The 56,734-nt window shown below is 58.9% G+C and carries 55 protein-coding genes (1 of these 55 cut by a window edge); 37 read left to right on the forward strand and 18 right to left on the reverse strand.

Going from position 1 to position 56,734, the window contains the following annotated elements; translation table 11 throughout:
* Positions 1 to 331: 331 nt before the first annotated feature.
* The 15 genes from flhA (at position 332) to AACY11_RS13025 (ending at position 16,592) form a co-directional block, all read left to right on the forward strand.
* Positions 332 to 2,461: a flagellar biosynthesis protein FlhA gene (gene flhA, locus AACY11_RS12955; RefSeq protein WP_339433589.1), complete on the forward strand. Its 2,130-nt coding sequence runs from the start codon at positions 332 to 334 to the stop codon at positions 2,459 to 2,461.
* A gap of 11 nt (positions 2,462 to 2,472) precedes the next feature.
* Positions 2,473 to 3,795 (forward strand): flagellar biosynthesis protein FlhF, encoded by a 1,323-nt coding sequence (gene flhF, locus AACY11_RS12960; protein WP_339494932.1) that lies wholly within the window; start codon positions 2,473 to 2,475, stop codon positions 3,793 to 3,795.
* A gap of 116 nt (positions 3,796 to 3,911) precedes the next feature.
* Entirely contained in the window at positions 3,912 to 4,742 is an 831-nt protein-coding gene (fleN, locus tag AACY11_RS12965; protein WP_003222917.1) for a flagellar synthesis regulator FleN, read from the forward strand.
* A complete protein-coding gene (gene fliA / locus AACY11_RS12970) occupies positions 4,739 to 5,479 on the forward strand; it encodes an RNA polymerase sigma factor FliA (protein WP_003222919.1) in 741 nt (246 codons plus the stop codon). The genes fleN and fliA overlap by 4 nt, the downstream gene beginning before the upstream one ends.
* A 167-nt stretch (positions 5,480 to 5,646) precedes the next feature.
* Positions 5,647 to 6,018, forward strand: coding sequence for a chemotaxis response regulator CheY (locus tag AACY11_RS12975; RefSeq protein WP_221731959.1), 372 nt, complete (start codon positions 5,647 to 5,649; stop codon positions 6,016 to 6,018).
* Positions 6,019 to 6,036: 18 nt separating this feature from the next.
* Complete coding sequence (locus AACY11_RS12980; RefSeq protein ID WP_221731958.1) at positions 6,037 to 6,825, forward strand: protein phosphatase CheZ; 789 nt, start codon at positions 6,037 to 6,039, stop codon at positions 6,823 to 6,825.
* Between the two features lie 54 nt (positions 6,826 to 6,879).
* A complete protein-coding gene (locus AACY11_RS12985) occupies positions 6,880 to 9,150 on the forward strand; it encodes a chemotaxis protein CheA (protein WP_339494933.1) in 2,271 nt (756 codons plus the stop codon).
* 49 nt (positions 9,151 to 9,199) lie between these two features.
* A complete protein-coding gene (locus AACY11_RS12990) occupies positions 9,200 to 10,333 on the forward strand; it encodes a protein-glutamate methylesterase/protein-glutamine glutaminase (protein WP_339433592.1) in 1,134 nt (377 codons plus the stop codon).
* Positions 10,333 to 11,073, forward strand: coding sequence for a flagellar motor protein (locus AACY11_RS12995; protein WP_339433593.1), 741 nt, complete (start codon positions 10,333 to 10,335; stop codon positions 11,071 to 11,073). Before AACY11_RS12990 ends, AACY11_RS12995 begins: the two co-directional genes overlap by 1 nt.
* A 12-nt stretch (positions 11,074 to 11,085) precedes the next feature.
* A complete protein-coding gene (gene motD, locus AACY11_RS13000) occupies positions 11,086 to 11,976 on the forward strand; it encodes a flagellar motor protein MotD (protein WP_339433594.1) in 891 nt (296 codons plus the stop codon).
* A gap of 43 nt (positions 11,977 to 12,019) precedes the next feature.
* Positions 12,020 to 12,808 (forward strand): ParA family protein, encoded by a 789-nt coding sequence (locus AACY11_RS13005; protein WP_339433595.1) that lies wholly within the window; start codon positions 12,020 to 12,022, stop codon positions 12,806 to 12,808.
* Positions 12,809 to 12,810: 2 nt separating this feature from the next.
* Entirely contained in the window at positions 12,811 to 13,755 is a 945-nt protein-coding gene (locus tag AACY11_RS13010) for a CheW domain-containing protein (protein WP_339433596.1), read from the forward strand.
* 90 nt (positions 13,756 to 13,845) lie between these two features.
* Entirely contained in the window at positions 13,846 to 14,331 is a 486-nt protein-coding gene (locus AACY11_RS13015; RefSeq protein WP_095050193.1) for a chemotaxis protein CheW, read from the forward strand.
* Complete coding sequence (locus AACY11_RS13020; protein WP_339433597.1) at positions 14,332 to 14,727, forward strand: DUF2802 domain-containing protein; 396 nt, start codon at positions 14,332 to 14,334, stop codon at positions 14,725 to 14,727. It abuts the gene before it with no gap.
* A gap of 218 nt (positions 14,728 to 14,945) precedes the next feature.
* Positions 14,946 to 16,592: a hypothetical protein gene (locus AACY11_RS13025; RefSeq protein ID WP_339494934.1), complete on the forward strand. Its 1,647-nt coding sequence runs from the start codon at positions 14,946 to 14,948 to the stop codon at positions 16,590 to 16,592.
* Positions 16,593 to 16,669: 77 nt separating this feature from the next.
* On the opposite strand, the gene AACY11_RS13030 is transcribed toward AACY11_RS13025, so the two are convergent.
* The 4 genes from AACY11_RS13030 to fliK form a co-directional block, all read right to left on the reverse strand.
* Positions 16,670 to 17,317 carry a hypothetical protein gene (locus AACY11_RS13030; RefSeq protein WP_095126512.1) on the reverse strand — a complete coding sequence of 216 codons (648 nt, stop codon included), beginning with the start codon at positions 17,315 to 17,317 and terminating at the stop codon, positions 16,670 to 16,672.
* Between the two features lie 126 nt (positions 17,318 to 17,443).
* Entirely contained in the window at positions 17,444 to 19,093 is a 1,650-nt protein-coding gene (locus AACY11_RS13035) for a hypothetical protein (RefSeq protein WP_339494936.1), read from the reverse strand.
* A gap of 155 nt (positions 19,094 to 19,248) precedes the next feature.
* Positions 19,249 to 19,578, reverse strand: a complete 330-nt coding sequence (locus AACY11_RS13040; protein ID WP_339494937.1) for an EscU/YscU/HrcU family type III secretion system export apparatus switch protein — start codon at positions 19,576 to 19,578, stop codon at positions 19,249 to 19,251.
* Positions 19,575 to 21,149, reverse strand: a complete 1,575-nt coding sequence (gene fliK / locus AACY11_RS13045; RefSeq protein ID WP_339465213.1) for a flagellar hook-length control protein FliK — start codon at positions 21,147 to 21,149, stop codon at positions 19,575 to 19,577. The genes AACY11_RS13040 and fliK overlap by 4 nt, the downstream gene beginning before the upstream one ends.
* Before the next feature lie 197 nt (positions 21,150 to 21,346).
* On the opposite strand from fliK, the gene ccmA reads away from it, so the two are divergent.
* From ccmA to AACY11_RS13105, 12 genes are all read left to right on the forward strand, one after another.
* Positions 21,347 to 21,982, forward strand: a complete 636-nt coding sequence (gene ccmA, locus AACY11_RS13050) for a cytochrome c biogenesis heme-transporting ATPase CcmA (RefSeq protein ID WP_339494939.1) — start codon at positions 21,347 to 21,349, stop codon at positions 21,980 to 21,982.
* The gene (gene ccmB, locus AACY11_RS13055) at positions 21,979 to 22,647 is read left to right on the forward strand and encodes a heme exporter protein CcmB (RefSeq protein ID WP_007919970.1); all 669 of its coding nucleotides are present in this window, start codon (positions 21,979 to 21,981) and stop codon (positions 22,645 to 22,647) included. Before ccmA ends, ccmB begins: the two co-directional genes overlap by 4 nt.
* Positions 22,648 to 22,744: 97 nt before the next feature.
* A complete protein-coding gene (locus tag AACY11_RS13060; RefSeq protein ID WP_221731949.1) occupies positions 22,745 to 23,500 on the forward strand; it encodes a heme ABC transporter permease in 756 nt (251 codons plus the stop codon).
* Positions 23,497 to 23,673, forward strand: coding sequence for a heme exporter protein CcmD (gene ccmD, locus AACY11_RS13065; RefSeq protein WP_339465215.1), 177 nt, complete (start codon positions 23,497 to 23,499; stop codon positions 23,671 to 23,673). Before AACY11_RS13060 ends, ccmD begins: the two co-directional genes overlap by 4 nt.
* Positions 23,670 to 24,125: a cytochrome c maturation protein CcmE gene (gene ccmE / locus AACY11_RS13070; protein WP_339433612.1), complete on the forward strand. Its 456-nt coding sequence runs from the start codon at positions 23,670 to 23,672 to the stop codon at positions 24,123 to 24,125. The genes ccmD and ccmE overlap by 4 nt, the downstream gene beginning before the upstream one ends.
* 3 nt (positions 24,126 to 24,128) lie before the next feature.
* On the forward strand, positions 24,129 to 26,117 hold the full coding sequence (locus AACY11_RS13075; protein WP_339433613.1) for a heme lyase CcmF/NrfE family subunit: 1,989 nt from the start codon (positions 24,129 to 24,131) through the stop codon (positions 26,115 to 26,117).
* Positions 26,114 to 26,650, forward strand: a complete 537-nt coding sequence (locus AACY11_RS13080) for a DsbE family thiol:disulfide interchange protein (protein ID WP_339494940.1) — start codon at positions 26,114 to 26,116, stop codon at positions 26,648 to 26,650. Before AACY11_RS13075 ends, AACY11_RS13080 begins: the two co-directional genes overlap by 4 nt.
* Positions 26,647 to 27,117 (forward strand): cytochrome c-type biogenesis protein, encoded by a 471-nt coding sequence (locus AACY11_RS13085; RefSeq protein WP_221731945.1) that lies wholly within the window; start codon positions 26,647 to 26,649, stop codon positions 27,115 to 27,117. The genes AACY11_RS13080 and AACY11_RS13085 overlap by 4 nt, the downstream gene beginning before the upstream one ends.
* A complete protein-coding gene (gene ccmI, locus AACY11_RS13090; RefSeq protein WP_339433615.1) occupies positions 27,114 to 28,316 on the forward strand; it encodes a c-type cytochrome biogenesis protein CcmI in 1,203 nt (400 codons plus the stop codon). Before AACY11_RS13085 ends, ccmI begins: the two co-directional genes overlap by 4 nt.
* A gap of 25 nt (positions 28,317 to 28,341) precedes the next feature.
* Positions 28,342 to 28,746, forward strand: coding sequence for a hypothetical protein (locus tag AACY11_RS13095; protein WP_339494941.1), 405 nt, complete (start codon positions 28,342 to 28,344; stop codon positions 28,744 to 28,746).
* Between the two features lie 154 nt (positions 28,747 to 28,900).
* On the forward strand, positions 28,901 to 29,113 hold the full coding sequence (locus AACY11_RS13100) for a type II toxin-antitoxin system HicA family toxin (RefSeq protein ID WP_221731942.1): 213 nt from the start codon (positions 28,901 to 28,903) through the stop codon (positions 29,111 to 29,113).
* Positions 29,113 to 29,517 (forward strand): type II toxin-antitoxin system HicB family antitoxin, encoded by a 405-nt coding sequence (locus tag AACY11_RS13105; protein WP_221731941.1) that lies wholly within the window; start codon positions 29,113 to 29,115, stop codon positions 29,515 to 29,517. Before AACY11_RS13100 ends, AACY11_RS13105 begins: the two co-directional genes overlap by 1 nt.
* A 41-nt stretch (positions 29,518 to 29,558) precedes the next feature.
* On the opposite strand, the gene AACY11_RS13110 is transcribed toward AACY11_RS13105, so the two are convergent.
* The 9 genes from AACY11_RS13110 to gcl form a co-directional block, all read right to left on the reverse strand.
* Complete coding sequence (locus AACY11_RS13110) at positions 29,559 to 30,746, reverse strand: MFS transporter (protein WP_339433617.1); 1,188 nt, start codon at positions 30,744 to 30,746, stop codon at positions 29,559 to 29,561.
* Between the two features lie 310 nt (positions 30,747 to 31,056).
* Complete coding sequence (locus AACY11_RS13115; protein WP_339433618.1) at positions 31,057 to 32,052, reverse strand: sulfate ABC transporter substrate-binding protein; 996 nt, start codon at positions 32,050 to 32,052, stop codon at positions 31,057 to 31,059.
* A 104-nt stretch (positions 32,053 to 32,156) separates the two neighbouring features.
* Positions 32,157 to 32,981 (reverse strand): ion transporter, encoded by an 825-nt coding sequence (locus AACY11_RS13120; RefSeq protein ID WP_339433619.1) that lies wholly within the window; start codon positions 32,979 to 32,981, stop codon positions 32,157 to 32,159.
* A gap of 21 nt (positions 32,982 to 33,002) precedes the next feature.
* Complete coding sequence (locus AACY11_RS13125; protein WP_339433620.1) at positions 33,003 to 33,917, reverse strand: urea transporter; 915 nt, start codon at positions 33,915 to 33,917, stop codon at positions 33,003 to 33,005.
* 62 nt (positions 33,918 to 33,979) lie between these two features.
* Positions 33,980 to 35,395, reverse strand: coding sequence for a pyruvate kinase (gene pyk / locus AACY11_RS13130; protein WP_339494943.1), 1,416 nt, complete (start codon positions 35,393 to 35,395; stop codon positions 33,980 to 33,982).
* Positions 35,392 to 36,666, reverse strand: coding sequence for a glycerate kinase type-2 family protein (locus AACY11_RS13135; RefSeq protein WP_339494945.1), 1,275 nt, complete (start codon positions 36,664 to 36,666; stop codon positions 35,392 to 35,394). The genes pyk and AACY11_RS13135 overlap by 4 nt, the downstream gene beginning before the upstream one ends.
* A gap of 157 nt (positions 36,667 to 36,823) precedes the next feature.
* Positions 36,824 to 37,717 (reverse strand): 2-hydroxy-3-oxopropionate reductase, encoded by an 894-nt coding sequence (locus AACY11_RS13140; protein WP_339433623.1) that lies wholly within the window; start codon positions 37,715 to 37,717, stop codon positions 36,824 to 36,826.
* Between the two features lie 96 nt (positions 37,718 to 37,813).
* A complete protein-coding gene (gene hyi / locus AACY11_RS13145) occupies positions 37,814 to 38,596 on the reverse strand; it encodes a hydroxypyruvate isomerase (RefSeq protein ID WP_339433624.1) in 783 nt (260 codons plus the stop codon).
* Positions 38,597 to 38,736: 140 nt separating this feature from the next.
* Positions 38,737 to 40,512 carry a glyoxylate carboligase gene (gcl, locus tag AACY11_RS13150; RefSeq protein WP_250603832.1) on the reverse strand — a complete coding sequence of 592 codons (1,776 nt, stop codon included), beginning with the start codon at positions 40,510 to 40,512 and terminating at the stop codon, positions 38,737 to 38,739.
* A 268-nt stretch (positions 40,513 to 40,780) separates the two neighbouring features.
* Between gcl and AACY11_RS13155 the strand changes: the two genes are divergently transcribed.
* On the forward strand, positions 40,781 to 41,221 hold the full coding sequence (locus tag AACY11_RS13155; protein WP_339433626.1) for a GlcG/HbpS family heme-binding protein: 441 nt from the start codon (positions 40,781 to 40,783) through the stop codon (positions 41,219 to 41,221).
* Between the two features lie 131 nt (positions 41,222 to 41,352).
* On the opposite strand, the gene AACY11_RS13160 is transcribed toward AACY11_RS13155, so the two are convergent.
* The 3 genes from AACY11_RS13160 to AACY11_RS13170 form a co-directional block, all read right to left on the reverse strand.
* The gene (locus AACY11_RS13160) at positions 41,353 to 41,958 is read right to left on the reverse strand and encodes a TetR/AcrR family transcriptional regulator (protein ID WP_221731929.1); all 606 of its coding nucleotides are present in this window, start codon (positions 41,956 to 41,958) and stop codon (positions 41,353 to 41,355) included.
* Between the two features lie 323 nt (positions 41,959 to 42,281).
* Positions 42,282 to 43,025 carry an MlaA family lipoprotein gene (locus tag AACY11_RS13165; protein WP_401162512.1) on the reverse strand — a complete coding sequence of 248 codons (744 nt, stop codon included), beginning with the start codon at positions 43,023 to 43,025 and terminating at the stop codon, positions 42,282 to 42,284.
* 37 nt (positions 43,026 to 43,062) lie between these two features.
* Positions 43,063 to 44,361 (reverse strand): serine/threonine protein kinase, encoded by a 1,299-nt coding sequence (locus tag AACY11_RS13170; protein WP_339433628.1) that lies wholly within the window; start codon positions 44,359 to 44,361, stop codon positions 43,063 to 43,065.
* 224 nt (positions 44,362 to 44,585) lie between these two features.
* Between AACY11_RS13170 and AACY11_RS13175 the strand changes: the two genes are divergently transcribed.
* Entirely contained in the window at positions 44,586 to 44,954 is a 369-nt protein-coding gene (locus tag AACY11_RS13175; protein WP_339433629.1) for a hypothetical protein, read from the forward strand.
* 106 nt (positions 44,955 to 45,060) lie between these two features.
* Here the strand turns inward: AACY11_RS13175 and AACY11_RS13180 are convergent, their stop codons facing one another.
* Positions 45,061 to 46,656 (reverse strand): glycoside hydrolase family 17 protein, encoded by a 1,596-nt coding sequence (locus tag AACY11_RS13180; RefSeq protein WP_339494947.1) that lies wholly within the window; start codon positions 46,654 to 46,656, stop codon positions 45,061 to 45,063.
* A 288-nt stretch (positions 46,657 to 46,944) separates the two neighbouring features.
* Here AACY11_RS13180 and AACY11_RS13185 point away from each other — a divergent pair, with 288 nt between their 5' ends.
* The 3 genes from AACY11_RS13185 to AACY11_RS13195 all read left to right on the forward strand — a co-directional run bounded on the left by AACY11_RS13185 (position 46,945) and on the right by AACY11_RS13195 (position 50,004).
* Positions 46,945 to 47,796, forward strand: a complete 852-nt coding sequence (locus AACY11_RS13185) for a glycine betaine ABC transporter substrate-binding protein (RefSeq protein WP_339465221.1) — start codon at positions 46,945 to 46,947, stop codon at positions 47,794 to 47,796.
* Between the two features lie 241 nt (positions 47,797 to 48,037).
* A complete protein-coding gene (locus AACY11_RS13190; RefSeq protein ID WP_339494948.1) occupies positions 48,038 to 48,349 on the forward strand; it encodes a DUF485 domain-containing protein in 312 nt (103 codons plus the stop codon).
* On the forward strand, positions 48,346 to 50,004 hold the full coding sequence (locus AACY11_RS13195; protein ID WP_339433633.1) for a cation acetate symporter: 1,659 nt from the start codon (positions 48,346 to 48,348) through the stop codon (positions 50,002 to 50,004). The genes AACY11_RS13190 and AACY11_RS13195 overlap by 4 nt, the downstream gene beginning before the upstream one ends.
* A gap of 300 nt (positions 50,005 to 50,304) precedes the next feature.
* Here the strand turns inward: AACY11_RS13195 and gltA are convergent, their stop codons facing one another.
* Positions 50,305 to 51,594 (reverse strand): citrate synthase, encoded by a 1,290-nt coding sequence (gene gltA / locus AACY11_RS13200; RefSeq protein ID WP_221732168.1) that lies wholly within the window; start codon positions 51,592 to 51,594, stop codon positions 50,305 to 50,307.
* A gap of 362 nt (positions 51,595 to 51,956) precedes the next feature.
* Between gltA and sdhC the strand changes: the two genes are divergently transcribed.
* The 5 genes from sdhC to AACY11_RS13225 all read left to right on the forward strand — a co-directional run.
* Entirely contained in the window at positions 51,957 to 52,331 is a 375-nt protein-coding gene (gene sdhC / locus AACY11_RS13205; RefSeq protein ID WP_015096190.1) for a succinate dehydrogenase, cytochrome b556 subunit, read from the forward strand.
* On the forward strand, positions 52,325 to 52,693 hold the full coding sequence (sdhD, locus tag AACY11_RS13210; protein ID WP_221732169.1) for a succinate dehydrogenase, hydrophobic membrane anchor protein: 369 nt from the start codon (positions 52,325 to 52,327) through the stop codon (positions 52,691 to 52,693). The genes sdhC and sdhD overlap by 7 nt, the downstream gene beginning before the upstream one ends.
* Before the next feature lie 3 nt (positions 52,694 to 52,696).
* The gene (gene sdhA, locus AACY11_RS13215) at positions 52,697 to 54,469 is read left to right on the forward strand and encodes a succinate dehydrogenase flavoprotein subunit (protein WP_339433634.1); all 1,773 of its coding nucleotides are present in this window, start codon (positions 52,697 to 52,699) and stop codon (positions 54,467 to 54,469) included.
* 11 nt (positions 54,470 to 54,480) lie between these two features.
* Positions 54,481 to 55,185, forward strand: coding sequence for a succinate dehydrogenase iron-sulfur subunit (locus AACY11_RS13220; RefSeq protein ID WP_003223007.1), 705 nt, complete (start codon positions 54,481 to 54,483; stop codon positions 55,183 to 55,185).
* Positions 55,186 to 55,436: 251 nt separating this feature from the next.
* Positions 55,437 to 56,734 carry the beginning of a 2-oxoglutarate dehydrogenase E1 component gene (locus tag AACY11_RS13225; RefSeq protein WP_339433635.1) on the forward strand. The gene runs 1,534 nt beyond the window's last position, so the window shows 1,298 of its 2,832 coding nt (coding positions 1–1,298); it begins with the start codon at positions 55,437 to 55,439; its stop codon lies beyond the right edge, outside the window.

Here is a 56,734-nt window from a genome sequence, read left to right on the forward strand (position 1 = left end):
ACTACCCAAGCACTGGTCGCACTAGCCCGCAAGCTTGCCCGGGTGGTATTTGCTCTGTTGAAAAACCAGAGCGAATACTCACCTAAAGCGGTTTAGGGGCTAGGCATGAACCATAGAATCTCCCACAGGTTCAGCGTGTAGACACCGGTTTGTGATCGACACCGATCCCCTGTGGGAGCCTGCTCGCGAAAGGGCCGGTCCAATCAGCGAAAATTCCTTGAACAAACCCCTCTATTTCATTCCCCGGCAAAAGTTGGAAAGCTTCTTGCAGTACCCGCCGTGAGCCCGCTCTGGGCGTCAAAAGTTTGCTTTAAAGGAACGAGGAAAACCGGTGGATCGCTCTCAGTTACTCAACAGTGCTCGCTCGAACGTTGCCGATCTCAGTCGAGGCAATCTGGGCGTGCCGCTGTTGCTGCTGGTCATGCTGGCCATGATGATGTTGCCGGTGCCGCCGTTTTTGCTGGACGTGTTTTTCACCTTCAACATAGCCCTGTCAATCGTCGTCCTGCTGGTTTGCGTTTACGCCCTGCGGCCGCTGGATTTCGCGGTGTTCCCGACGATTCTGCTGGTCGCGACCTTGCTGCGGCTGGCGCTGAACGTGGCGTCGACGCGGGTGGTGATGCTCAACGGTCAGGACGGCCACGCGGCTGCCGGTAAGGTGATCCAGGCCTTCGGTGAGGTGGTGATCGGCGGTAACTACGTGGTGGGTATCGTGGTGTTCGCGATCCTGATGATCATCAACTTCGTCGTGGTGACCAAAGGCGCCGGGCGGATCTCCGAGGTGAGCGCGCGCTTTACTCTCGATGCGATGCCTGGCAAGCAAATGGCGATCGACGCCGACCTCAACGCCGGTCTGATCGATCAGAACCAGGCCAAGGCCCGCCGTTCGGAAGTCGCCCAAGAGGCCGAGTTCTACGGTTCGATGGACGGTGCGAGCAAGTTCGTGCGCGGTGACGCCATCGCCGGTCTGCTGATTCTGTTCATCAACCTCATTGGCGGCGTGGCCGTCGGTATCTTCCAGCACCACATGAGTTTCGCCGAAGCGGGCAAGGTTTACGCCTTGCTGACCATCGGTGACGGTTTGGTGGCGCAATTGCCATCACTGTTGTTATCGACAGCGGCAGCGATCATGGTGACGCGTGCTTCCGGTTCGGAAGACATGGGCAAACAGATCAGCCGTCAGATGTTCGCCTCGCCCAAAGCGCTGGCGGTTGCAGCGGGGCTGATGGCGGTCATGGGCCTGGTGCCGGGCATGCCGCACTTCTCGTTCCTGAGCATGGCCGCGCTGGCCGCCGGTGGCGCCTATCTGTTCTGGAAAAAACAAAGTGTCGCCAAGGTTCAAGCGCTGCAAGAGGTCAAGCGTCAGCAAGAGTTGCTGCCATCGCCGGCCCGCGCCATGGAAACCAAAGAGCTGGGTTGGGACGACGTGACCCCGATCGACATGATCGGCCTGGAAGTGGGCTATCGCCTGATCCCGCTGGTGGATCGCAATCAGGGTGGACAATTGCTGGCGCGAATCAAGGGCGTGCGCAAAAAGCTCTCGCAGGATCTGGGCTTCCTGATGCCGACCGTGCATATCCGCGACAACCTCGATCTGGCGCCGAGCGCCTATCGCCTGACCCTGATGGGTGTGATCCTCGCCGAGGCGGAGATCTACCCGGATCGCGAGTTGGCGATCAATCCGGGGCAGGTCTACGGCGCGCTCAACGGTATCAACGCCAAAGATCCGGCTTTCGGACTGGAAGCGGTGTGGATCGAAATCAGCCAGCGGGCGCAGGCGCAATCGCTGGGTTACACGGTGGTCGATGCGAGCACCGTGGTCGCCACTCACCTGAACCAGATTCTGTACAAGCATTCCAGCGAGTTGATCGGCCACGAAGAAGTGCAGCAACTCATGCAGTTGCTGGCCAAAAGTTCGCCGAAACTGGCTGAAGAGCTGGTGCCGGGTGTGCTTTCGCTGTCGCAACTGCTCAAAGTATTGCAGGCGCTGTTGGCCGAACACGTGCCGGTGCGCGACATCCGCAGCATTGCCGAAGCTATCGCCAACAACGCCGCGAAGAGTCAAGATACCGCCGCGTTGGTGGCTGCTGTGCGGGTCGGCGTATCGCGCGCCATCGTCCAAAGCATTGTAGGCACTGAGTCCGAGCTGCCTGTGATCACCTTGGAACCAAGGTTGGAACAAATATTGCTCAATAGTCTGCAGAAGGCAGGACAAGGCTCGGAAGAGGGCGTTCTGCTGGAACCAAGCATGGCCGAGAAGCTGCAGCGTTCGCTCATCGAAGCGGCGCAGCGTCAGGAAATGCAAGGTCAACCGGTGATTCTGTTGGTAGCAGGTCCGATCCGCGCGATGCTCTCGCGTTTTGGTCGCCTCGCCGTCCCAGGGCTGCATGTGCTGGCCTACCAGGAAATTCCGGACAACAAGCAAGTGACGATCGTTGCGACAGTAGGGCCCAACGGCTGAGGTAGTGGTTTATGCAAGTTAAGCGTTTTTTCGCCGCCGATATGCGTCAGGCCATGAAGCTGGTTCGTGATGAGCTGGGCGCTGATGCCGCCATCATTGGCAACCGCCGCATTGCCGGCGGCGTCGAGCTGACGGCGGCGCTGGATTACAAATTGTCGGCGCTGGCGCCGCGGGTTCCGAACATTGAACTCGAAGATGAGCTGCGCAAGACCCAGTCGCGCATCGTCACCGCTCAGGCCGAGTTGAGCCTGCGTGGCGAAGCCGATGGCAATAGCAATCGCCAGATCTTCGCCGGCCTGCCGTTGACCGCTGCTGAACCGCTGAGCGAGCCGACTTACGCCGCACCAGCGCGTCCGGCCCCGGCGCCTGCGCAGTCTTCCGGTGGTGTTGATCCGCGTGCACTGGATTCGATGCGTTTTGAATTGAACAGCCTGCGCGAACTGATGGAAGTGCAGCTTGGCACGCTGGCCTGGAATCAGTTGCAAGGCAAGCGTCCGGCGCAAGCCAACCTGTATCGTCGTCTGCAACGTATCGGTCTCTCCGGTCCGTTGTCGCGCGATCTGCTGGCGATGATCACCGATATCGAAGAACCTCGTCAGGCCTGGCGCATGCTGCTGGCGCACCTGGCGCGGATGATCGCCGTACCGGAAGTCGAGCCGCTGGAAGAAGGCGGGGTGATCGCCATGGTCGGTCCGGCAGGTATGGGCAAGACCACCACGCTGGCTAAACTCGCTGCCCGTTATGTGCTTAAGTACGGCGCGCAGAACGTTGCGCTGGTGAGCATGGACAGTTTCCGTATCGGCGCTCAGGAACAATTGAAGACCCTGGGTCGTATCCTCAATGTGCCGGTGACGCACGTCGACCCGGGCCAATCGCTGGTGCAGGCGCTGGATCCATTGCTGCGCAAGCGCGTGGTGCTGATCGATACCGCGGGCCTGCAAGCCAGCGATCCGGCACTGCGCATGCAGCTCGAAAGTCTGGCCGGGCGAGGCATCCGTTCAAAAAATTATCTGGTCTTGGCAACCACCAGCCAGAAACAGGTTCTAACCGCCGCTTATCATAGTTACAAGCGTTGCGGGCTTGCCGGGTGCATCCTGACTAAACTGGATGAAACGGCCAGCCTTGGCGAAGTGTTGAGCCTGGCGATCAGTCATGAATTGCCGGTCGCGTACCTGACCGATGGCCCACGGATTCCGGATGATCTGCATCTGCCGCGCCGTCATCAACTGGTCAGCCGCGCCGTCAGCGTGCAAATGCAGGAAGAACCCAGCGAAGAAGCCATGGCTGACATGTTCGCTGATATCTATCACAGCCCGACCAAGCAGGTAGGCTGAGGTATTCATGAACAGTTTTTGTACCTACATCGATGGTCTGCCATGCATTGTTCAGGTTGTGAACGCGCAGCCAGTAATGTGGCCTCCGTCTATGCAAGACAAGGTAAAGAAATAACATGGGCAGCATGCATCCCGTACAGGTGATCGCGGTGACCGGCGGCAAAGGTGGCGTCGGGAAAACTAACGTGTCAGTGAACTTGTCGCTGGCGCTGGCAGAGCTTGGCCGTCGGGTCATGCTGCTGGACGCCGATCTGGGACTGGCAAACGTCGACGTTCTGCTGGGGCTGACCCCCAAACGCACGCTGGCCGATGTGATCGAAGGCCGCTGCGAACTGCGCGACGTGCTGTTGCAAGGCCCGGGCGGAATTCGCATCGTGCCGGCGGCGTCCGGCACCCAGAGCATGGTTCACCTGAGCCCGGCGCAACATGCCGGCCTGATTCAGGCCTTCAGCGACATCGGCGACAATCTCGACGTGCTGGTGATCGACACCGCTGCGGGCATTGGTGACTCGGTAGTCAGTTTCGTGCGCGCGGCGCAGGAAGTGTTGCTGGTGGTTTGCGACGAGCCGACTTCGATCACCGACGCCTACGCATTGATCAAACTGTTGAACCGTGATTACGGCATGAACCGCTTCCGCGTCCTGGCCAACATGGCCCAGAGCCCGCAGGAGGGCCGTAACCTGTTCGCCAAGTTGACCAAGGTCACGGATCGCTTCCTTGATGTGGCCCTACAATACGTCGGCGCCGTGCCCTACGACGAAAGCGTGCGCAAGGCCGTGCAGAAGCAGCGTGCAGTCTATGAAGCCTTTCCGCGTTCCAAGTGCGCACTGGCGTTCAAGGCCATCGCGCAGAAGGTCGACACCTGGCCACTGCCGGCCAACCCGCGTGGCCACCTTGAGTTTTTCGTCGAGCGCCTCGTGCAGCAAACGGCAGGGCCCGTGCTATGACAGCCAGCGGTATGAATTACTACAAGAAGTCGGCGCGTGACGCGCAGTACGAACTGATCGAGCGTTACGCGCCACTGGTCAAGCGCATTGCCTACCACTTGCTGGCACGCCTGCCGGCCAGCGTGCAGGTCGAGGATCTGATCCAGGCCGGCATGATCGGTCTGCTTGAAGTCTCGACCAAATACGACGCCAGCAAAGGTGCCAGTTTCGAAACGTACGCGGGCATTCGAATCCGCGGCGCGATGCTCGACGAAGTGCGCAAAGGGGACTGGGCGCCACGCTCGGTTCACCGCAACACCCGTATGGTCAGCGACGCAATTCGCGCAATTGAAGCTAAAACCGGCCGTGATGCTAAAGATCACGAGGTTGCGGCCGAACTCCAATTGAGTCTCGACGATTACTACGGGATTTTGAATGACACCCTGGGCAGTCGCTTGTTCAGTTTCGACGACCTGTTGCAGGACGGCGAACACGAAGGGCTGCACGAGGATGGCGCCAGTGCTCATCTTGAGCCGTCACGCGATCTGGAAGATGAACGCTTCCAGGCAGCGCTGGCGGACGCGATTGCCAATTTGCCGGAGCGTGAGCGACTGGTGTTGGCGCTGTACTACGACGAAGAGCTGAACCTCAAGGAGATCGGTGAAGTCCTTGGCGTCAGTGAATCGCGGGTCAGCCAGTTACACAGCCAGTGCGCGGCCCGTTTGCGGGGGCGTTTGGGGGAGTGGCGAGCGCGCTGAAGGCAGTGTGGGGACACTGCGAACGAGGCCGGTGCGGTGATGAGCGGCACCGGTCTTGCTCCGTTGTGTTCCAGACAGTCTTCGAGTGCTACGCCGGAATGATTGAAATGGCGCGTCCAGGTGCTGGGCGCGTTTAAGACTGCTTGGAGGTCGAATTGGACAAAAACATGAAAATCCTCATCGTTGATGACTTCTCAACGATGCGGCGGATCATCAAGAACCTGCTGCGTGATCTGGGGTTCACCAACACCGTCGAGGCCGACGATGGCATTACCGCCATTCCGGTACTCAACAGCGGAAACATCGACTTTCTGGTAACGGACTGGAACATGCCGGGCATGACCGGTATCGACCTGCTGCGCCACGTGCGTGCCGATGAAAAACTCAAGCACCTGCCCGTGCTGATGGTGACCGCTGAAGCCAAGCGCGAACAGATCATCGAAGCGGCCCAGGCCGGTGTTAACGGCTACGTGGTCAAACCTTTCACGGCCCAGGCGTTGAAAGAAAAAATCGAGAAGATTTTCGAACGCATCGGCTGATGAACGCGCGGGGGAGCTATGGAGCATAACGAATCTTCACAGGGCGATTTCGAGTCGACCCTGAAAAAACACGCGGTCGAACTGGTCGAAAGCCTTGAAAAAGGCAGGTTCGGCGACGCTGTGCAACTGATCCATGAGCTCAATCAGACCCGTGACCGCGGCCTGTATCAGGAAGTGGGCAAGCTCACGCGCGAACTGCACAGTGCGATTGTCAACTTTCAGATCGATCCGCACATGCCGCAGGCTGAGGAAGTGTCGCAAATCACCGACGCCACCGAGCGTCTGGGCTATGTGGTCAAGCTGACAGAAGCCGCGGCCAACCGCACCATGGATCTGGTGGAAAGCGCCACGCCGCTGGTCAATGGTCTGGCTGACGAAGCCCAGGCCTTGAGTGCCGATTGGGGGCGCTTCATGCGTCGCGAGGTCGGGGCTGAAGAGTTCCGTGAACTGGCGCGCCGGGTCGACGGTTTTCTGTCGCGCAGCAGCACGGACAACCGTGCGGTGTCGGGCAATCTGAACGACATCCTCCTCGCCCAGGATTACCAGGACCTCACCGGTCAGGTGATCAAGCGTGTGACGCAACTGGTCACCGAAGTCGAAAGCAATTTGCTCAAACTCGTGCTCATGGCCAGTCAGGTGGACCGCTTTGCGGGCATCGAACATGACCGTGAGGCGATGCTTGCAGAAAAAGATCCACAAAAACATCTCTCGCAGGGTGAAGGTCCGCAGATTCATGCCGATAAACGAGAAGACGTTGTGTCCGGTCAGGACGATGTGGACGATTTGTTATCCAGCCTTGGGTTCTAGAGTTTTGGAATTTTAGGTTTTTTGGGTTTTTAGACCTGTAGGAGCACCCCATTAATGAGCTTCGGCGCCGATGAAGAGATCCTTCAGGATTTCCTGGTTGAGGCCGGCGAGATTCTTGAGCAACTGTCCGAACAACTGGTCGAGCTGGAAAGCCGTCCGGATGATGCAGATCTGCTCAATGCAATTTTTCGCGGTTTCCACACTGTAAAAGGGGGCGCCGGCTTCCTTCAGCTCAACGAGCTGGTGGAGTGCTGTCACATCGCCGAAAACGTGTTCGACATCCTGCGTAAGGGTGAGCGGCGCGTTGATGCAGAACTGATGGACGTTGTCCTCGAAGCACTGGACGCGGTGAACAGCATGTTCAGCGAAGTCCGCGAACGTGCACCGATCACGGCGGCCACCCCGCAGCTGCTGGCCGCCCTGGCGCGTCTGGCCGAGCCGCAAACGGCGGACGAAGCCCCGGCATCTCCCGTGGCCGAGATGATCGAAGACCTGGTCGTCGAAGGCGATTCGGGCGACGTCACCGATAACGAATTTGAACAACTGCTGGACTCGCTGAACGCCGTCAAGGCTGAAGCCCAAGCCCCGGCGGCTGCTGCGCCTGCGCCAGCTGCCGATGCGGCCGCCAGCGATGAAATTACCGATGCCGAGTTCGAGTCATTGCTCGATCAGTTGCACGGTAAAGGCCAGTTCGCGGCTGACGCTGTAGCACCGGCGGCTCCGGCGGCTCCGGCAGCACCGGCGGCGGGCGACAGCTCGGACATCACCGATGACGAATTCGAAGCGTTGCTCGATCAGTTGCACGGCAAAGGCAATTTCGCCGTTGATGCGCTGGAGTCGGCGATTGCCTCGGCACCTGCTGCGCCAGCCGCACCGGCGGCCGCCGCTGCCGGCAGCGATCTGATCAGCGATCACGAGTTCGAATCGCTGCTCGACGAATTGCATGGCAAAGGCAAGTTCTCTGAAGTTGGCACCGCTGCTACGGGTTCCGCTTCGACTGTTGCCACGCCAGCCGCCAAGGCCCCGGCCGCTGCTGCGCCCAAACCTGCGGCCAAGCCTGAACCAAAAGCCGAAACGCCAAAACCGGCTGCCGCTGCCGCACCGGCGCCTGCCCGCGCTCCAGCAGCACCGCCACCGGAAAAACCGGCGAGCGAAGCCGAGACGACTGTGCGGGTCGACACCGCGCGTCTCGACGAAATCATGAACATGGTCGGCGAACTGGTGCTGGTGCGTAACCGTCTGGTGCGCCTGGGTCTGAACAGTGGTGACGAAGCCATGTCCAAAGCCGTGTCGAACCTGGACGTGGTGACGGCTGACTTGCAGACCGCGGTAATGAAAACCCGGATGCAGCCGATCAAGAAGGTCTTCGGGCGCTTCCCACGCCTGGTTCGAGACCTGGCGCGTCAGCTCAAGAAAGAGATCAACCTGGAACTGGTCGGCGAAGAAACCGACCTGGACAAAAACCTTGTCGAGGCTCTGGCCGACCCGCTGGTCCACTTGGTGCGCAACGCGGTCGACCACGGTATCGAATCGCCGGAAGAACGTGAAGATTCAGGCAAGGCGCGGGGCGGCAAAGTCGTTCTGGCGGCCGAGCAGGAAGGCGATCACATTCTTCTGTCGATCTCCGATGACGGCAAAGGCATGGACCCGAACGTTCTGCGTGCCATCGCGGTAAAACGCGGTGTGATGGACAAGGACGCGGCCGATCGCCTGAGCGATAGCGAGTGCTACAACCTGATCTTCGCCCCGGGCTTCTCGACCAAGACCGAGATCTCCGATGTGTCCGGCCGCGGTGTCGGCATGGACGTGGTGAAGACCAAGATTTCCCAGCTCAACGGTTCGATCAACATCTACTCGACCAAGGGCCAGGGCTCGAAGATTGTCATCAAGGTACCGCTGACGCTTGCGATCATGCCGACCCTGATGGTGATGCTCGGCAATCAGGCGTTCGCGTTCCCGTTGGTCAACGTCAACGAAATCTTCCACCTCGACCTGTCGACGACCAACGTCGTGGACGGCCAGGAAGTGGTGATCGTGCGGGACAAGGCGCTGCCATTGTTCTACCTCAAGCGCTGGCTGGTCAGCTCCGCCGCTCACGAAGAGCAGCGCGAAGGCCATGTGGTGATCCTTTCGGTGGGCACTCAGCGGATCGGCTTCGTCGTCGATCAACTGGTCGGCCAGGAAGAAGTGGTCATCAAGCCATTGGGCAAAATGCTGCAGGGCACTCCGGGCATGTCCGGCGCCACCATCACCGGTGACGGCCGCATTGCACTGATTCTCGATGTTCCAAGCATGCTCAAGCGTTACGCCGCACGGCGTATTTGAATCCGGGGCAGCGGGGCGATAACGTCCCGCTGCACCTAATGGAGTGTTTATGGCAGTCAAAGTCCTGGTGGTGGACGATTCGGGTTTTTTCCGCCGCCGCGTCTCGGAAATTCTTTCTGCGGATCCGAGCATCCAGGTTGTCGGCACGGCAACCAACGGTAAAGAGGCGATCGATCAGGCCCTGGCCCTCAAGCCAGACGTGATCACCATGGACTACGAGATGCCGATGATGGATGGCATCACGGCTGTGCGGCATATCATGCAGCGCTGTCCGACCCCGGTCTTGATGTTCTCCTCGCTGACACACGAAGGCGCCCGGGTCACCCTGGATGCGCTGGATGCCGGCGCGGTGGATTTCCTGCCGAAGAATTTCGAAGACATCTCCCGCAATCCGGAGAAGGTCAAGCAACTGCTGTGCGAGAAGGTGCACAGCATCTCGCGCAGTAATCGTCGTTTCAGTGGCTATAGCGCACCGGCTCCGGTGGCTGCGCCTGCGCCGACACCCACGCCAGCGGCGTCGAGCTTCAGCAGCCACAGCAGCGCTGCGGCTCGTCCGGCACCTGCTCCGGCGCCCACCCGCACTTCGGCCGCCAGCGCATCATCGCCCGCGCCGAAACGCAAGGCCTACAAACTGGTTGCCATCGGTACGTCGACTGGCGGCCCGGTTGCCCTGCAACGCGTCTTGACGCAATTGCCGGCCAACTTCCCGGCACCGATCGTCTTGATCCAGCACATGCCGGCGGCGTTCACCAAGGCGTTCGCCGAGCGACTCGACAAGCTTTGCCGCATCAGCGTCAAGGAAGCCGAGGATGGCGACATCCTGCGTCCGGGCCTCGCGTTGCTGGCGCCGGGTGGCAAGCAAATGATGATCGACGGCCGTGGTGCGGTGAAAATCCTCCCGGGCGACGAGCGCCTGAATTACAAGCCGTGTGTGGACATTACTTTCGGTTCTGCCGCGAAATCCTACGGTGACAAAGTTCTGGCGGTGGTACTGACCGGCATGGGCGCCGACGGCCGTGAGGGCGCGCGTCTGCTCAAGCAGGGCGGTAGCTCGGTGTGGGCGCAAGACGAAGCCAGTTGCGTGATCTACGGCATGCCGATGGCCATCGTCAAAGCCGATCTCGCTGACGCGGTGTACGGTCTGGACGATATCGGCAAGCACATCGTCGAGGCGTGTATCTGATGGATGTTCTAAGCCTTATCGGGATCATCATGGCGTTCGTCGCCATCATCGGCGGTAACTACCTTGAAGGTGGTCACCTCGGTGCGCTGGCCAACGGCCCGGCGGCACTGATCGTACTGGGCGGCACCATCGGTGCTGCGCTGCTGCAATCACCGATGAGCGCGTTCAAGCGCGCGATGCAGATCCTCGCCTGGATCTTCTTTCCGCCGCGAGTCGACCTGGCGGGCGGCATTGATCGGGTGGTCAACTGGAGCCTCACTGCGCGCAAGGAAGGTTTGCTGGGGCTGGAAGGCGTGGCTGACGCCGAACCCGACAGCTACTCGCGCAAAGGCCTGCAACTGCTGGTCGACGGTGCCGAGCCGGAAGCGATCCGCAGCATTCTTGAAGTGGATTTCTACACCCAGGAAGCGCGCGACGTCGAAGCGGCCAAAGTCTTTGAAAGCATGGGCGGCTACGCGCCGACCATCGGCATCATCGGTGCGGTAATGGGCCTGATTCATGTCATGGGCAACCTTGCCGATCCGACGCAATTGGGTAGCGGCATCGCCGTGGCTTTTGTCGCCACCATTTATGGTGTGGCCAGCGCCAACCTGATCCTGCTGCCGGTGGCGGCCAAACTGAAGTCAATCGCGTTGCGGCAGTCGCGTTATCGCGAAATGTTGTTGGAAGGGATCCTGTCGATCGCCGAAGGTGAAAACCCTCGCTCCATTGAGTTGAAGCTGCAAGGCTTCATGGATTAAGGGACTGACCTCATGGCTCGTCGTCGCCACCAGGAAGAACACGTCAACCACGAGCGCTGGCTCGTGTCCTACGCGGACTTCATCACCTTGCTGTTCGCGTTCTTCGTGGTGATGTACTCGATCTCGTCGATCAATGAAGGCAAGTACAAGGTCATTTCCGAAGCGCTGATCGGCGTCTTCACCGACTCCGACCGCTCGCTCAAGCCGATTCCGATTGGCGACGAACGACCCAAGACCGTGACCCCGGCCAAGCCGTTGGTCAAGGATGCCGATCAGGTCGACGCCGGTATCGCCGGTGCCAGTGATCCGCTGAAAAGCATCGCCGATGACATCAGCGCCGCGTTCGGCGACTTGATCGCCTCCAACCAGATGACCGTGCGCGGTAACGAGTTGTGGGTCGAGATCGAACTCAATTCCAGCCTGTTGTTCGGCAGCGGTGACGCCATGCCGAGTGACGTCGCCTTCAACATCATCGACAAGGTCGCGGCGATCCTCAAACCGTTCGACAACCCGATCCACGTCGAAGGTTTTACTGACGACCAGCCGATTCGCACTGCGCAGTACCCAACCAACTGGGAGCTGTCTTCGGCGCGCTCGGCGAGCATCGTGCGTATGTTGGCGATGCAGGGCGTGAACCCCGGTCGCCTGGCGTCGGTGGGTTACGGCCAATTCCAGCCGGTAGCCAACAACGCCACGGCCGAAGGCCGAGCGAAAAACCGTCGTGTGGTGCTGGTGGTGTCGCGAAATCTCGATGTGCGTCGCAGCCTTACGGGCACCGGAACGGCCAACGCCAAACCGGATGCCGCACTCAAGCGTGCTGGCACACAAACTGCACCGACCGTGGTCAAGACGCCGGGACGCGAGAGTGCCGTCAATTCTCCGTCGCCCGCATTAACACGCTGAGCTATGTCTCGGTCGAGCATATCGGCCGGGAGGAACGAACCGAATGAGAGTCTGGGCAGTCGCCAATCAAAAGGGTGGTGTTGGTAAAACCACATCTTCCATCGCTTTAGCCGGGTTGCTGGCCGAGGCGGGCAAGCGCGTGGTTGTGGTCGATCTCGACCCGCACGGCTCGATGACCAGCTATTTCGGCTATGACCCCGACAGCCTGGAACACAGCAACTACGATCTTTTTCTGCACAAGGGCAGCGTGCCGCAAGGCCTGCCGGGGCAGTTGCTGCTGTCGACCAGCGACGAACGTATTTCCCTGCTGCCATCGAGCACCGCACTCGCGACCCTTGAGCGTCAGTCGCCGGGGCAGAGTGGTCTGGGGCTGGTGATCGCCAAGAGTCTGGCGCAGTTGTGGCAGGATTTCGATTACGCCGTGATCGACAGCCCACCGTTGCTCGGCGTGCTGATGGTCAACGCCCTCGCGGCGAGCCAGCAACTGGTGATTCCGGTGCAGACCGAGCATCTGGCGGTCAAAGGCCTGGAACGCATGGTCAACACCCTGGCAATGATCAACCGCTCGCGCAAACAGGCGCTGCCGTTCAGCATCGTGCCGACCCTGTTTGACCGCCGCACCCAGGCGTCGCTGGGCACCTTGCGCGTACTGCGCGACAAATTTCCGGACGAGATCTGGCAGGGTTACATCCCGGTCGATACGCGTCTGCGCGATGCCAGCCGTGCCGGTGTCACGCCGTCGCAATTCGACGGCAAGAGCCGTGGCGTGCTGGCCTACCGCGCGTTGCTCAAGCATCTGCTGGCGCAACAACTTGTTCCGCAGGTGGCCTGAGCATGAATCGGCCGCTGAAGTTGACGTCCAAGCCGCAGTTGGCTTTGCAGTCTTATCTGGACAGTTTGTTGGAGGAAATTCCCGACGAATTGCCGGCGCAGGTGGCGGCGCAGCCTGAGGTGATTGAAAGCGCTGAAGCGCTGGATGAATTTCAGGCGGCGGTACTGGAAGAGCAGGCGCGTGATGCACAAAAAGCTGTTGCGCCTGTGGCCGTGCCTGCCGTCGCACCCGTCGCCAAGGCGCCAGTGGCGTTGATCGAAGAAGCCGAACCGGTTCGCGCCTCGGTTTCGACGTTGGCACCGCTGCTGCAAACCCAATTGCTCAAGACCGCGCCAGAACCGGCAGTGATCGAGCCTGCACCGGTCGTCCCTGCACCCGTCGAACAGACGCTGGTCCCGCCACTGGTTGAAGTGCATCTGCCGCCGAGCAACACACCGCCACCGGTGGAAACCGACGGCCGTCCAGCGTGGGCATCGGAAGCTTTCGAATGTTTGCTGTTCGACGTTGCCGGATTGACGCTGGCGGTGCCGCTGGTGTGCCTCGGTTCGATCTATTCGCTGGCCGGTCACGAGCTGACGCCGCTGTTCGGTCAGCCAGAATGGTTTCTCGGGATCCTGCCGAGTCAGGCTGGAAACCTGAAAGTTCTCGATACCGCGCGGTGGGTCATGCCGGATCGCTATCGCGATGATTTCCGTCAGGGCTTGCAGTACGTGATTTCGGTACAAGGTTACGAGTGGGGCCTGGCGGTGCATCAGGTCAGTCGCTCGTTGCGTCTGGACCCGAATGAAATCAAATGGAGAAGTCACCGGGGTCAGCGGCCATGGCTCGCCGGCACGGTGATTGAGCACATGTGTGCATTGCTTGACGTTTCCGCGCTGGCCGAGTTGATCGCCAGCGGCGGGGCAAAGCAATTGGGCGGCAACAAGCCCCTACATAAACCGACATAGCAGCCGACATAACAAGTAGGCGATGGCATTGTTGAATGCCACCACACAGAACACACACCGCCCAGTGCGGTTTTTTCGAGGGGTCAGGGTATGAGTAGTCAGGCGACGAATGCAAAAGGTTCTGAAGATCCGATCCTGCAATGGGTGACCTTCAAACTGGACAACGAAACCTACGGCATCAACGTGATGCGCGTTCAGGAAGTCCTGCGTTACACCGAGATCGCTCCGGTGCCGGGTGCACCCAGCTACGTGCTGGGCATCATCAACCTGCGCGGTAACGTGGTCACCGTGATCGACACCCGCCAGCGCTTCGGCCTGAGCACCGGCGAGATCAGCGACAACACCCGTATCGTCATCATCGAAGCCGACAAGCAAGTGGTTGGCATCATGGTCGACAGCGTGGCCGAAGTGGTTTACCTGCGTCAGTCGGAAATCGAAACCGCACCGAACGTCGGTAACGAAGAATCGGCCAAGTTCATCCAGGGCGTGTGCAACAAGAACAACGAGTTGCTGATCCTGGTCGAGCTGGACAAGATGATGAGCGAAGAAGAATGGTCGGAACTGGAGAGCATCTGATTGATTCTCGAGGTGGCGGTCATTGTCCTGTTCCTTTTCTGGGCAGGCACGCTGGCAATGTTTCTGGCGTACATCAAGGCGCAAAAGGTTATCGCGGCACAACAGGCTCAGGGCGATGCGCTGCGTGATCAGCGCATCAAAGAGCTGGCCAAGCGTGTCGATGATTACCAGAACGGCAACGTGCGCATGGGTGAAGCCCTGCACGAGTTGCGCGCGGTCGTCGGTCCTTTGCCGGACAAGATTGTTCAGTTGGAACAGCGCGACCCTTCCAGCCTATCGTTCGCCCAGGCGGCGAAACTGGTGGGCATGGGCGCGAGCGTCGATGAGCTGACTCAGTCCTGTGGCTTGACCCAGGCTGAGGCGGAGTTGATGCGCAAGTTGCACAAGAGCAGCTAGAAGTTTCGAGTTTCGAGCGGCAAGCAATATCAAAAGATCGCAGCGTTCGGCAGCGCCTACAGGGGAAACGCTAATCCTGATGTAGGAGCGGTCGAAGGCTGCGATCTTTTCATTTATGCATAAAGTACCGCCTGTCGGGACTGTCAGATCTGACAGTAGATAACAATCTTCGATGCTCAACATACTCAAGATGAAATCAACTTCATCAGGGTGTGAATATGAAACTCTTACTGTTCTTGACTTTAGTTTTTTCCGCTGCTGTTAATGCCATGTCTGGTCCGGCGTTAGTGGCAGACTTGAATGCAAAATATCAAAACAATGTTGCGCAGTGTTCAAATGGCACTCCTGCCTATTATTGTTCCGGTGTTCTTTTGCGGGCGGTAGACTACAGCACATTTTTCAAATTCTGGGATTATGGTTCACAGGCGACAAAGCTTGGATCCGTTGCATTCACTTATATCCGCTCGGATGTCGGTAGTACTGCACTTAACGGAAACAGAAAAAGCGGCTTTATCTTGAGGGACCAGACTTCAGCATTGGCGGTGGGTAAGGCCGTGAGTCTGCGTTGTATTTTCCCTTTTCCGACCGAATCACTCAATGAACGGGCAGACCACGGTTGTGGATTTGCACCGAAAGTGGCACAAGCGGATCCTGATCTTGCCAATTGTGCAAAGTTATGGGGCTCTCCCACTACGGCTGCGGCATGGTTGAAAAATTTCAAGGAACATGATTCTTTGCCAAAGAACCAATGTTCGTTAAGTACGGTTGTCGCTGCGCAATTCAAGGCCAGTCTGGAAGCACACAAGCTCATGGATGCAACGTGGACGGCCAAGCCCACTGAGGTCCTGGTTGAAACCTGGGATGAAAGCAAGCCTGAGAAACTTCCAGTCGAGGCCGTGTTTTACGAGGCTTCATCACCGGCTAAATTGGCGGACGCGCAGAAATTTCAACGTGAGTATTATCTTGAGACGTCTTTGTACGTCCCTATTGTGAAAATCAATATGGCCGCAGCCAACAAGCAGATATTCAGTTTTGATGCGAAAGATCAACGATTCGGTCAGTTGGTCGCGGAAAGGCTGAACAGCCGATACAACAGTGTTTCAAATAACTGTAGTGCAAAGCCTGCGTATTATTGCAGTGGTGTGATAGTGCGTACCACTGGGGCCAAGCCGTCTTACCATTCCTGGAATCCAAGCCCTACGGCAATCAACAAGAAAGGGGTTCCTTTTTCTTACCTGCGTAAGGATTTAGGCATCACAAAACTGGTGTGGGGAGATCTTCACGGTTTTATTTTCAAGGATTTCGCGACTGCCGAGCGCTTGGAAACATTCCCGATCAGCCTGCTCTGCTCCTTCCCCACAGACGCCGCAAGCTGGTACCGATCAGGTGATGGCGGTTGTGGTCCGCACAGTAGTTATCCAGCCAATAGTCGTTCCTGTCCGGAAGAGGGCGTAACTACACTTGAGAAGTGGAAGGTTCATTACCGGGCGGTTGCGGGGGGCGGGCAATGGTCCAATAGAAATAAGCACCAATGTGGTTTTACATCCAGTGTCGAGCAATTTGCAATCAGCCTTCAGGCAAGAGGTCAATTTGAACCACCTGCTGGGGAGCGTCCATACCATAATGAAATCATCCTTTCTCTTTGGCCCCAGGATATTCCGAAGCAACTACCGCTTTACGCGTTTTTCTATCTTCAACGCCAAGACGGTGGTTCAGGGGTGACGGGGGCCAAGTACATCCAGCAGGACTATTTCAACATGACCGGTGATGTGTTGCCTGTTATCAGAGTGGATCTTGCACCCGGGGCAGCGGCCGCGTTCAGTTTTCATGAAGCAGATCAGGCCACAGCGGTGAAAGGACGTTAAGCGCGCTCGTCGCGATTGAGGTTGAAAGGCATAAGGTGTGGGTTATCTGCACTTTATGCCTTTTTTTTCGGGGGGATTCAAAGCGTGACGCGCAATACACGAGAAAACATTAGATTATCGTTAGAGCCTGAGCGGTGAACGCTGTAGTTTATCGGCACGACCTTGCCCGCGTTTTCTGTTACCCAGTGTGCCGGAATGTTAAAGGTCATTGACGAACTGTTTTGAATCGGCTGGCTCTCGGTATCCCGGACCACCACGCCATGCCACCTTACTCTTACGGTATAACCGGAAGTCATGTTCAAGAACTTGACGGTTACATTTTTTCTGTCTGCGGAAAGTCGCGGCTGACTGAGATCAAATAGTTGTGGGTCGATACTCAATGAGAGTGATTTGGAAATGAGCAGCGGCGCGCCAGGGGTCGGGCGGACGCTATAGTTGACAGTGACAAGGCTGTCAATGGAATCGATAACTTCCAGGCGAGGAATTCTAAAGTTCAGCTTTCCGGGGATGCCTACGGTCAGTGTCTCGGTGTCATATTTATAACGGCCATTTGTCCAGCGTACCCTCACGGTTTGCCCGCCGAGCATGCCGACGTAGTGTGGCACCTGCACATTGACATGTGTGCTGTTATAAACGTCGTTGAAGTTCAGACGTTTACCGTCAGCACCGTAGGCCTCCAGAACTTTGGGGGCAGTAAGGTCCAATGCATTGAGTTCAGTACTCATCTCTTTAACTCCTTTTGGGGACATCAAGTGCGCGGCGGATTGCCTGCACTGCTTACAGCTCTACTCTCAACACCTGAGAGAACTGGCTTTGCTCATCGATACCGATCTGATTCACGCTGTAGTTGATCAATACGGTTTTCCTTTGTTTTCTGATACCCAGTCCGCGGGGATTGAAAACTCTGCAGTGACCCCTGTTTTCATATCCTGCCATTGCGTCCGGCGGGTGATGATTCCGCCGAAACGGACGCGTGCCTGATATCCGTTGGCCATTGCCGGATATCGCACCGTCACTGTGGTTTGGTCGGGGGTAAGCCTTGGAGGGGGCAGCACGAATTCCTGGGCGTCTACCGCCAGGCTAAGCGGATCGGATCGGTGCAATGGGCCGTTCGGGTAGGTACGTACCGTGAAACTGACGGGAACGGTACTGCCTATGGAATCCACAACTTCCATGCGTGGAACGTTCAGGTTCATTGCGCCAACGGCCGTCACCGGTGTGATTGCACTGTCGTAGACATGCCGCGCGGACGCGTAACGGACACGAATGGTCTGCCCAATCGCCATTCCTACATATTGTTCAATCTGAACTGTTATGTGCCTGGCAGTGTAGATGTCGGACATTTTCAGGCGATCACCTTGCGCGCCATAGGCTTCCAGGACTTTGGCGGGCTTCAAGATGATTGTGGTTTTGACTGTGAAGGATTTAGCCTCGGACTCGGGCGATGCACTTCCACGAGCCACGCGCAAGGTGACATTGACCGCGCTTTGGTCGCTTTCATTGGCCCAGGCGAGGGGGGGCGGAAACACCAGCGTTCCGCTTCCTGAATAGGTTTTGGTTGCCGTTTCGCGCTCCACCCGCCCTTGCCAGTGAACCAGCACATTGTCGCCCTTAGCCAGACCGATACCGGAGGCGACGACCTGGATATCCGTGACGTATGCAGGATCCAGTACGCCACCTTGTTCACCTGTTACGGTCGGTGCCGGAATACGGTTCACATTTACGCTGACCTCAGTGGGAATTGACCAACGCGCATTCACATGCGGACGGTTCCCGCAGCGGTCGATCACCTGATAGGTAATTAAATGCTTGCCGTCACCCGCACGCTTTATCAGTTGCTCATCGAACTTGAGAAGAATCGGATGATTTTGCGGATCGCTGATTTGCTCAGCAGTGACAGGGTAATGGGTTACCTGCTCTTCATTACCCCATCGCGCGACGATGCGGTCGAATACAGTGATGTTTTCATAAGGCTCAATCCGCATGGCAATGCCTTGCTTCGCCATTTCGCTATCGACGCCATCCTTGATATCCGGAATGAAGGTGTAACGTAGCCCGGGATGACCGAGCGGTTCGGGTTTGTCGAGTACGCCTCCCGGTAACGTGGTTTTGACCAGAACCTTGAGTTTGAAAGAGTCGTTTTCGTTCCCGCTGGTACGTATGACTCGATAAAAACACGGAAATACGCTTCCATCCTTGATTTGAGTGGCCGGAATAAAAAATTGCAGGGGGTCAGTGAGTTCTTCGGGTGTATCGATAATCTCCGTGCTAATCGGGGTGATGTCGTCATCCCAGAAGAGCTGGCAGCTTTGGCCATATCCATTATCAAGCCAGGGACCAACGATAATGAGCAGATTGTCCTTCACGAGGTCGGCGCCTATGCCACCGTGATAGCCCTCATCACCAGCCATTGGTGAAATCCATCCGGGAATTGTCGGGGCATAAAGCGACTGCGCGCTGCTGTCCGCAGGGCTGTCATCAGCTTTTAAAATTGAGGTCATCGGGGCTCACCTGTTGAGGATAGCGCCGGGAACCATTCCGCCGGCGCTGTCAGCCCATCTGGCGACAGCGGCGAGTTTCTGCGCAACTGTCAGATCTGACAGTCGCGACGAACGGTGTTTAGCGAAGAGTTGTCTTGATTCAGGCGTAAACGGGCTCAGTAATCGTCGCCACGCGCGGTAACGTCCTTCTCGACCATCGGCGCCTCCGGATCCTGTCCATGCGGAAATTTCCCCTTCAGATTCCATGCGAACGCGATGATCTCGGCGATGGTGCGGTACAGCTCTTCGGGAATACTGTCGCCCAATTCCATCTGTGCCAATAGCCGTACCAGTTCGGCGTTCTCATAGATTGGCACTTCGCAGTCGCGGGCAATGCGCAGGATTTCTTCGGCCAGTTCCTCGTCACCCTTGGCGGTGAGGGTCGGGGCGTGGTTGCCGTCGTATTTGAGGGCGATGGCCTGGCGTGGAGCGGTAGCGTCGTTCATGCAGTTTCATCAACCCAGCGGTGTTCGAGACGGGTTTGGTTGCCTTGCGGCGGGGTGCCGTGGTGGCAGTCGAGATCGCCGACATTCAAGCCGCGATCCAGCAGGCGCTGGCGTAGCGCGGCCAGATTGTTTTCGATCAGGTCAGCGGTGTAAGGACGTTCGGCCCAGAGCTGACTCGACAGGCTGCCACTGATCAACTGCGCCTGAATCTGCATGGGCCCCAGCGGTTCCATGTCGAACGCCAGATCGACGCGCCACAATTGTTGCCTGGGTTCGCGTTCGTCGCGGCGCTCGTTGGATTGAGGCTCTTTTTCCGGCGCCTCTTCGCGCTGGAACTTGACCTGCAGCGGCACGATGTCCTGCAGGTTGCGCATGGGGATTTCCAGTTGCCAGGTGCTGAGCAGGCGCCCGTCATCGGTGACGCCAGTCTGTTCCAGGCTCGACAACTGATGGCTTTGCAGGCGTGAAACCGCAGCGGCCGCCAGGCGCAACAGATGCTCCAGATCGCCTTCGCCTTCCAGGCTTTGCAGCAAGCGGTCGGGCAGCGGAAAGCCGCCGGGCACCGGTTTGGCACTGACCTGGCCGAGGGTGCCGAGGGCGTTGCGCACGAAGCTCGGCAGCGCTTGCGCCAGTGTGTTGGCGGCGAGGATAGCGTTGAAACTGGTGCTGCTCGGCAACCCAGGCGTCAGTTGCGCGATCAGCTTGAGCAGATCGGCTTTCATGTCCGGAGCCAGCGTCGGGGTTTGTCCGGTCAGCAGTTTCGCTTCGAGGAACGCGCCGCTGTTGGCCAGCGCCAAGGCAACGCCTTTGGCCGTGCTCATTTGCTGCACATCCGGCAGGCCGGCGAGCAGTTTGTTGACGGCGGCGCGCACATCCGCCGACGTCTGATCGGTGGCTGGCGGCAGGCTTTGCAGCACCTTCAACAATCCATCCAGCGAACCTTGGCGGCTTTGCTGACCGACCAGTTGCTGGCTCACCGCCAATTGCTCCTGACGACTGCTCAGCGGTACGAATGTAAGGGTTTGGGAATCCTGTACCCGTGCCGAAAGCAAGGTGCCGATGCGCAGCGGCTGTGGGCTGTCGACGGTCAACGTGCTGCCGCTTAGCGCGGTATTGAGCAGGCTGACCATCGAACGAAAAACCGTCGCTTGCCCCGGTGGCTGCGGCAACGCCTGCGAAGTCACCACTTTGCCCTGTAGCAATGTGCCGACCGGCAATTGCGCGGTATCGATGCGGGTGAGGGTGGCGACGCTGCTGGCAATCGCCTGCTGCACGGTAATCGCCAGATTGCCCGCCGACGGCTGAGTGATCGCCAGACTGGTGCCTTGCGCCAACGGCAGGTTGCTGGTCGCTTGCACGGTGGTTTGCCGACCGCTGTCGAGGGTCACCTTGAGCAGCAGTTGAAAGGTCTGATCCGCCTGTTTGAGCGATAACACCTCGGCCTTGGCGCTCTGGCCGGCACCGATCAAGCCTTCGACCGGGGTCAGCAGTTTGAGCAACTCACCCACCTGCGGGCGAGCATTCGCCGGGGTGGTTGGCGGGAGCGGGAGGATGTTCATTTCGCCTGTCATACGCGGACACAACCTGAGGAAATTGCACTCTTGAGAGTAAGGCACGGCATGTATAATGCCGCCCGTCTTGCGCTTCGTTCAAAAAACATAGCAATTGTTTGACGCAGCTCTCTAGATCGAGCCGTCAATGCATCTATGCTGCATCTCTTTAACGGCCGTGCCAGAGCCGACTTGAACCGTATAAGGCCCGTGATCCCTTGACCAGTCCTGTCCTGCAAACTGTTGCCCTCGCGTGTGAACGTGATCTGCGGCTGCTTTTCGAAAATCTCGAATTGAGGCTGGCCAGTGGCGATATGGTGCAGATCAGCGGGCCCAACGGCAGCGGTAAAACCAGTCTTTTGCGGTTGTTGTCCGGTTTGATGCAGCCGACCAGCGGCCAGGTGTTGCTCAACGGTCAGCCCCTGACCGAACAGCCGGCCGAACTGGCGCGCAACCTGTTGTGGATCGGCCACGCCGCCGGAATCAAGGATCTGCTGACCCCGGAAGAAAATCTGTCCTGGCTTTGCGCCCTGCATCAACCCGCCGAACGCGAGTCGATCTGGCAAGCGCTGGCAGCCGTAGGATTGCGCGGATTCGAAGATGTTCCCTGTCACACGCTTTCCGCCGGGCAACAACGCCGCGTGGCGCTGGCGCGGTTGTATCTCGACAGCCCACCACTGTGGATTCTCGACGAACCCTTCACCGCCCTCGACAAGCAGGGCGTGGAGCAACTCGAAGCGCATCTGGCGAGCCACTGCGAACGCGGAGGCCTCGTTGTATTGACCACACACCACACACTGAGCCGGATGCCGGCCGGTTATCGCGACATCGATCTGGGGAACTGGGCTGTATGAGTGTGTTTGGCCTGCTGGTTGCCCGTGAATCCCGACTGCTGTTTCGCCGCCCGGCGGAACTGGCCAATCCGCTGATTTTCTTCGCCATCGTCATCGCGTTGTTCCCGCTGGCCGTCGGCCCGGAAACTCAAGTGTTGCAAAACCTGTCCCCGGGGTTAGTCTGGGTGGCGGCGCTTTTGTCGGTCCTGCTCTCGCTGGACGGGCTGTTTCGCAGTGACTTCGAAGACGGCTCCCTTGAGCAGTGGGTCCTTTCGTCGCACCCGCTACCACTTCTGGTCTTGGCCAAGGTGCTGGCACACTGGCTTTTCTCCGGTCTGGCACTGGTTCTGCTCTCGCCCTTACTGGCGTTGATGCTGGGTTTACCTGCCGCGTGTCTGCCGGTTTTGTTGCTTTCGTTGTTGCTGGGCACACCGGTGCTGAGCTTGCTCGGTGCGGTGGGCGCGGCACTGACGGTCGGTTTGAAGCGTGGCGGCCTGTTGCTGGCGCTGCTGATTCTGCCGTTGTACATCCCGGTATTGATCCTCGGCAGTGGCGCCTTGCAGGCGGCGTTGCAAGGCATGCCGGCGACCGGGTATCTGCTGTGGCTGGGTAGCCTGACCGCCCTGGCGATCACCCTGACACCGTTTGCAATAGCTGCTGGCCTGAAGATCAGCGTCGGCGAATAATAATGAGGTCTGATCATTTTTTGATCGCTTTTTTTAAAGAAAAAGCATGACCCTTTGCCAGCTCGCGACGATGAGCGGCACCCGTGATGGAAACAGTATGAACTGGACCTGGTTTCACAAGCTCGGCTCGCCCAAGTGGTTTTACGGCATCAGCAGCAAGTTGCTGCCGTGGCTGAGCATCGCAGCGTTGCTGCTGATTGGCGTCGGCGTGGTCTGGGGCTTGGCCTTCGCGCCGCCGGACTATCAGCAAGGCAACAGCTTTCGCATCATCTATATCCACGTACCTGCCGCGATGCTCGCTCAGTCGATCTACGTGATGCTGGCGGTGTGCGGTGTGGTCGGGCTGGTGTGGAAGATGAAACTGGCCGACGTCGCCCTGCAATGCGCCGCTCCGATCGGCGCGTGGATGACCGCCGTGGCGCTGGTGACCGGGGCGATCTGGGGTAAACCGACCTGGGGGTCGTGGTGGGTCTGGGATGCGCGGCTGACTTCAATGCTGATTCTGCTGTTCCTGTATTTCGGCGTGATCGCATTGGGCAATGCGATCAGCAACCGCGACAGCGCCGCCAAGGCCTGCGCGGTGCTGGCCATCGTCGGCGTGATCAACATCCCGATCATCAAGTACTCGGTGGAGTGGTGGAACACCCTGCACCAGGGCGCGACCTTCACCCTCACCGAAAAACCGGCGATGCCGGCCGAGATGTGGCTGCCGCTGCTGCTGACGGTGCTGGGTTTCTACTGCTTCTTCGGCGCCGTGCTGTTGCTGCGCATGCGCCTTGAAGTGCTCAAACGTGAAGCCCGCGCCAGTTGGGTTAAAGAAGAAGTGCAGAACAGTCTGGAGGCCTCGCGATGATTTTTGCTTCATTCGGCGATTTCCTCGCCATGGGCCATCATGGCCTGTATGTCTGGTCGGCCTACGGCATCTGTCTGGCGGTGCTGATCTACAACGTGGTGAAGCCCATCGCGGCCCGCAAGCACTATCTGCAACAAGAGGCGCGTCGTCTGCGCCGGGAGAACGGCAAGTGAATCCGCTGCGCAAAAAACGTCTGATCATCATTCTGGCTATTCTGGTCGGGGTCGGCGCTGCCGTCGGCCTGGCCTTGAGCGCCCTGCAGCAGAACATCAATCTGTTTTACACCCCGACCCAGATCGCCAACGGCGAAGCACCGCACGACACGCGCATCCGTGCCGGCGGCATGGTCGAGAAGGGCTCGCTGCAACGTTCGCCGGACTCGCTGGACGTCAAATTCGTCGTCACCGACTTCAACAAAGCCGTGACCATCACCTATCGCGGCATCCTCCCGGATCTGTTCCGCGAAGGGCAGGGCATCGTGGCCCTGGGCAAGATCAACGCCGATGGCGTGGTCGTCGCCGATGAAGTGCTGGCCAAGCACGACGAGAAGTACATGCCGCCGGAAGTAACCAAAGCGTTGAAAGACAGCGGTCAATCCGCGCCGACTCAAGCGAAGGAGGGTTGATCGATGACTTCGGCGATTTTTATTCCTGAGTTGGGTCATCTGGCGATGATTCTGGCGCTGTGTTTTGCGCTGGTGCAGGCCGTGGTGCCGCTGTTCGGTGCCTGGCGCGGCGACCGTTTGTGGATGGGCCTGGCCCAACCGGCGGCGTGGGGGCAGTTCGCGTTTCTGGTGTTTGCCTTCGGCTGCCTGACCTACGCCTTCATGACCGACGACTTCTCCGTGGCCTACGTTGCGATGAACTCCAACAGCGCCTTGCCGTGGTACTACAAATTCAGCGCCGTGTGGGGCGCCCACGAAGGTTCGTTGCTGTTGTGGGCGCTGATCCTAGGCGGCTGGACCTTCGCCGTGTCGGTATTTTCCCGCCAGTTGCCACAAGTCATGCTCGCCCGCGTATTGGCGGTGATGGGCATGATCAGCACCGGTTTCCTGCTGTTTCTGATCCTGACGTCGAACCCGTTCTCGCGCATCCTGCCGCAAATTCCGGCGGACGGTCGCGACCTCAATCCATTGCTGCAAGACATCGGCCTGATCGTCCATCCGCCGATGCTGTACATGGGTTATGTCGGTTTCTCGGTAGCCTTTGCCTTCGCCATCGCCGCACTGCTGGGGGGGCGTCTCGATGCCGCGTGGGCGCGTTGGTCGCGGCCATGGACCATCGTCGCCTGGGCCTTCCTCGGCATCGGCATCACGCTCGGTTCGTGGTGGGCCTACTACGAACTCGGCTGGGGCGGCTGGTGGTTCTGGGATCCGGTGGAAAACGCCTCGTTCATGCCCTGGCTGGTCGGCACCGCGTTGATTCACTCGCTGGCGGTCACGGAAAAACGTGGTGTGTTCAAGAGCTGGACCGTGTTGCTGGCGATTGCTGCGTTCTCGTTGAGCCTGCTCGGTACCTTCCTCGTGCGTTCCGGCGTGCTGACTTCGGTACATGCGTTCGCCTCCGACCCGGAGCGCGGCGTGTTCATCCTGATTTTCCTGCTGTTCGTGGTCGGCGGTTCGCTGACGCTGTTTGCGTTGCGCGCGCCGGTGGTCAAGAGCCAGGTCGGCTTTAACCTGTGGTCGCGGGAAACCCTGCTGCTGGGCAACAATCTGGTATTGGTTGTGGCAGCGTCGATGATTCTGCTCGGCACGTTGTACCCGCTGATTCTTGATGCCATCAGCGGCGCCAAACTGTCGGTCGGCCCGCCGTACTTCAACGCGCTGTTCATTCCATTGATGGCGTTGTTGATGATGGTGATGGCGGTTGGCGTGATCGTCCGTTGGAAAGACACCCCGGTGAAATGGCTGGCAAGCATGCTGACCCCGGTGTTGCTGGGCAGCGTCGCGCTGGCGGTGGTCGCCGGTGTCGCTTACGGCGATTTCAACTGGGCCGTTATCGCAACCTTCCTGCTCGCCGCGTGGGTGTTGCTTGCCGGCGTGCGCGATATTTTCGACAAGACTCGCCACAAAGGTCTGATCAAAGGTCTGCCGACCCTGACCCGCAGTTATTGGGGCATGCAGATCGCCCACCTCGGCATCGCCGTTTGCGCGCTGGGCGTGGTGTTGTCGAGCCAGAACAGTGCCGAACGTGACCTGCGTCTGGCGCCGGGCGAATCGATGGATCTGGCCGGTTATCACTTCGTCTTCGAAGGCGCCAAACACTTCGAAGGGCCGAATTTCACCTCCGACAGAGGCACCATTCGGGTGATCCGCGACGGCAAGGAAGTCAGTGTATTGCACCCGGAAAAACGCCTGTACACCGTACAGAGTTCGATGATGACCGAAGCCGGGATTGACGCCGGTTTCACCCGTGACCTCTACGTCGCCCTCGGTGAGCCGCTGGAAAACGGCGCGTGGGCGGTACGGGTTCACGTCAAACCGTTCGTGCGCTGGATCTGGTTCGGCGGTCTGCTGACCGGTCTGGGCGGATTGCTCGCGGCGCTGGATCGGCGTTATCGGGTCAAGGTGAAATCCAAAGTGCGTGAAGCGCTGGGCATGACGGGAGCGGCTGCATGAGACGTTGGTTGATGCTGGTACCCCTGGCGCTTTTCCTGCTGGTGGCAGTGTTTCTGTATCGCGGTCTGTACCTCGATCCGGCAGAGCTGCCGTCGGCGATGATCAACAAGCCGTTCCCGGAGTTTTCGCTGCCGGCGGTTCAGGGCGACAAGACCCTGACCAAGGCTGACATCCTCGGCAAACCGGCGTTGGTTAACGTCTGGGGCACCTGGTGCATTTCCTGCCGGGTCGAGCATCCGGTGCTGAACAAACTCGCCGAGCGTGGCGTGTTGATCTACGGGATCAACTACAAGGACACCAACGCCGACGCCCTGCAGTGGCTGGCCGAATTCCACAATCCGTATGTGCTCGATATCCGTGATGACGAAGGCTCGCTGGGGCTGAACCTCGGTGTCTACGGCGCGCCGGAAACCTTCTTCATCGACGCCAAGGGCATCATCCGCGACAAGTACGTCGGTGTGATCGACGAACAGGTCTGGCGCGAAAAACTCGCGGCCAAGTATCAGGCGCTGGTCGATGAGGCCAAGCCATGAAGCGTTTTTTAGCGGCTATTGTGTTGGGCTTGAGCCTGGTCGGTGTGGCCCATGCCGCGATCGACACCTACGAGTTCGCCAAGGAAGGTGATCGCGAACGTTTCCGCGAACTGACCAAAGAACTGCGTTGCCCCAAATGCCAGAACCAGGACATCGCCGATTCCAATGCACCGATTGCCGCTGACCTGCGCAAAGAGATTTTCCGCATGCTCGGCGAGGGCAAGGACAACCAGCAGATCATCGATTTCATGGTGGATCGCTACGGCGATTTCGTCCGCTACAAACCCGCACTCAACGCCAAGACCGCGCTGCTGTGGTTCGGCCCGGCCGGCCTGCTGCTCGGTGGTTTCGTGGTGATCGCGGTGATCGTCCGCCGCCGTCGCGCACAACGCGCCGACACCCCGCAATCGCTGTCTACCGAAGAGCGTCAGCGCCTCGACCAACTGTTGGATAAAAACCAAGAATGATTGATTTCTGGCTTGCCGCAGGGCTGTTGCTTCTGGTCGCCCTGAGTTTTCTGCTGATCCCTGTATTGCGTGAACGCCGCGCCCAGCGTGAAGAGGATCGTACTGCCCTCAACGTTGCGTTGTATCAGGAACGTGTCGCCGAGTTGCAATCGCAGCAGGCCGAAGGTGTGCTGGATGCCGCGCAAATGGACAGCGGCCGCGCCGAAGCCGCGCGTGAATTGCTCGCCGACACCGAAGGCGTTACCGCGCCGCGTGTCTCGAAACTGGGTAAACCGCTGCCGCTGCTGGCCGCCGTGTTGGTGCCAGTGTTGGGTTTGGCCCTGTACCTGCACTTCGGCGCCGCCGACAAGGTCGAATTGACCCGCGAATTCGCCCAGGCACCGCAGTCGATGGAAGAAATGACCCTGCGTCTGGAACGTGCCGTTGCGGCACAACCGGATTCTGCTGAAGGTCTGTATTTCCTGGGTCGTACCTACATGGCTCAGGAGCGTCCGGCGGACGCGGCGAAGATGTTTGAACGTGCCGCCAATCTCGCTGGTCGCCAACCGGAACTGCTCGGCCAGTGGGCGCAGGCGCAGTATTTCGCCGATGGCAAAAAATGGTCGAGCAAGATCCAGGCCCTGACCGATGAAGCGCTGAAGGCCGATCCAAAGGAAGTCACCAGCCTTGGTCTGCTCGGCATCGCCGCGTTCGAAGGCGAGCGTTATCAGGAGGCCATCGACTACTGGAACCGTTTGCTGGCGCAATTGCCTGCGAGCGACAAATCCCGCGAAGCGCTGCAAGGCGGGATCGAACGTGCCGCCGAGCGCCTGCAAGCCAGCGGCGGCAAGGTCGCCCAGGCACCGGCTGCCAAGCCTGCCGCACGGCTTAAGGTACGCGTCGATGTGGCTAATGAACTCAAAGACAAGGTGCAACCGGGCGACAGCGTGTTCATTTTCGCCCGCGCCACGTCCGGGCCACCGGCACCGCTGGCGGCCAAGCGCCTGACCGTGGCCGATCTGCCGGTCACGGTCGAACTGGGCGATGCCGACGCGATGATGCCGCAGTTGAAACTGTCGAACTTCCCTGAAGTCCAACTGGTTGCGCGCATCTCCCGTGCCGGTCAGCCGACCGCCGGTGAGTGGGTTGGCCGCAGCGGCCCGCTGGCCAGCAGCACCACCGCGCTGCAAAAACTGACCATCGACAGCCCGGACAAGTAACCGGGCAACACAGGAAAGCACCGCCATGCACACCATCGCCCGAATCACGGTTCTCACATTGGCCCTGGGCTTGAGTGCATGTGCGGTGCAACGACCGGAACGGACCACCCACCTGCCGCCGATTCCGCCGTCACAACCCAGCCCGACCCCTTCGACCTCGCCGATACCGGGCAAAAGCATTCCGGCCAAACCGGCCAAACCTGTCCCGCGCACCTCGGCCAGCTTCGCCCCGCCACCGGGCGGCAACAGCCATTGGGATCAAAAACTCGGCGTTTATGTGCTTGACGACCAGTCCGACACGTTCTACCGCCAGCGCACCTACTATCGCTGGAACAACGGCTGGAGCCGCTCGGTCAGCCCCAATGGCCCATGGGAAGACACCGACATCCACGGCGTGCCACCGGGGCTGGGCAAGCAGTTCGGGCAGTGATGAAAAACGGCGATCCCTGGATCGCCGTTTTGCTGTCTGTGGCTGCAATCAATCACACTCTGTAAAACAACCGGACGTCGCTCTTTGGATTTCTGTGCTTGAGTAAAGATAACTCTAGGGTTACTTTTAATGGGCCAGGGCAAGGAGGCGGTTGGTGCAGAGCAGGTTATTGATCAAGGAGCTGGAGGAGGCGGGTTGGACGCTGGACAGGATTACCGGCAGTCATCACCTCTTCAGGCACCGCTACAACCCATACACGATTCCCGTTCCTCACCCGAAAAAGGATTTGCCGTTGGGGACGGTCAAAAGCATCAGGAGGCGTGCCGGGTTGTACAACCCGCCAGCCAGTTTCGAAGGAGATCCATAATGCAATATCCAATCTGCATCGAGTGGGGCGATGAGAACACCGCCATCGGTATTCAGATCCCCGATATTCCCGGTGCCGTGACGGCAGGGGATAGCTTTGAAGATGCCTACAATGCAGCCGTTGAAATCGCCCACATCATGTTGCAGGAGATTGCGGCGGACGGAGAGGCGATTCCGATGCCGACCTCTGCTGCGGCGCATCGCAACAATCCGGAGTTCGCCGGGATGGGCTGGGGCATGCTGGAGCTGGATATCTCGCCATACCTGGGCAAGACCGAGAAGGTCAACGTGACCCTGCCCGGTTATGTGATTCAGCGAATCGACCGCTATGTGCGCGAACACAACGTCAAAAGCCGCTCCTCCTTTCTGGCGGATGCGGCGATGGAGAAGCTGGTCAGGTATTGAAAAGCATCGCGGGCCAGTTGGCCTGCGATGCTTTTTACGTGTTACGCAGTCGCCAGCGATCGCCGTTGCGATGCACCCAAAAAACGCAACAACGCCAACAATGGAAACGCACTGCCAACAATCACGATCCACAACCAGCCGCCATGCTCGAACACCGCGCTGGCGACCGACGAGCCGAAGGCGCCGCCGATGAAGATGCTGGTCATGTACAGCGCGTTCAAGCGACCACGGCTTTTCGCGTCCAGCGAGTACACCGCACGCTGGCCAAGCACCATGTTCATCTGTACGCAGAAGTCCAATACCACGCCGGTCACGGCCAGGCCGATCACGCTGTAGGCCGGGTGGATGAAGGCGGGCAGGAAGCTCAGGCTGGCGAACAGCATCGCCAGCAGCGAAGCGATGCGAGTGTGGCCAGCGTCGGCCAGGCGTCCGCTGATGGGGGCGGCGATGGCACCGATGGCGCCGACCAGGGCGAAGATCGCGATCTCGCTTTGTGACAGGCCGTGGTTGCGCGCCAACTCAAGTGGTACCGCTGTCCAGAACAGGCTGAACGTGGCAAACATGCACCCCTGATAAAACGCGCGCTGACGCAGCACCGGTTGTTGGCGCAGCAGCGTCCACAGCGAACCGAGCAGTTGCCCGTAAGAGGCGCTGTGATCCGGTTGGCGCTTGGGCACGGTCAATGCCAGCACCACGCTGATCGCCGCCATCAATGCTGCCGCAATCATGAACATCGCCCGCCAGCCGAAATGATCGGCAACCACGCTCGACACCGGCCGCGCCAGCAGGATACCCAGCAGCAGACCACCCATGATTGCGCCGACGACGCGCCCGCGAGATTCCTCCGGCGCCAGATGCGCGGCCAGCGGAATCAGGATCTGTACCGACACGGAACTGAAACCCACGAGCAGCGAGATCAGCAAAAACACGTTGGGCTGATCGGTAAATGCGGCGCCGAGCAGGCTGGCAATTGCCACCACCGTGGTGATGATCATCAACCGACGGTTTTCCAGCAGATCGCCCAGCGGCACCAGAAAGAACAGGCCCAGCGCATAACCGATTTGCGTCAGCGAGACGATGAAGCTGGCCATGGTGTCGGAGAGGCCAAGGTCCGGCGCAATCAGGCCGATGATCGGCTGGGCGTAGTAGATGTTGGCAACGATGGCGCCGCAGCAGAAGGCGAACAGCAGCACCATGCCTCGGGTCATTGCGTGAGTGGCGGTGGTCATAAGGTTTCTCGATCCAGCGAAAGGGAATGCGCAGAGGCTATGGGACAAATCGTATTGGCAGAAGAGGCCTTCGGTTGATATCGATTATTTCTTTGAGCAATGAATGGCTGCAGTCAGGTGGTTGCCACCTCGGTGAACCTTGCGTTCGACCATTGAGCGTCGATGATACATTCAGCTACATCTTCTTCGGTAGCGTGCGTATGTTTACTGCTGCGCTTTACTGTTCGTCATAGGGGACATGGTGGTGATTTCAAATTCCCACAAAAAAGGCGACCCGTTGAGATCGCCTTTTCATAGAGCCGCTTGACTATTACTGGCTGTAAATCTGGTCAAACACCCCACCGTCATTGAAGTGGGTCTTCTGCACGGTGCGCCAGTCACCAAAGGTTTTCTCCACCGACAGGAAGTCGACTTTCGGGAAACGGTCGGTGTATTTGGCCAGCACCGCCGGGTCACGCGGACGCAGGTAGTTGGCCGCAGCGATTTCCTGACCTTCAGGCGACCACAGGTATTTCAGGTACTCATCAGCGGCTGCGCGCGAACCTTTCTTGTCGACGACTTTATCGACCACCGACACCGGTGGCTCGGCTTCGGCGGAGACGCTTGGGTAGATGACTTCAAACTGATCACGGCCAAATTCGCGGGCGATCATTTCCGCTTCGTTCTCGAAAGTCACCAGCACGTCGCCAATCTGGTTGGTCATGAATGTGGTGGTCGCGGCGCGGCCACCGGTATCCAGCACCGGCGCTTGCTTGAACAGTTTGCCGACGAAGTCTTTGGCTTTGTTCTCGTCACCGCCGTTCTTCAGCACGTAGCCCCAGGCCGAGAGGTAGGTGTAGCGGCCGTTACCCGAGGTTTTCGGGTTTGGCACGATCACCTGCACGCCGTCTTTAAGCAGGTCCGGCCAGTCTTTCAGGGCTTTCGGGTTGCCCTTGCGCACAATGAACACGGTCGCCGAGGTGAACGGTGCGCTGTTGTCCGGCAGTCGGGTGACCCAGTTCTCCGGCACCAGTTTGCCGTGATCGGCCAGGGCGTTGATGTCGGTGGCCATGTTCATGGTGATGACGTCGGCCGGCAGGCCATCGATCACCGAGCGCGCTTGCTTGCTCGAACCGCCGAAGGACATCTGCACGGTGATGTTTTCGTTGTGCTCGGCTTGCCAGTGTTTCTGGAACGCAGTGTTGTAGTCCTTGTAGAAATCGCGCATCACGTCGTAGGAAACGTTCAGCAGGGTCGGTGCGGCTTGAGCCACGCTACCGAACGCAAGACCGGCGGCGAGAAGTGAGGCGCCAAAGAGTTTTTTCACTGCGCATTCCTTGTTCTGTGGGGGTGTTGTGCCAAAGGTGAGGCCACTTGCCACTGACTATAACGGGGCACGCATAGTCGCTTAAAGATTAAAAAGCACTTTGCTTATTCCATTTTCTTGAACAGTGCATTGCCGCATCGGGAGCAGAAAGCTGCGTCGTGTTCGTGGCTGTTTTTCTTGCACACCGGGCAATCGTGTTGCAGATGTTCGCCGCGCATGGCGTTGGCCAGTTCGGCGGTGAAAATCCCGGTGGGCACGGCGATGATCGAGTAACCGGTGATCATTACCAGCGACGAAATCACCTGGCCCAGCGGGGTTGTCGGCACGATATCGCCGAAGCCCACGGTGGTCAGCGTCACGATTGCCCAATAGATGCCTTTGGGAATACTGGTGAAGCCGTGTTCCGGGCCTTCGATCACGTACATCAGCGTGCCGAACACCGTCACCAGCGTGCAGACGCTGACCAGAAACACCACGATCTTCTGCTTGCTGCCGCGCAGCGCCGACATCAGATAGTTGGCTTGCTTGAGGTACGGGCTGAGTTTGAGCACGCGAAAAATCCGCAGCATCCGGATGATGCGGATGATCAGCAGATACTGTGCATCGCTGTAATACAGGGCGAGGATGCCGGGCACGATTGCCAGCAAGTCCACCAGCCCATAAAAACTGAAGGCATAACGCAACGGCTTCGGTGAGCAATACAGGCGAAGGATGTACTCACCGAGAAAGATAATGGTGAAGCCCCACTCGATGTACGCCAGTGCATCGGCATAGTTGCGGTGAACGCTGTCGATGCTGTCGAGCATCACGACCACCAGGCTGGCGAGGATGATCAACAGCAAAATGCCGTCGAAACGCCGCCCAGCCGTGGTGTCGGTCTGGAAAATCACTACGTAAAGCTGATCACGCCAACGCTTGCTGCTGTCCATATGTAACGCCTGAATCGAAGATCAGCGCAGCCTAGGTTGATTCTCCCCATGAGCGCAAGGCGTGCTGTTAACCGTTGCGTTGCCGAGCATCTGGATGCCAGCGCGGATCAGCCAGCAGGCGAGAATGAATGGCGCGGTCAGCGTGGCCAGACCGACGGCGGCAAACAGGGGTGTCACCAGCAGCGCGAGGACGATGCCGAGCAACGGCAGCCACGGTTGTTGACGTTGTGCACTGAAGGCGAGTGCGGCGAGTACGGCGTTGTAGCTGCCCAGGCCGAGCAGGGCGGTATTGGTTTCGTGGTGCAGCAGGCTTGAACCGAGGCCGATTGCACTTGCCAACAGCGCCCAGGCAAAGGCCCGACGATCAGCTATCAGCAAACCGATGGCGATCAAGGTGCCGGCGAGCGGATGACCGAGAAACATCACCTGACCCAACCCTCTGAACTCGGCGGCGAGCAGGCTCACGTTATTGAGTTCGACAGAAGGCATGGGCATGGGCGGCGCCGCGAAGAGAAGCAGCCCCCAGCTTATGCCCACGAAAGGCGAGGTATAGGCCGGTATGGATCGGCGGTGGTACACATGTTTGAGCCATTGCTGTGTGAGCATTGCGCTCAGGCCACCGGCAGCAAGAATCAACGGCGGCAGCATCGGCGACCACGGGAAGTACAGGCTCAGCAGCAGGCCGAGCAAGACACCGTTGTAGCTGAACAATCCGGCCTGGCGATCAGCCTTGGCATAGTTGCGTCGTTGCGCGGTGAGCAATCCGGCCATGGCACCCAGCAGCGCGCCGGCAAACAGCACCGGAGCGGTGAGCAGGATCGCCAGCAGGCACAGCAGGCCGCACAGCGGATGACGCTGGAAGAAGATTTGACTGAAACCGTTGAGCAAAGCCTCGGCCCAGTCGGGGCAGTGGGTGTTGAAAGAGTTGGCAGGCATGGCAGTTCTGAAAGTCAGTACTGATCGTTCCTTTGCTGCGCGTGGGAACGATCATGTTGGAGTTAAATCAACGTCTCAATGCGCAGCGAGTTGGTCGAGCCCGGCTGCCCGAACGGCACACCGGCAGTGATCAACAGCGTGTCACCGCGCTCGGCCATGCCTTGCGCCTGGGCGATTTCCAGCGCGGTAGAACACACCTCATCGACCTGACGCAGACGATCGTTGACCACCGAGTGAATGCCCCACGCCACGCTCAAACGGCGAGCGGTTTGCAGGTTCGGCGTCAGATTGAGGATCGGTGCTTTGGGCCGTTCCCGCGCCGCACGCAACGTCGAGGCTCCGGACTCGCTGTAGTTGACCAGCACGGCCACTGGCAGCACGTTGCTGATGCGTCGGATCGCGCAACTGATGGCATCGGAAACAGTCGCCTCAGCCTTGGGGCGGCTGACGTCGAGTTGCGTCTGATAATCCGGGCCGTTTTCCACCTGACGGATGATCTTGCTCATCATCTGCACGGCTTCCAGCGGGTATTCCCCCGACGCGGTTTCCGCCGACAGCATCACCGCATCGGCACCCTCGGCCACGGCGTTGGCCACGTCGGTGACTTCAGCGCGGGTCGGCGTCGCAGAGAAGCGCATCGACTCGAGCATCTGCGTTGCCACCACCACCGGTTTTCCCAATTCACGGCAGGTGCTGATGATGTTTTTCTGGATCTGCGGCACGCTCTCGGCAGGGACTTCCACGCCCAGGTCACCGCGAGCCACCATGATCGCGTCGCTCAGCTCGGCGATTTCGCGCAGTTGCTCGACGGCCGAAGGCTTTTCGATTTTGGCCATCAGGAAGGCTTTGTCGCCGATCAGTGCGCGGGCTTCGAGCATGTCTTGCGGGCGCTGGACAAACGACAGCGCCACCCAATCCACACCCAACTCCAGACCAAAACTCAAATCGCGGCGATCCTTGGCCGTCAACGGGCTGAGGTCGAGCACCGCTTGCGGCACGTTCACGCCTTTGCGGTCTGACAGCTCGCCGCCATTGAGCACGGTGGTGTCGATCGCATCGTCGTACTTAGTCACCACGCGCAGACGCAGTTTGCCGTCGTCGAGCAGCAGATCCATGCCGGCTTCCAGCGCCTCGATGATTTCCGGATGCGGCAGGTTGACCCGGCGCTCATCGCCGGGAGTCGCATCCAGATCCAGACGGAACGCCTGACCGCGATGCAACTGCACCTTGCCCTCGGCGAATTTGCCGACACGCAGTTTTGGCCCTTGCAGGTCCATCAGAATGCCCAGCGGATAGTTGAGCTGACTCTCGACTTCGCGGATCCACTGATAGCGCTTGGCGTGGTCGGCGTGGTCGCCGTGGCTGAAGTTCAGGCGGAAGATATTCACTCCGGCCTCGACCAGTTCGCGGATGTCTTGGATGCCATCGACAGCAGGCCCGAGGGTGGCGAGGATTTTGACCTTTTTATCAGGCGTCATGATTTAGAGCTCTCGAGAATCAGAATGGCGCGGAAGTCGTTGACGTTGGTGCGGGTCGGCTCGGTGACGATCAGCGCATCGAGCGCCTCGAAATAGCCGTAGCCATTGTTGTTATCCAGCTCGTCACTGGCGCTCAAGCCCAGTGCCGCGGCGCGCTTGTAGCTGTCCGGGGTCATGATGGCACCGGCGTTGTCTTCCGAGCCGTCGATGCCGTCGGTGTCACCGGCCAGGGCGTAGACGACGGGCAGGCCTTTGAGGCTATCGGTCAGGCTAAGGAGGAATTCGGCGTTGCGCCCGCCACGGCCATTGCCGCGCACGGTCACGGTGGTTTCACCGCCGGAGAGGATCACGCACGGCGCCGCCAGTGGCTGGCCGTGGTTGATGATCTGGCGAGCGATGCCGGCGTGGACTTTCGCCACTTCGCGCGATTCACCTTCCAGATCGCCGAGGATCAGCGTGCTGAAACCGGCCTGACGGCACTTCACCGCCGCGGCGTCCAGCGATTGCTGAGGACGGGCGATCAACTGGAAATGACTGCGGGCCAGGCTCGGATCACCGGGTTTGACGGTCTCCGATTCAGGGCTTTGCAACCAGGTGCGTACCGACGCCGGGATCTCGATGCCGTAGCGCTTGATGATCGCCAGTGCTTCAGCCGAGGTGCTGGGGTCGGCCACGGTCGGGCCAGAGGCGATGACCGTGGCGAGGTCGCCCGGTACATCGGAGATCGCGTAGGTATAGACCGTGGCAGGCCAGCAGGCTTTACCCAGGCGTCCGCCCTTGATCGCCGAGAGGTGCTTGCGCACGCAGTTCATCTCGCCGATGGTCGCGCCGGATTTGAGCAGGGCTTTGTTGATGGATTGCTTGTCAGCGAGGGTGATGCCTTCGGCCGGCAAGGCGAGCAGGGCAGAGCCGCCACCGGAGAGCAGGAAGATCACGCGGTCGTCTTCGCTCAGGTTACTGACCAGGTCCAGCACACGCTTGGCCACGGCCAGGCCGGCAGCGTCCGGCACCGGATGCGCGGCTTCGACCACTTCGATTTTTTCGCATGGGGCGCCGTGACCGTAACGAGTCACTACCAGGCCAGAGACTTCTCCCTGCCAGCAGCGTTCGACCACTTGCGCCATCGCGGCCGCGGCTTTACCGGCGCCGATGACGATGACCCGACCGGTGCGATCGTCTGGCAGGTGGGCTTCGAGGACTTGCTGCGGGTGGGCCGCGTCGATGGCTGTGGCAAACAGCTCGCGCAGCAGTTGTTGCGGATCGACCGACATGGCGGGCTCCCGGAATTCTTGTTATTCGAAAGGGCAACTCAGATCCAGTGTGGGAGCGGGCTTGTTCGCGAATGCGCGGGGTCAGTCAACCTTGGTGTCGACTGACATTGCCTCTTCGCGAGCAAACCCGCTCCCACATGGAAAGCGGGGCAAAGGCTTACTGCTTGTCGCGGATCGAGAAGTTGGCCATGTGTTCCAGGCCCTTGATCAGCGCCGAGTGATCCCAGTTGCTGCCACCGATGGCCGCGCAGGTGCTGAACACTTGCTGGGCGTTGGCGGTGTTCGGCAGGTTGATGTTCAGTTCCTTGGCGCCTTGCAGAGCCAGGTTCAGGTCCTTCTGGTGCAGGCTGATGCGGAAGCCTGGATCGAAGGTACCTTTGATCATGCGTTCGCCGTGCACTTCGAGGATCTTGGAGGATGCGAAGCCGCCCATCAGCGCTTCACGCACCTTGGCTGGATCGGCACCGTTTTTCGAAGCGAACAGCAAGGCTTCAGCCACGGCCTGAATGTTCAGGGCCACGATGATCTGGTTTGCCACTTTTGCGGTTTGACCGTCGCCATTGCCACCGACCAGCGTGATGTTCTTGCCCATGGCCTGGAACAGCGGCAGTGCGCGTTCGAAGGCATCGGCGTCGCCACCGATCATGATGCTCAGGGTCGCGGCTTTGGCACCGACTTCACCACCGGACACAGGTGCGTCGAGGTATTGCGCACCTTTTTCGTTGATCTTCGCCGCGAAGGCTTTGGTGGCGGTCGGCGAGATCGAGCTCATGTCGATCACGACTTTGCCTTTGCCGATACCGGCAGCGACGCCGTCGGCGCGGAACAGCACGTCATCGACCTGCGGGGTATCCGGGACCATGACGATGATGAACTCGGCTTCCTGAGCCACTTCGCGCGGGTTGGCCAGCGCGACGGCACCCGCGGCAACCAGGTCGGCAGGCGCGGGGTCGTGGTGCGCCGACAGGAACAGGCTGTGACCGGCTTTCTGCAGGTTCGCCGCCATTGGGTGGCCCATGATGCCGGTGCCGATAAATCCGATTTTAGCCATGAGAAAATCCTCTTGTTTTTGTCTTGCTCAAGCAAATTGGGGGTGTTGCTTTGGGTGGGAGCGAGCAAGCCCGTTCCTACAGGTTTTGCGTTGTTCTTAAATTGCGTTGTGGGTTTTCAACCAGCCGAGCCCTGCTTCAGTGGTGGTAAGCGGCTTGTATTCGCAACCGACCCAACCCTGATAACCGATGCGGTCCAGGTGTTCGAACAGGAAGCGGTAGTTGATTTCACCGGTACCTGGCTCGTTGCGCCCGGGGTTGTCTGCGAGCTGCACATGGTTGATCTCACCCAGGTGCGATTGCAGGGTGCGGGCCAGATCGCCTTCCATGATTTGCATGTGATAGATGTCGTATTGCAGGAACAGATTGGCGCTGCCGACCTGTTCGCGAATCGACAGGGCTTGCGCGGTGTTGTTCAAGTAGAAGCCTGGGATGTCACGGGTGTTGATCGCTTCCATCACCAGTTTGATGCCCGCCGCTTGCAGCTTGTCGGCCGCGTACTTGAGGTTGGCGACGAAGGTCTTTTCCACGGTGGCATCGTCCACGCCTTGCGCACGGATACCGGCCAGGCAGTTGACCTGGGTGTTGCCCAGCACTTGCGCGTAGGCAATGGCCAGATCGACACCGGCGCGGAATTCTTCGACCCGATCCGGCAGGCACGCGATACCGCGCTCACCTTTGGCCCAGTCACCGGCCGGCAGGTTGAACAGCACTTGGGTCAGACCGTTGGCCTCCAGTTTTGCCTTGATTTCGGCGGAGCTGAAGTCGTACGGAAACAGATATTCCACACCACTGAAACCGGCCTTGGCGGCGGCGTCGAAACGGGCAAGGAAATCCTGTTCGGTGAACAGCATGGACAGGTTGGCTGCGAAACGCGGCATGGTGGTCTCCCGTAAATCTTGTGAAGTTCCCCTTGTGGCAGCGGGCTTGCTCGCCAAAGCGGTGGATCAGCCAACATCATTGTCGGATGTGCAATTGCTTTCGCGGGCAAGCCCGCTCCCACAGGGAGAGCGGTCAACAGTTAATCAAGCAGCGAAATCGCCGTCGGTGCGTCGTTGCCGACGAGTGCCAGGTCTTCGAATTCGTTGACGGCGTTGATCTCGGTACCCATGGAGATGTTGGTCACACGCTCCAGAATGATCTCGACGATCACCGGCACCTTGAACTCTTCGATCATCTGTTCGGCCTTGCGCAGGGCAGGGGCGATTTCCGACGGTTCGAACACACGCAGTGCCTTGCAGCCCAGGCCTTCAGCCACTGCGATGTGGTCAACCCCGTAACCGTTGAGTTCCGGCGCGTTGAGGTTATCGAAGGACAGCTGCACGCAGTAGTCCATTTCGAACCCGCGCTGTGCCTGACGGATCAGACCCAGGTACGAGTTGTTCACCACGACGTGGATGTACGGCAGTTTGAACTGAGCGCCGACCGCCAGTTCTTCGATCATGAACTGGAAGTCATAGTCCCCCGACAGGGCCACGACTTTACGGTTCGGATCGGCCTTCACCACGCCCAGCGCTGCCGGAATGGTCCAGCCCAACGGGCCTGCCTGGCCGCAGTTGATCCAGTGACGCGGCTTGTAGACGTGCAGGAACTGCGCGCCGGCAATTTGCGACAGACCAATGGTGCTGACGTAGCAGGTGTCCTTGCCGAACACCTGGTTCATTTCTTCGTAAACGCGCTGTGGCTTGACCGGCACGTTGTCGAAGTGGGTTTTGCGATGCAGGCTGGCTTTGCGCTGCTGGCAATCCTGCAGCCAGGCACTGCGGTTTTTCAGCTTGCCGGCGGCTTGCCATTCACGCGCCACTTCGATGAACACGGTCAATGCGGCAGCGGCGTCGGACACGATGCCCAGGTCCGGTGTGAACACACGACCGATCTGCGTGCCTTCGATGTCGACGTGAATGAACTTGCGGCCTTCGGTGTAGACATCAACCGAACCGGTGTGGCGGTTGGCCCAGCGGTTACCGATGCCCAGTACCACGTCGGATTTGAGCATCGTTGCGTTGCCGTAACGGTGCGAAGTCTGCAGGCCGACCATGCCGACCATCAGCGGGTGATCGTCCGGGATGGTGCCCCAACCCATCAGGGTCGGGATCACCGGAATACCGGTCAGCTCGGCGAACTCCACCAGCAGATCGCTGGCGTCGGCGTTGATGATGCCGCCACCGGCGACCAGCAATGGACGCTCGGCCTGATCGAGCAGGGCCAGAGCCTTTTCCACCTGCACGCGGGTTGCGGTCGGCTTGGCCAGCGGCAGCGGCTGGTAGGCGTCGATGTCGAATTCGATTTCAGCCATCTGCACGTCGAACGGCAGGTCGATCAGCACCGGGCCTGGACGGCCGGAGCGCATCTCAAAGAAAGCTTTCTGGAACGCGTAAGGCACCTGGCCCGGTTCCAGAACCGTGGTCGCCCACTTGGTGACGGGCTTGACGATGCTGGTGATGTCGACCGCCTGGAAGTCTTCCTTGTGCATACGGGCGCGGGGTGCCTGGCCGGTAATGCAGAGGATGGGAATCGAGTCGGCCGAGGCGCTGTAAAGGCCGGTGACCATATCGGTACCGGCAGGGCCGGAAGTACCGATGCACACGCCGATGTTGCCGGCCTTGGTGCGGGTGTAACCCTCGGCCATGTGTGACGCGCCTTCAACGTGGCGAGCGAGGACGTGATCGATGCCACCGACTTTCTGCAGGGCGGAGTACAGCGGGTTGATTGCAGCGCCCGGGATGCCAAAAGCGGTATCAACCCCTTCACGGCGCATCACCAGAACGGCGGCTTCGATTGCTCTCATTTTGCTCATGGTTTTGTGCCTCTTTACGTTTTGTAATTGTATACAAGTGGCTTTGCGCAGAGTGTATTCACGGCGCACGGCGCAGGTCAATCCATTTTATCAAGCGTTCGTTTCATTCGTCGGAAGCCGATTCTGCTGTGGCTTTTCGTCGCATGTAGCGATTTTCGATAATTATTGTATACAAAAAAATAACTCATTGTGTTCTATTTGTCGCATTGGCCTGCGGCACAAAACCGCAGTCCCACGACTTTCCCTATAACAAAATGAGGACGGCACCATGAGCGCTTTAACCTTGAAAGTCGCAGTCAACCTGGTCAGTGAAGCCATCAGCGCAGGGCGAGGCATCAATGCCGCGCCGCTGACCATCGCGGTACTTGATGCCGGCGGTCATCTGGTCGCCCTGCAACGCGAAGACGGCGCCAGCCTGCTTCGCCCGCAAATCGCCATCGGCAAAGCCTGGGGCGCCATCGCGCTAGGTAAAGGCTCGCGCCTGCTGGCGCTGGACGCGCAACAACGGCCGGCCTTCATTGCCGCACTGAACAGCATGGGCCAGGGCAGCGTGGTGCCGGCACCGGGTGGTGTGTTGATTCGGGATCAGGCGGGGAACGTGCTCGGCGCGATCGGGATCAGCGGCGATCTGTCGGATATTGATGAGCAGGTGGCGATCAAAGCGGTGGAGGTGCTGGACTTGCGGGCGGATGCGGGGGTGGTTTCTTGATCTTTAGCGTCTGATTAACCGCTATCGCGAGCAGGCTCACTCCTACAGGATCGTGGTCAGGCACAAAATGTCTGAATGCCTCCGAGCCCTTATAGGAGTGAGCCTGCTCGCGATCGCGTCATCGCGGTGTCTCAGTCCGGTTCACACCCTTTGAGCACCAACCGAATAATCGTCTGCGCCGCCGCCTCATAATCCGCTTCGTCCAGCTTGTCCTTGCCGGTGACCGCAGAAATCTGCCAGTCGAAGTCGGCGTAGGTCTGGGTGGCAGCCCAGATACTGAACATCAGATGGTTGGGGTCGATCGGCGCGATCTGGCCGCGGTCGATCCAGGTCTGGATGCAGTTGATGTTGTGCTTGGCCTGGCCGTTGAGTTGCTCGACCAGGTCGGCGCTCAAATGCGGTGCGCCGTGCATGATTTCGCTGGCAAATACTTTGGACGCGAAGGGCAGGTCGCGGGAGATGCGGATCTTGGAGCGGATGTAGCCGCTCAGTACTTCGCTCGGTACGCCGTCCGCGTTGAACGGCGTCGACGCCTGCAGGATCGGCACGATGATGCTTTCCAGTACCTCGCGGTAGAGGTTTTCCTTGGATTTGAAGTAGTAGTAGACGTTGGGCTTGGGCAATCCCGCCTTGGCGGCGATGTCGCTGGTTTTGGTCGCTGCGAAGCCTTTGTCGGCAAACTCCTCGCTGGCGGCACGCAGGATCAGTTCTTTGTTGCGCTCGCGGATTGTGCTCATAAACCCGGTGGTTCCTTGCCTGTTCTGGCGGTGGCGCATGGTAGCACCGGCCTCGCGCAGCGCTCAAGAATGCCCCGTGTGCTCGGTGATGACCTGGCGCTCAATGCCCAGCAAGTCTGCGGCGTACATGCCGAGCGGGAAAGGTGGCTAAAGCTTCGTTCGTCAACAAGCTCTGGAAAGCCTTTAAAGGCTGAGCACGTTACCCCTGTGGGAGCGGGCTTGCTCGCGAAGGCGGCGTCTGAGTCAATGGACAGGTGACTGACACTCCCTTTTCGCGAGTAAGCTTGTTCCGACATTTGCCGGATGTGGCTCCCGTAAAAACGTTACTCGGCAATCTGCAACTTGCGCGACTCGGTGTACACGTAACGCACCTTTTCGTACTCGAACGGCGAGTTCAGTTGACCGTAGCGGAAACTGGTCTGATAGCGCTTGTCTACTGCGCGCAGGGCCCAGATCTCCGGATGGTTGGAGCTGACTTCTGACACGTTCAAGAAGTTGACCGCCGATTCGGCGCTGTAGTCCACGGCCAGACCTGCAGTGTCACGCAGGTTCGATGGGCCGAGGATCGGCAGCACAAAATAGGCGCCTCCCGGCACACCATAGAAACCCAGCGTCTGGCCGAAGTCTTCGCTCTGGCGTGGCAGGCCCATGGCGGTCGCCGGGTCCCACAGACCGGCGACGCCGATGGTGGTGTTGAACAACAGGCGTGCAGTCGTTTTCATGGAGCGCTCGCCCTTGAACTGCAACAGGCTGTTGATCAGGTTGGGTACGTCGCCCAGGTTGTTGAAAAAGTTGCTCACGCCGGTGCGCACGAAGCTCGGCGTGACGTAGCGATAACCGTCGACCACCGGCAAAAATACCCATTGATCGAAACGGTAGTTGAAGTGGTAAACGCGACGGTTCCACTCTTCCAGCGGGTCATACACGTTCAGCGCGTTGAGCGTGGAACGCTCGAATTCGCGTTGGTCCAGCCCCGGGTTGAATTTGAGTTTGGACAGCGGCTCCTTGAAACCGTCACTGTCGACCACCACCGGTGCATTGGCTTTGCTGTTATCGGCCTGGGCCATGCCTGCACAGAGGAGTGCTGCTATCAGCAGGAGATATTTAGCCACGGAAGAACTCCAGCATGGCGTCGCTGTTGACGCGGTAGTTAATGTTGCCGCAATGGCCGCCCAGTGGATAAACGGTCAGGCGATCGCCAAAGGTTTTGCGCAGGAAGCCCAGGTCGCCCGGGCCGAGGATCACGTCGTCGGCGTTGTGCATCACGGCGATTTTAGGGCTGTCGTGCAGGTAATCCTTGAGCGCATACAGACTGACCTGATCGATCAATTGCAACAGGCTGCCGCCATCGGTGCGCGCGCGCCACATCGGGATCACCTGTTCGGTCAGGTAGCAATCGAAGTCACATTGCAGTGCACGCTTGAGGAACGGCGTGAGGCTGGTGCCTTCGGTGATCGGGAATTTCGGCGGGGTGATCAGGCCGCGACGGTTGATCAGGTCCGAGGTGAAGGCAATATCGGCGGCCGAGAAACGGAACGAGGTGCCAATCAGCATCGCCATCTGTTCGTTGGTCAGGTGCTGTTTGGATTGCTGGAAGTCGTAGAGCAGGGCGTCGTTGAGGTCGATGTAACCTTTCTGCTGGAAGTAACGGGTCAATTTGCCCAGCACCAACTCATAGAACGTTGTGCTGTTGTTGATGCCTTTGACTTCGGTCTGTACCAGCCTGTCGAGGTTGGTGATCGAGGTGTAAAGGTTGACCGGCGGATTGAGCAGCAGGACTTTTTTGAAATTGAAGCTGCGGCGGGTTTCGTCCAGATGCGCGACGAAAGCCGCATCAAGCGCACCGAGGCTGTAGCCGGTGAGGTAGTAGTCAGTGACCGGCAGTTTCGGATTTTGCGCCCGCACAGCCTGCATCACACGGTACATGTCCTCGGCGTCTTCCTTGGTCACGCCCGGTGTGGCGAAGCGCGACGCGGCGCTGATGAAGTCGAAGCTGGTCGGTGAGGACAACTGCACGACGTGATAGCCGGCCTTGTAATAGAGTTTTTTCAGGTATTCGTTGAGCGTGCTGTCATAACGCGCACCAGTGCCGGCAATCAGGAAGATCAGCGGTGCTGGTTTGTCCTGGGTGGCGATGCGGTAAGTGAGTTTTTTTACCGCCCAGAAATTGTCCGGCAGGATGAATGCCCGCTCCGGGCGCAAGGTGACGCTGCGGTCGGACTGATTGATGTCGTCGTCCAGTGGCAGTTCCGGGCGCAGGTCCGGCGGAGTCGTGGCGATGGTCGCCTCGAACGGGTTGGTCAGGGGGTAGCCATAACTGGCGGCGTCGATATCCGCCGCCAGTGCGGACGCACTCAAGATAAGGCCGCTGAACAGCGCGGCGAAGCGCAAGGAACGGAGCATGACTGGATCCCTTAGAGGAAGGTGCCGAATGAGGTTCGCAGGCTATGACCACCGGGGTTGTGCCAAAGTGCCATGCCGCGGCATCAAACAGGCAGAATTCGGAGTAATAGTAGCCGGACGATACACTTTGCATCGCGCGGATGAATAGTTAACTGTTGTTAGCGCTTGCGTATGCCGGGCGGCAGATTAAGCTGGCCGCCGATTTTTGTTGATTGGAGTCATTCATGTCCCGCCGCGTGCCCGTGATGCTGTTGCTCGTTCTGCTGCCGTTATGGCTCGCCGCCAGTTATGGCGCGCGATACGGCTTCATGGAGGATGGCAAATGGGTGGGCATCTGCGTAGATGAGGCCAGTCGCTGGGAGTGCCAGATGCGTTCCAGCCTGGGGCTGATGACTCACTTCAAGGTGTTGGGCTGGGCGGCGTTGGGTGCGGCATTGATCGGATTCGTGTTGCCGGGCAGGGCCGGGTGGTGGCTGGCGGTGCTGGCGCTGGTGTTCGGGCTGCCGGCGCTGGCGCTGTACAACACCACGTTGGCGGTGTTTGCGCTGGTGATTGCCGGGTTGCGCCTGGTCCGGCAATCTCGCGGCGTCTGACAATCAGTCATCGCGGGCAAGCCCGTTCCCACAGGGATTTGTGTGCAGTCAGGTCCAAATGTGGGGGCGGGCTTGCTCGCCAAGGGGCCGGCGCAGACGCTGAAGATCAGCGAGTGCGAACCCGCAAGCATCGCCACAATGCCGCCACCATCAAGCCGCTGACCAGTGCCCAGCCCAAGGCCTGCTGGTTCTGCAACCCCTCCTCGAACAACTGCGGTGCGATACCGGCCCCGATGATAAGGGCCAGCAAAGCAATCTCCCGACGCGGCACGCTGACCGGGCGGCACAGGTACACCAGCGCGGGCAGGATGAATGCCATGCTCGCAAAGCTGCGGTAACGCGCATCGAACACCATCTCCAGCATCATCACCGCGGCTGCAAAACCTGCTGTGGCCACCAGCCAGCCGGCGCGACGCTCCAGCAGATTGAAAGCACGTTCACGCCAGCCGGTACGCGCGCTCAATGTCAGCGCGGCATGCGCCAGTACTTTCAGATTCAGCGCTGTCAACAGTCCGACCCACAGCCATTCGCTGGCAAATCGCGTGGTGACCCGGGCCATATCGCCCCAGGCACCGATTGAGCACCCGGCGAGGGCGCCCAGCAGTGGCAATACCAGTGCTGAGCGAGTATTGCGAACGCGGCCGCCAAGGATCAGCGTACCGAGGAAAATCAAACCGCCAACGGCCAGCCATTCCTTCCAGTACGGTACATTCGTCACCGGCCCGGCGAGCATGCCCTTGTCCTGACGATCGGCATCGAACAGCCCCCAATACCCGCCCACCGCACCTTCGCTGCCGCGCTTCCATGGCTGGTCAAACGCTTCGATCAGGTTGTAATGCCAGCCTTCCTTCTCGGCCATCGCGACAAACCCGCGGATATATTTGGCTTCGTTTTCCCGGCTCGGCACGGCAGTCTTGCGTTGACGGCCTTCGCTTGGCCAACCCGTTTCGCCGATCATTATTTCTTTTGGTGCAAACATGCTGCCGAAACTGCGACGTATCGCGGCTACTTGCGACAAGGCCACGTCGACGTTCCATGGATGGTCTTCCCAGTACGGCAGCAAGTGGATCGTTATGAAGTCCACGGCAGGGGCGATGTCTGGATGCCTTTGCCAGAACTCCCAGACATCAGCGTAAGTCACCGGTTGTTTGATCTGGCCTTTGACCTTGTTGATCAGCTTCACCAGTTGCCCGCCGGTCACTTCTTTACGCAGCAACGCTTCGTTGCCGACGATCACCGCGCTGACCACGTCCGGGTTGGCGTTGGCGCAAGCAATCAGCAGGTCGACTTCCTTCTCGGTGTCCACCGGATTGCTGTTGACCCAGGCGCCGATCATCAATTTCAGGCCATGTTTGCGCGCCAGGTCGGGGAGTGCCTCGAGCCCTGCCATGGAATAGGTGCGCAGGCATTGAAACCGCGTCGCCAGCAGCGCAAGGTCGGCGTCCATGCGCTCCGGGCGCAGTTTCAGCGGCACGTCGAACGGCGACTGGTCTTTGTCGAACGGGGTGTAGGACGCGCATTGCAGTTTGTGCGTCGCGGTGGCGGCATCCGGCAGGATCACCGGTTTACCGAGTCCGTACCAGAAGCCGCACAGTGCAAACAGCCCCAGCAGGCAGGCGAAAAGATAGGGGAGAAAAGCAAAGCGCGAAGTCGCGAACATGGTCAGGCCGTGTGGCTGCAAAGCGACGCATGTTACCTGCATTTATATAGGGTTAGGGGCGCCCTTGGTTTTGACATGCAAAGTTCGGGCGGATTGTCTGGTGTCATCTATATATAGAGAAGGTTAATGGCCTTCTGATGTCGTTTCTCGTTGCCTTGAGGTCGCTGACAGAGCAGGTCGTCGAAGGCGTGGGGTTGATGATCAAAAGCGTCAGTGCTCCGCTGATGTTCGAACGAGTTTGCGGTCAGGCGTGATGGGGGCGCTGTGCACCATAACAATACGTTGACGATGCCCGGCATCCGTCGGGCTCAGCATTTCGGGGAAGTAACGATGAAGATGCGACGACTTTTAGGCGCAGGTGCCGCTCTGGTGCTTGCGATGAGTTCCACATTTGCCAGTGCTGAAAAACAGACCCTGAACATCGGATACGTTGACGGCTGGTCCGACAGCGTCGCGACCACTCATGTGGCCGCCGAAGTGATCAAGCAGAAGCTCGGCTACGACGTAAAACTGCAAGCCGTCGCCACCGGGATCATGTGGCAGGGCGTTGCCACCGGCAAACTCGACGCCATGCTCTCGGCCTGGCTGCCGGTCACCCACGGCGAATACTGGGCAAAAAACAAGGATCTGGTCGTCGATTACGGCCCGAACTTCAAGGATGCGAAAATCGGCCTGATCGTGCCGGAGTATGTGAAGGCCAAGTCGATCGAAGATCTGAAAACCGATGACAGCTTCAGAAATCGCATCGTCGGCATCGACGCCGGTTCAGGCGTGATGCTCAAGACCGATCAGGCCATCAAGGATTACGGTCTGGACAAATATAGTCTCAAGGCCAGTTCCGGCGCCGGCATGATCGCCGAGCTGACCCGTGCCGAGAAGAAAAAAGAATCCATCGCCGTCACCGGTTGGGTCCCGCACTGGATGTTCGCCAAGTGGAAACTGCGCTTCCTCGACGACCCGAAAGGCGTTTATGGCGCAGCTGAAACCGTGAACAGCATCGGCAGCAAAGAGCTGGATGCCAAGGCACCGGAAGTGGTCAAGTTCCTGAAGAACTTCCAGTGGGCGTCGAAAGACGAAATCGGCGAGGTCATGCTGGCGATTCAGGATGGTGCCAAACCTGAAGCTGCGGCGAAAGATTGGGTCGCCAAGCACCCGGATCGCGTAGCTGAATGGACTAAATAAACACTTCACCGTCTAACCCTGTGGGAGCGGGCTTGCTTGCGAAAACGGTCTGTCAGTCGACTGATGTGTTGATTGACACGACGCTTTCGCGAGCAAGCCCGCTCCCACAGTTGTTTTGTGTGTACCTGAAATTGGCAAGTACGTCATGGCGTTCTACTACTAAGGTCGTCTGGAACCTGGCTCGCAGCCGCATACAGTGAGTATTGTTCCAACAATAATCTGTGCTGCGAGGATAAAAACAATGAACGACAGCATTTACCTCTCGATTCAAAACAGCCCGCGCTTCAAGGAGCTGGTGCAGAAAAGGGAAAAGTTCGCCTGGATACTCTCGGCGATCATGCTCGGGCTCTACTCGGGATTCATTCTTCTGATCGCCTATGCGCCGCAAGTGCTCGGGGCGAAGCTCAGTCCTGAATCTTCGATCACCTGGGGCATCCCGATCGGTGTCGGGCTGATTGTCTCGGCTTTCGTCCTGACCGCTATCTACGTGCGCCGCGCCAATGGCGAGTTTGACGACCTGAACAATGCGATTCTCAAGGAGGCTCAGCAATGATCCGGCGTCTACTGGCTCTTTTGAGCATCGCAGCGTTCGCTCCGGCAGTCTGGGCCGCAGAAGCCTTGACCGGCGAAGTCCACAAACAACCGCTCAACGTTTCCGCGATCGCCATGTTCGTGGTGTTCGTCGGCGCGACCCTGTGCATCACCTACTGGGCGTCCAAGCGCAACAATTCGGCGGCCGACTACTACGCGGCGGGTGGCAAGATCACCGGTTTCCAGAACGGTCTGGCGATTGCTGGTGACTACATGTCGGCCGCGTCTTTCCTGGGGATTTCCGCGCTGGTGTTTGCCTCCGGCTACGATGGGTTGATCTACTCGATCGGCTTCCTGGTGGGCTGGCCGATCATTCTGTTCCTGATCGCCGAGCGTCTGCGTAACCTGGGTAAGTACACCTTTGCCGATGTGGCGTCCTATCGCCTCGGGCAAACCCAGATCCGCACCCTGTCTGCCTGCGGTTCGCTGGTGGTGGTGGCGTTCTACCTGATCGCGCAAATGGTCGGTGCCGGCAAGCTGATCCAGTTGCTGTTCGGTCTCGATTACTACGTTGCGGTGATTCTGGTCGGTATCCTGATGTGCATGTATGTGCTGTTCGGCGGCATGCTGGCGACCACTTGGGTGCAGATCATCAAGGCTGTGCTGTTGCTGTCCGGTGCTACTTTCATGGCGTTGATGGTCATGAAGCACGTCAACTTCGACTTCAACATGCTGTTCTCCGAGGCAATCAAGGTTCACCCCAAAGGTGAAGCGATCATGAGCCCTGGCGGCCTGGTGAAAGATCCGGTCTCGGCGTTTTCTCTCGCTTTGGCGCTGATGTTCGGTACCGCAGGCCTGCCGCATATCCTGATGCGTTTCTTCACCGTGAGTGACGCCAAGGAAGCGCGTAAGAGCGTGCTGTATGCGACCGGTTTCATTGGTTACTTCTACATCCTGACCTTCATCATCGGCTTCGGCGCGATTCTGCTGGTCAGCACCAACCCTGCGTTCAAAGATGCGGCGGGCGCTTTGCTCGGCGGCAACAACATGGCGGCGGTGCACCTGGCTAACGCGGTGGGTGGCAGTGTTTTCCTTGGCTTCATCTCGGCCGTGGCGTTTGCGACCATTCTGGCGGTTGTGGCGGGTCTGACCCTGGCCGGTGCTTCGGCGGTGTCGCATGACCTGTATGCCAGCGTGATCAAGAAGGGCAAGGCTAACGATAAGGACGAGATCCGCGTTTCGAAGATCACCACCATCGCACTGGGTGTTCTGGCCATCGGCCTGGGCATCCTGTTCGAAAGCCAGAACATCGCGTTCATGGTTGGCCTGGCGTTCTCCATCGCGGCGAGCTGTAACTTCCCGGTCCTGCTGCTTTCGATGTACTGGAAGAAGCTGACCACTCGCGGCGCGATGATCGGCGGCTGGCTGGGGCTGTTGAGTGCGGTAGGCCTGATGGTGCTTGGCCCGACCATCTGGGTGCAAATCCTGCATCACGAGAAGGCGATCTTCCCGTACGAGTACCCGGCGCTGTTCTCGATGGTCATTGCTTTTGTCGGGATCTGGTTCTTCTCGATCACCGACAAGTCGGCGGCGGCGGATAACGAGCGGGCGCTGTTCTTCCCGCAGTTTGTGCGTTCGCAGACGGGGTTGGGGGCGAGTGGGGCGGTTTCGCACTGATCGCTTGATGGTTGTATAGGTTGTGCTGAATGCCCCGGTTGAGAGATCGGGGCATTTTTTGTGGGCGTGTTGTCTGTTGATGGTGTGTTTATATCCGTTGCTGCGGTAACGGCTTCCAGGGCTGCGCCCTTACGGCGGGTCACGTTTGGAAACAGTGGCTCGCTGTAAGAGCGAAACCATAGGAGGCCGTTACCGCGGCAACGGATATGCCCCCCCCCCCAAACCCCAGACAGACAAAAACGGCCTCTATATAAGAGGCCGTTCCCGGTGCAACTTCAAGACGTTATCGCAAGACAAGTCTTATTTGCGGTCTTCCAGCTTGGTGATGTCACGCGACTCGTAGCCGGTGTACAGCTGGCGCGGACGGCCGATCTTGTACGGGCTGGAGAGCATTTCTTTCCAGTGGGAGATCCAGCCGACAGTCCGCGCCAAAGCGAAGATCACGGTGAACATGCTGGTCGGAATGCCGATCGCCTTGAGGATGATCCCCGAGTAGAAGTCGACGTTCGGGTACAGAGAGCGTTCGATGAAGTATGGATCGGTCAGGGCGATCTCTTCCAGGCGCATGGCCAGTTCGAGTTGCGGATCGTTGGTGATGCCCAGTTCTTTCAGCACTTCGTCGCAGGTCTGCTTCATGACTGTTGCGCGTGGGTCGCGGTTTTTGTAAACCCGGTGACCGAAGCCCATCAGTTTGAACGGATCGTTCTTGTCCTTGGCCTTGGCGATGAATTTGTCGATGTTGGAAACATCGCCAATCTCGTCAAGCATGGTCAGAACGGCTTCGTTCGCACCGCCGTGAGCAGGGCCCCACAGTGCGGCGATACCGGCGGCGATACAGGCGAACGGGTTGGCACCCGAAGAGCCTGCCAGGCGTACGGTGGACGTCGATGCGTTCTGCTCGTGGTCGGCATGGAGGATGAAGATCTTGTCCATGGCGTTGGCGAGTACCGGGCTGATCGGTTTGATCTCGCACGGGGTGTTGAACATCATGTGCAGGAAGTTTTCCGCGTACGTCAGGTCGTTGCGCGGGTACATCATGGGTTGGCCCATGGAGTACTTGTAAACCATCGCTGCCAGGGTCGGCATCTTGGCAACCAGACGGATCGCGGAAATTTCGCGATGCTGCGGGTTATTGATGTCCAGGGAGTCGTGGTAGAAGGCCGAGAGGGCGCCGACTACACCGCACATGACGGCCATCGGGTGGGCGTCGCGACGGAAGCCGTTGAAGAAGGTTTTCAGCTGCTCGTGAACCATGGTGTGGTTTTTCACGGTGCTGACGAACTGGGCTTTCTGTTCTGTCGTCGGCAGTTCGCCGTTGAGCAGCAGATAGCAGGTTTCGAGGTAGTCCGACTTTGCAGCCAGCTGTTCGATCGGGTAGCCGCGGTGCAACAGAATGCCGTTGTCGCCGTCGATATAGGTAATCTTCGATTCGCACGAAGCGGTCGACATGAAACCCGGGTCGAAAGTGAAGCGGCCCGTGGCCGTCAGGCCCCGAACATCAATAACATCGGGACCAACGGTGCCGGTTAAAATGGGCAGCTCGACGGGGGCTGCGCCCTCGATGATCAACTGCGCTTTTTTGTCAGCCATGTGGCCTCCTATTTATGCTTGAACCATCAGACAGACCCCCCACGCAGGGCCCGCACCACTATAGTGAGATAAATTTGAATGTCAATTTGCCTAAAGTCTTGCTCCAGAAGGCTTTAAGTGCACTTTTTCCTCGAAATTGACTGCCATTTACGCCTTTTATGCAAGTTGTGCAATCAGCTATTGGGGGTAGGTGATTGCGTTGTCATTAGTAGCCTAACTGTCTATACTCGGCCACCGACCGCCAAGGGCTTTTGGGCCTGCTTTATTGGGGGTCGCATCCCTGGGTGGTGGTTACCTGACCAGTGCACTCCCCAACAACTTTGCCCTGATTGTTAGGGGCTCTTCAGTGTGAAAAAAAAGCCGTGAAAAGCCAACGACCTGTAAACCTAGACCTAAGGACCATCAAACTCCCCATCACCGGCGTTACGTCGTTTCTTCACCGTGTTTCCGGCATCATTCTCTTCCTGGGCTTGGGCTTCATGCTTTATGCATTGGGCAAATCCCTGGGTTCCGAGGAAGGTTTCGCCGAGGTGAAGGCATGCTTGACCAGTCCGCTGGCCAAGTTCGTAGCATGGGGTCTGCTCTCCGCTCTTCTGTATCACCTGGTAGCCGGTGTGCGCCACTTGATTATGGATATGGGCATCGGTGAGACGCTGGAAGGCGGCCGCCTGGGCTCGAAAATTATCATCGCGGTTTCCGTGGTGTTGATCGTTCTGGCAGGAGTTTGGATATGGTAACCAGCGTTACGAACCTTTCGCGTTCGGGCCTCTATGACTGGATGGCGCAACGTGTGTCTGCGGTTGTTCTCGCGGCTTATTTCATTTTCCTGATCGGCTATCTCGCAGTGAATCCGGGCATTGGCTTTGACCAATGGCACGGCCTGTTCAGCCACAACGGGATGCGTATCTTCAGTCTGCTGGCACTAGTGGCTCTGGGCGCTCACGCCTGGGTCGGCATGTGGACCATCGCGACCGACTACCTGACGCCGATGGCGCTGGGCAAGTCCGCGACTGCAGTACGTTTCCTTTTCCAGGCAGTATGCGGCGTTGCAATGTTCGCCTACTTCGTCTGGGGTGTGCAGATTCTCTGGGGTATCTGATTCATGGCTAACATTCCAACGATTTCTTTCGACGCCATCATTATTGGTGGTGGCGGTGCCGGCATGCGCGCAGCGCTGCAACTGGCGCAAGGTGGTCACAAGACTGCCGTGATCACCAAGGTGTTCCCGACCCGTTCGCACACTGTATCCGCCCAAGGCGGCATCACCTGCGCGATCGCGTCCGCCGACCCGAACGATGACTGGCGCTGGCACATGTACGATACCGTCAAGGGCTCCGACTACATCGGTGACCAGGACGCTATCGAATACATGTGTCAGGAAGGCCCGGCCGCGGTTTTCGAACTGGACCACATGGGTCTGCCGTTCTCGCGTACCGAACAAGGCCGTATCTATCAGCGTCCGTTCGGCGGTCAGTCCAAGGACTACGGCAAGGGCGGTCAGGCTGCACGGACTTGCGCAGCCTCCGACCGTACTGGCCACGCGCTGCTGCACACCCTTTATCAGGGCAACCTGAAAGCCGGTACCACGTTCCTGAACGAGTACTACGCTGTCGATCTGGTGAAAAACCAGGAAGGCGATTTCGTCGGTGTGATCGCAATCTGCATCGAAACTGGCGAAACCTCCTACATTCGCGCCAAAGCCACCGTGTTGGCGACCGGCGGTGCAGGCCGTATCTACGCTTCCACCACCAACGCCCTGATCAACACCGGTGACGGCGTCGGCATGGCTCTGCGTGCTGGTGTACCCGTGCAAGATATCGAAATGTGGCAGTTCCACCCGACCGGTATCGCCGGTGCCGGTGTACTGGTTACAGAAGGTTGCCGTGGTGAAGGTGGTTACCTGATCAACAAGCACGGCGAGCGTTTCATGGAGCGTTATGCTCCGAACGCCAAAGACCTTGCCGGTCGTGACGTGGTTGCTCGCTCGATGGTTAAAGAAATCATCGCCGGCAACGGTTGCGGTCCGAATGGCGACCACGTAATGCTCAAACTCGACCACTTGGGCGAGGAAGTGCTGCACAGCCGTCTGCCAGGCATTTGCGAGTTGTCGAAGACTTTTGCGCACGTTGATCCGGTTGTTGCTCCCGTTCCGGTTGTACCAACTTGCCACTATATGATGGGCGGCGTTCCCACCAACATTCATGGCCAGGCGATCACCCAGAACGACGAAGGCGTGGATCAGGTCATTCCTGGTCTGTTCGCGGTCGGTGAAGTGGCTTGCGTATCGGTTCATGGTGCCAACCGTCTGGGCGGCAACTCGTTGCTCGATCTGGTGGTATTCGGTCGCGCTGCCGGCCTGCACCTCGAGAAGGCACTGACCGATGGCATCGAATACGACGACGCTACCGAAGCCGATATCGAAGCGGCCCTGTCGCGCCTGAATTCACTGAACAACCGTACTGATGGCGAAGACGTGGCAACCCTGCGTCGCGAGCTGCAAAGCTGCATGCAGAACTACTTCGGTGTGTTCCGTACTGGCGAATACATGCAGAAAGGCATCGCACAACTGGCCGACCTGCGTAAGCGTATCGCTAACGTGAAGATCAACGATAAGTCGCAGGCGTTCAACACTGCGCGTATCGAAGCGCTGGAACTGCAAAACCTGCTGGAAGTGGCTGAGGCGACTGCCATCGCTGCCGAAGTTCGTAAAGAGTCACGCGGCGCGCACGCCCGTGAAGACTTCGAAGATCGTGACGACGAAAACTGGCTGTGCCACACCCTGTACTTCCCGGGTGACAAGCGCGTCACCAAGCGTGCTGTTAACTTCTCGCCGAAGACTGTTCCGACTTTCGAACCTAAAGTCCGGACTTATTAAGGGTGGCCGCCATGTTGCAAGTCAGTGTTTATCGCTACAACCCTGATCAGGACGCCGCGCCGTTCATGCAGGAATTCCAGGTCGATACCGGTGGTAAAGACCTGATGGTGCTGGACGTGCTGGCCCTGATCAAAGAGCAGGACGAGGGTTTCTCCTATCGTCGCTCCTGCCGTGAAGGCGTCTGTGGCTCCGATGGCATGAACATCAACGGCAAAAACGGTCTGGCGTGCATCACGCCGCTGTCTGCCGTTGTGAAAGGTAATAAGTTGATTGTTCGTCCGTTGCCAGGTTTGCCGGTTATCCGTGACTTGGTCGTCGATATGAGCATCTTCTACAAGCAATACGAGAAGGTGAAGCCTTACCTGCAGAACGACACGCCGGCTCCGGCCATCGAGCGTCTGCAGTCGCCAGAAGAGCGTGAAAAGCTCGACGGTCTGTACGAGTGCATCCTGTGTGCTTGCTGCTCGACCTCTTGCCCGTCCTTCTGGTGGAATCCGGACAAGTTCCTGGGTCCTGCTGCTCTGCTGCAAGCCTACCGCTTCCTGGCAGACAGCCGTGACACCAAGACCAGCGAACGTCTGGCTTCGCTCGATGACCCGTTCAGCGTATTCCGCTGCCGGGGCATCATGAACTGCGTCAACGTATGTCCCAAAGGCCTGAACCCGACTAAGGCCATCGGTCACATCCGTAACATGCTGCTTTCGAGCGGCGTGTGATTCAGCTGCTGTAACCGCTGCACCGTAGAGGCTGTGGCGCGGGCTTCAACCCGCGTCATGGCTATAACCAGAGCAGCAGCCATAAGCTGCGGCTCTTATTTTGAAGAAATGAGACAAGCAGGGGCATCCGGGCTGGTACCCGGACTATCAGCGTGATCCTAAGTGGCTTGTTTTGGTCGCTGCATTCGGACTTCTGCAAGTTTGCTCGGTATTGGCGCCGATGGTGTTCCCCTAACCGAGGGTGACCAAGCATGCAAGAAAGCGTGATGCAGCGCATGTGGAACAGCGCCTACCTTTCAGGTGGAAACGCTGCCTATGTGGAAGAGCTTTATGAGCTCTACCTGCACGACCCTAACGCTGTGCCAGAAGAGTGGCGCACCTACTTTCAGAAGTTGCCTGCCGACGGCAACTCTGCCACTGATGTTTCGCACTCCACAATTCGCGATCATTTCGTGCTGCTGGCAAAGAACCAGCGCCGCGCCCAACCGGTTTCCGCCGGCAGCGTGAGCAGTGAGCACGAGAAGAAGCAAGTTGAAGTGCTGCGATTGATCCAGGCCTACCGTATGCGTGGCCACCAGGCAGCCCAGCTTGACCCGCTGGGACTGTGGCAGCGTCCTGCACCTGCAGACCTGTCGATCAATCATTACGGCTTGACCAATGCCGATCTTGATACGACCTTCCGTGCCGGCGACCTGTTCATCGGCAAAGAGGAAGCGAGCCTACGCGAAATTCACGAAGCGTTGCAGCAGACATATTGCCGCACCATCGGCGCTGAATTTACGCATATCACCGATTCCGAGCAGCGCCAGTGGTTCCAGCAGCGTCTGGAAAGCGTGCGTGGTCGTCCGACATACTCCGCCGACATCAAGAGCCACCTGCTTGAGCGCGTGACAGCCGGTGAAGGCCTGGAAAAATACCTGGGCACCAAATACCCGGGCACCAAGCGTTTCGGTCTGGAAGGCGGCGAAAGCCTGATTCCGATGCTCGACGAACTGATCCAGCGTTCCGGTTCCTACGGCACCAAGGAAGTCGTCATCGGCATGGCTCACCGTGGTCGTCTGAACGTACTGGTCAACACCTTCGGCAAGAACCCGCGCGAGCTGTTCGACGAGTTCGAAGGCAAGAAGAAGGTCGAGTTGGGTTCCGGTGACGTTAAATATCACCAGGGCTTCTCGTCCAACGTAATGACCACCGGTGGTGAAGTTCACCTGGCCATGGCGTTCAACCCGTCCCACCTGGAAATCGTTTCCCCGGTGGTAGAAGGTTCGGTTCGTGCCCGTCAGGATCGTCGTAACGATTCGACCGGCGAGAAGGTTCTGCCGATCTCCATCCACGGTGACGCTGCATTCGCAGGTCAAGGTGTGGTCATGGAAACCTTCCAGATGTCGCAGACCCGCGGTTTCAAAACCGGCGGTACTGTTCACATCGTGATCAACAACCAGGTGGGTTTCACCATCAGCAACCCGCTGGACTCGCGTTCCACCGAGTACGCCACCGACGTTGCGAAAATGATTCAGGCGCCGATTCTCCATGTGAATGGTGATGATCC

The sequence above is a fragment of the Pseudomonas sp. RA_105y_Pfl2_P56 genome (assembly GCF_963970845.1).
Classification (GTDB): Bacteria; Pseudomonadota; Gammaproteobacteria; order Pseudomonadales; family Pseudomonadaceae; genus Aquipseudomonas; species Aquipseudomonas baetica_A.

Excerpts from the sequence above, each read along its gene's own strand:
- flhF (WP_339494932.1), top strand. The coding sequence starts at position 2,473 with ATGCAAGTTAAGCGTTTTTTCGCCGCCGATATGCGTCAGGCCATGAAG.
- fleN (WP_003222917.1), top strand. The coding sequence starts at position 3,912 with ATGGGCAGCATGCATCCCGTACAGGTGATCGCGGTGACCGGCGGCAAA.
- fliA (WP_003222919.1), top strand. The coding sequence starts at position 4,739 with ATGACAGCCAGCGGTATGAATTACTACAAGAAGTCGGCGCGTGACGCG.
- AACY11_RS12975 (WP_221731959.1), top strand. The coding sequence starts at position 5,647 with ATGAAAATCCTCATCGTTGATGACTTCTCAACGATGCGGCGGATCATC.
- AACY11_RS12980 (WP_221731958.1), top strand. The coding sequence starts at position 6,037 with ATGGAGCATAACGAATCTTCACAGGGCGATTTCGAGTCGACCCTGAAA.
- AACY11_RS12985 (WP_339494933.1), top strand. The coding sequence starts at position 6,880 with ATGAGCTTCGGCGCCGATGAAGAGATCCTTCAGGATTTCCTGGTTGAG.
- AACY11_RS12990 (WP_339433592.1), top strand. The coding sequence starts at position 9,200 with ATGGCAGTCAAAGTCCTGGTGGTGGACGATTCGGGTTTTTTCCGCCGC.
- AACY11_RS12995 (WP_339433593.1), top strand. The coding sequence starts at position 10,333 with ATGGATGTTCTAAGCCTTATCGGGATCATCATGGCGTTCGTCGCCATC.
- motD (WP_339433594.1), top strand. The coding sequence starts at position 11,086 with ATGGCTCGTCGTCGCCACCAGGAAGAACACGTCAACCACGAGCGCTGG.
- AACY11_RS13005 (WP_339433595.1), top strand. The coding sequence starts at position 12,020 with ATGAGAGTCTGGGCAGTCGCCAATCAAAAGGGTGGTGTTGGTAAAACC.
- AACY11_RS13010 (WP_339433596.1), top strand. The coding sequence starts at position 12,811 with ATGAATCGGCCGCTGAAGTTGACGTCCAAGCCGCAGTTGGCTTTGCAG.
- AACY11_RS13015 (WP_095050193.1), top strand. The coding sequence starts at position 13,846 with ATGAGTAGTCAGGCGACGAATGCAAAAGGTTCTGAAGATCCGATCCTG.
- AACY11_RS13025 (WP_339494934.1), top strand. The coding sequence starts at position 14,946 with ATGAAACTCTTACTGTTCTTGACTTTAGTTTTTTCCGCTGCTGTTAAT.
- AACY11_RS13030 (WP_095126512.1), bottom strand. The coding sequence starts at position 17,317 with ATGAGTACTGAACTCAATGCATTGGACCTTACTGCCCCCAAAGTTCTG.
- AACY11_RS13035 (WP_339494936.1), bottom strand. The coding sequence starts at position 19,093 with ATGACCTCAATTTTAAAAGCTGATGACAGCCCTGCGGACAGCAGCGCG.
- AACY11_RS13040 (WP_339494937.1), bottom strand. The coding sequence starts at position 19,578 with ATGAACGACGCTACCGCTCCACGCCAGGCCATCGCCCTCAAATACGAC.
- fliK (WP_339465213.1), bottom strand. The coding sequence starts at position 21,149 with ATGACAGGCGAAATGAACATCCTCCCGCTCCCGCCAACCACCCCGGCG.
- ccmB (WP_007919970.1), top strand. The coding sequence starts at position 21,979 with ATGAGTGTGTTTGGCCTGCTGGTTGCCCGTGAATCCCGACTGCTGTTT.
- AACY11_RS13060 (WP_221731949.1), top strand. The coding sequence starts at position 22,745 with ATGAACTGGACCTGGTTTCACAAGCTCGGCTCGCCCAAGTGGTTTTAC.
- ccmD (WP_339465215.1), top strand. The coding sequence starts at position 23,497 with ATGATTTTTGCTTCATTCGGCGATTTCCTCGCCATGGGCCATCATGGC.
- AACY11_RS13075 (WP_339433613.1), top strand. The coding sequence starts at position 24,129 with ATGACTTCGGCGATTTTTATTCCTGAGTTGGGTCATCTGGCGATGATT.
- AACY11_RS13080 (WP_339494940.1), top strand. The coding sequence starts at position 26,114 with ATGAGACGTTGGTTGATGCTGGTACCCCTGGCGCTTTTCCTGCTGGTG.
- AACY11_RS13085 (WP_221731945.1), top strand. The coding sequence starts at position 26,647 with ATGAAGCGTTTTTTAGCGGCTATTGTGTTGGGCTTGAGCCTGGTCGGT.
- ccmI (WP_339433615.1), top strand. The coding sequence starts at position 27,114 with ATGATTGATTTCTGGCTTGCCGCAGGGCTGTTGCTTCTGGTCGCCCTG.
- AACY11_RS13095 (WP_339494941.1), top strand. The coding sequence starts at position 28,342 with ATGCACACCATCGCCCGAATCACGGTTCTCACATTGGCCCTGGGCTTG.
- AACY11_RS13105 (WP_221731941.1), top strand. The coding sequence starts at position 29,113 with ATGCAATATCCAATCTGCATCGAGTGGGGCGATGAGAACACCGCCATC.
- AACY11_RS13110 (WP_339433617.1), bottom strand. The coding sequence starts at position 30,746 with ATGACCACCGCCACTCACGCAATGACCCGAGGCATGGTGCTGCTGTTC.
- AACY11_RS13120 (WP_339433619.1), bottom strand. The coding sequence starts at position 32,981 with ATGGACAGCAGCAAGCGTTGGCGTGATCAGCTTTACGTAGTGATTTTC.
- AACY11_RS13125 (WP_339433620.1), bottom strand. The coding sequence starts at position 33,917 with ATGCCTGCCAACTCTTTCAACACCCACTGCCCCGACTGGGCCGAGGCT.
- pyk (WP_339494943.1), bottom strand. The coding sequence starts at position 35,395 with ATGACGCCTGATAAAAAGGTCAAAATCCTCGCCACCCTCGGGCCTGCT.
- AACY11_RS13135 (WP_339494945.1), bottom strand. The coding sequence starts at position 36,666 with ATGTCGGTCGATCCGCAACAACTGCTGCGCGAGCTGTTTGCCACAGCC.
- AACY11_RS13140 (WP_339433623.1), bottom strand. The coding sequence starts at position 37,717 with ATGGCTAAAATCGGATTTATCGGCACCGGCATCATGGGCCACCCAATG.
- hyi (WP_339433624.1), bottom strand. The coding sequence starts at position 38,596 with ATGCCGCGTTTCGCAGCCAACCTGTCCATGCTGTTCACCGAACAGGAT.
- gcl (WP_250603832.1), bottom strand. The coding sequence starts at position 40,512 with ATGAGCAAAATGAGAGCAATCGAAGCCGCCGTTCTGGTGATGCGCCGT.
- AACY11_RS13155 (WP_339433626.1), top strand. The coding sequence starts at position 40,781 with ATGAGCGCTTTAACCTTGAAAGTCGCAGTCAACCTGGTCAGTGAAGCC.
- AACY11_RS13160 (WP_221731929.1), bottom strand. The coding sequence starts at position 41,958 with ATGAGCACAATCCGCGAGCGCAACAAAGAACTGATCCTGCGTGCCGCC.
- AACY11_RS13165 (WP_401162512.1), bottom strand. The coding sequence starts at position 43,025 with ATGGCCCAGGCCGATAACAGCAAAGCCAATGCACCGGTGGTGGTCGAC.
- AACY11_RS13170 (WP_339433628.1), bottom strand. The coding sequence starts at position 44,361 with ATGCTCCGTTCCTTGCGCTTCGCCGCGCTGTTCAGCGGCCTTATCTTG.
- AACY11_RS13175 (WP_339433629.1), top strand. The coding sequence starts at position 44,586 with ATGTCCCGCCGCGTGCCCGTGATGCTGTTGCTCGTTCTGCTGCCGTTA.
- AACY11_RS13180 (WP_339494947.1), bottom strand. The coding sequence starts at position 46,656 with ATGCAGGTAACATGCGTCGCTTTGCAGCCACACGGCCTGACCATGTTC.
- AACY11_RS13185 (WP_339465221.1), top strand. The coding sequence starts at position 46,945 with ATGAAGATGCGACGACTTTTAGGCGCAGGTGCCGCTCTGGTGCTTGCG.
- AACY11_RS13190 (WP_339494948.1), top strand. The coding sequence starts at position 48,038 with ATGAACGACAGCATTTACCTCTCGATTCAAAACAGCCCGCGCTTCAAG.
- AACY11_RS13195 (WP_339433633.1), top strand. The coding sequence starts at position 48,346 with ATGATCCGGCGTCTACTGGCTCTTTTGAGCATCGCAGCGTTCGCTCCG.
- gltA (WP_221732168.1), bottom strand. The coding sequence starts at position 51,594 with ATGGCTGACAAAAAAGCGCAGTTGATCATCGAGGGCGCAGCCCCCGTC.
- sdhD (WP_221732169.1), top strand. The coding sequence starts at position 52,325 with ATGGTAACCAGCGTTACGAACCTTTCGCGTTCGGGCCTCTATGACTGG.
- sdhA (WP_339433634.1), top strand. The coding sequence starts at position 52,697 with ATGGCTAACATTCCAACGATTTCTTTCGACGCCATCATTATTGGTGGT.
- AACY11_RS13220 (WP_003223007.1), top strand. The coding sequence starts at position 54,481 with ATGTTGCAAGTCAGTGTTTATCGCTACAACCCTGATCAGGACGCCGCG.